The 53269-nt window shown below is 69.9% G+C and carries 62 protein-coding genes (2 of these 62 only partly in view); 24 read left to right on the top strand and 38 right to left on the bottom strand.

Annotation, left to right across the window (positions count from 1 at the left end):
- A protein-coding gene (locus tag BLU79_RS04750) for a tyrosine-type recombinase/integrase (protein WP_093904333.1) crosses the window boundary here: on the top strand, positions 1-60 show its 3' portion. The gene continues 1197 nt to the left of window position 1, outside the view; 60 of the gene's 1257 nt are visible here — the last part of the coding sequence; the start codon falls outside the window, past its left edge; the stop codon is at positions 58-60.
- A gap of 496 nt (positions 61-556) precedes the next feature.
- The gene (locus tag BLU79_RS04745; protein WP_093904332.1) at positions 557-736 is read left to right on the top strand and encodes a hypothetical protein; all 180 of its coding nucleotides are present in this window, start codon (positions 557-559) and stop codon (positions 734-736) included.
- 80 nt (positions 737-816) lie between these two features.
- On the opposite strand, the gene BLU79_RS04740 is transcribed toward BLU79_RS04745, so the two are convergent.
- Positions 817-1578: a phosphoglyceromutase gene (locus tag BLU79_RS04740; protein WP_093904331.1), complete on the bottom strand. Its 762-nt coding sequence runs from the start codon at positions 1576-1578 to the stop codon at positions 817-819.
- Positions 1579-1766: 188 nt separating this feature from the next.
- Here BLU79_RS04740 and BLU79_RS04735 point away from each other — a divergent pair, with 188 nt between their 5' ends.
- Positions 1767-3038 (top strand): MDR family MFS transporter, encoded by a 1272-nt coding sequence (locus tag BLU79_RS04735; protein WP_093904330.1) that lies wholly within the window; start codon positions 1767-1769, stop codon positions 3036-3038.
- 81 nt (positions 3039-3119) lie between these two features.
- Here the strand turns inward: BLU79_RS04735 and BLU79_RS04730 are convergent, their stop codons facing one another.
- On the bottom strand, positions 3120-3587 hold the full coding sequence (locus tag BLU79_RS04730; RefSeq protein WP_093904329.1) for a DUF2000 domain-containing protein: 468 nt from the start codon (positions 3585-3587) through the stop codon (positions 3120-3122).
- A gap of 49 nt (positions 3588-3636) precedes the next feature.
- Here BLU79_RS04730 and BLU79_RS04725 point away from each other — a divergent pair, with 49 nt between their 5' ends.
- Positions 3637-4443 carry a helix-turn-helix transcriptional regulator gene (locus BLU79_RS04725; RefSeq protein WP_093904328.1) on the top strand — a complete coding sequence of 269 codons (807 nt, stop codon included), beginning with the start codon at positions 3637-3639 and terminating at the stop codon, positions 4441-4443.
- Here the strand turns inward: BLU79_RS04725 and BLU79_RS04720 are convergent.
- The 3 genes from BLU79_RS04720 to mshA all read right to left on the bottom strand — a co-directional run bounded on the left by BLU79_RS04720 (position 4422) and on the right by mshA (position 8111).
- A complete protein-coding gene (locus BLU79_RS04720; RefSeq protein ID WP_256333152.1) occupies positions 4422-6125 on the bottom strand; it encodes a glycoside hydrolase family 55 protein in 1704 nt (567 codons plus the stop codon). The genes BLU79_RS04725 and BLU79_RS04720 overlap by 22 nt on opposite strands.
- Before the next feature lie 137 nt (positions 6126-6262).
- Positions 6263-6763: a type III secretion system chaperone family protein gene (locus BLU79_RS04715; protein ID WP_093904326.1), complete on the bottom strand. Its 501-nt coding sequence runs from the start codon at positions 6761-6763 to the stop codon at positions 6263-6265.
- A 7-nt stretch (positions 6764-6770) separates the two neighbouring features.
- Complete coding sequence (gene mshA, locus BLU79_RS04710; protein ID WP_177000917.1) at positions 6771-8111, bottom strand: D-inositol-3-phosphate glycosyltransferase; 1341 nt, start codon at positions 8109-8111, stop codon at positions 6771-6773.
- A gap of 208 nt (positions 8112-8319) precedes the next feature.
- On the opposite strand from mshA, the gene BLU79_RS04705 reads away from it, so the two are divergent.
- The 3 genes from BLU79_RS04705 to BLU79_RS04695 all read left to right on the top strand — a co-directional run bounded on the left by BLU79_RS04705 (position 8320) and on the right by BLU79_RS04695 (position 12024).
- On the top strand, positions 8320-9138 hold the full coding sequence (locus BLU79_RS04705) for a class I SAM-dependent methyltransferase (RefSeq protein WP_177000866.1): 819 nt from the start codon (positions 8320-8322) through the stop codon (positions 9136-9138).
- 218 nt (positions 9139-9356) lie between these two features.
- Positions 9357-10445 carry a C40 family peptidase gene (locus BLU79_RS04700; protein WP_093904325.1) on the top strand — a complete coding sequence of 363 codons (1089 nt, stop codon included), beginning with the start codon at positions 9357-9359 and terminating at the stop codon, positions 10443-10445.
- 280 nt (positions 10446-10725) lie between these two features.
- Positions 10726-12024, top strand: a complete 1299-nt coding sequence (locus BLU79_RS04695; RefSeq protein ID WP_177000865.1) for a PP2C family protein-serine/threonine phosphatase — start codon at positions 10726-10728, stop codon at positions 12022-12024.
- A 136-nt stretch (positions 12025-12160) separates the two neighbouring features.
- Here BLU79_RS04695 and BLU79_RS04690 read toward each other — a convergent pair whose 3' ends face one another.
- The 4 genes from BLU79_RS04690 to BLU79_RS04670 form a co-directional block, all read right to left on the bottom strand.
- Positions 12161-12493, bottom strand: coding sequence for a DUF2516 family protein (locus BLU79_RS04690; RefSeq protein WP_177000916.1), 333 nt, complete (start codon positions 12491-12493; stop codon positions 12161-12163).
- Between the two features lie 141 nt (positions 12494-12634).
- Positions 12635-13327 (bottom strand): hypothetical protein, encoded by a 693-nt coding sequence (locus tag BLU79_RS04685; protein ID WP_093904323.1) that lies wholly within the window; start codon positions 13325-13327, stop codon positions 12635-12637.
- A gap of 165 nt (positions 13328-13492) precedes the next feature.
- Complete coding sequence (locus BLU79_RS04680; RefSeq protein ID WP_093904322.1) at positions 13493-14122, bottom strand: helix-turn-helix domain-containing protein; 630 nt, start codon at positions 14120-14122, stop codon at positions 13493-13495.
- Positions 14123-14728: 606 nt separating this feature from the next.
- A complete protein-coding gene (locus BLU79_RS04670; RefSeq protein WP_093904321.1) occupies positions 14729-15058 on the bottom strand; it encodes a deoxyxylulose-5-phosphate synthase in 330 nt (109 codons plus the stop codon).
- A gap of 57 nt (positions 15059-15115) precedes the next feature.
- Between BLU79_RS04670 and BLU79_RS04665 the strand changes: the two genes are divergently transcribed.
- The 3 genes from BLU79_RS04665 (at position 15116) to BLU79_RS04655 (ending at position 18037) form a co-directional block, all read left to right on the top strand.
- Entirely contained in the window at positions 15116-15856 is a 741-nt protein-coding gene (locus BLU79_RS04665) for a VOC family protein (RefSeq protein ID WP_093904320.1), read from the top strand.
- A 75-nt stretch (positions 15857-15931) separates the two neighbouring features.
- Positions 15932-16813: a GNAT family N-acetyltransferase gene (locus BLU79_RS04660; RefSeq protein ID WP_093904319.1), complete on the top strand. Its 882-nt coding sequence runs from the start codon at positions 15932-15934 to the stop codon at positions 16811-16813.
- 228 nt (positions 16814-17041) lie between these two features.
- Positions 17042-18037 carry an esterase/lipase family protein gene (locus BLU79_RS04655; protein WP_093904318.1) on the top strand — a complete coding sequence of 332 codons (996 nt, stop codon included), beginning with the start codon at positions 17042-17044 and terminating at the stop codon, positions 18035-18037.
- Between the two features lie 380 nt (positions 18038-18417).
- On the opposite strand, the gene BLU79_RS04645 is transcribed toward BLU79_RS04655, so the two are convergent.
- The gene (locus tag BLU79_RS04645; protein ID WP_093904317.1) at positions 18418-18774 is read right to left on the bottom strand and encodes a winged helix-turn-helix transcriptional regulator; all 357 of its coding nucleotides are present in this window, start codon (positions 18772-18774) and stop codon (positions 18418-18420) included.
- A 64-nt stretch (positions 18775-18838) separates the two neighbouring features.
- Between BLU79_RS04645 and BLU79_RS04640 the strand changes: the two genes are divergently transcribed.
- Positions 18839-19732 (top strand): NAD(P)-dependent oxidoreductase, encoded by an 894-nt coding sequence (locus tag BLU79_RS04640; protein WP_093904316.1) that lies wholly within the window; start codon positions 18839-18841, stop codon positions 19730-19732.
- An 83-nt stretch (positions 19733-19815) separates the two neighbouring features.
- Here BLU79_RS04640 and BLU79_RS04635 read toward each other — a convergent pair whose 3' ends face one another.
- From BLU79_RS04635 to BLU79_RS04615, 5 genes are all read right to left on the bottom strand, one after another.
- Entirely contained in the window at positions 19816-21879 is a 2064-nt protein-coding gene (locus BLU79_RS04635; protein WP_093904315.1) for a HelD family protein, read from the bottom strand.
- 51 nt (positions 21880-21930) lie between these two features.
- Complete coding sequence (locus BLU79_RS04630; RefSeq protein ID WP_093904314.1) at positions 21931-22542, bottom strand: TetR/AcrR family transcriptional regulator; 612 nt, start codon at positions 22540-22542, stop codon at positions 21931-21933.
- A 62-nt stretch (positions 22543-22604) separates the two neighbouring features.
- Positions 22605-23489 carry a hypothetical protein gene (locus BLU79_RS04625; RefSeq protein ID WP_093904313.1) on the bottom strand — a complete coding sequence of 295 codons (885 nt, stop codon included), beginning with the start codon at positions 23487-23489 and terminating at the stop codon, positions 22605-22607.
- Between the two features lie 40 nt (positions 23490-23529).
- On the bottom strand, positions 23530-25635 hold the full coding sequence (locus tag BLU79_RS04620; RefSeq protein WP_371131829.1) for a phosphotransferase: 2106 nt from the start codon (positions 25633-25635) through the stop codon (positions 23530-23532).
- Positions 25636-25926: 291 nt separating this feature from the next.
- Positions 25927-26823 (bottom strand): GntR family transcriptional regulator, encoded by an 897-nt coding sequence (locus BLU79_RS04615; RefSeq protein WP_093904312.1) that lies wholly within the window; start codon positions 26821-26823, stop codon positions 25927-25929.
- 205 nt (positions 26824-27028) lie between these two features.
- On the opposite strand from BLU79_RS04615, the gene BLU79_RS04610 reads away from it, so the two are divergent.
- On the top strand, positions 27029-27214 hold the full coding sequence (locus BLU79_RS04610) for a hypothetical protein (protein ID WP_256333151.1): 186 nt from the start codon (positions 27029-27031) through the stop codon (positions 27212-27214).
- Here the strand turns inward: BLU79_RS04610 and BLU79_RS04605 are convergent.
- Positions 27205-27942, bottom strand: coding sequence for an HAD family hydrolase (locus BLU79_RS04605; protein ID WP_256333150.1), 738 nt, complete (start codon positions 27940-27942; stop codon positions 27205-27207). The genes BLU79_RS04610 and BLU79_RS04605 overlap by 10 nt on opposite strands.
- Entirely contained in the window at positions 27942-28820 is an 879-nt protein-coding gene (locus tag BLU79_RS04600) for a winged helix-turn-helix domain-containing protein (protein WP_093904310.1), read from the bottom strand. The genes BLU79_RS04605 and BLU79_RS04600 overlap by 1 nt, the downstream gene beginning before the upstream one ends.
- 154 nt (positions 28821-28974) lie before the next feature.
- On the opposite strand from BLU79_RS04600, the gene BLU79_RS04595 reads away from it, so the two are divergent.
- On the top strand, positions 28975-29163 hold the full coding sequence (locus tag BLU79_RS04595) for a hypothetical protein (protein ID WP_093904309.1): 189 nt from the start codon (positions 28975-28977) through the stop codon (positions 29161-29163).
- Positions 29164-29226: 63 nt separating this feature from the next.
- On the opposite strand, the gene BLU79_RS04590 is transcribed toward BLU79_RS04595, so the two are convergent.
- Positions 29227-30153: a winged helix-turn-helix domain-containing protein gene (locus BLU79_RS04590; protein WP_093904308.1), complete on the bottom strand. Its 927-nt coding sequence runs from the start codon at positions 30151-30153 to the stop codon at positions 29227-29229.
- 147 nt (positions 30154-30300) lie between these two features.
- On the opposite strand from BLU79_RS04590, the gene BLU79_RS04585 reads away from it, so the two are divergent.
- On the top strand, positions 30301-30480 hold the full coding sequence (locus BLU79_RS04585; protein WP_093904307.1) for a hypothetical protein: 180 nt from the start codon (positions 30301-30303) through the stop codon (positions 30478-30480).
- 198 nt (positions 30481-30678) lie between these two features.
- Here BLU79_RS04585 and BLU79_RS04580 read toward each other — a convergent pair whose 3' ends face one another.
- Together BLU79_RS04580 and BLU79_RS04575 are read right to left on the bottom strand one after the other, a co-directional pair.
- Entirely contained in the window at positions 30679-31938 is a 1260-nt protein-coding gene (locus BLU79_RS04580) for a GNAT family N-acetyltransferase (RefSeq protein WP_093904306.1), read from the bottom strand.
- Positions 31939-32242: 304 nt separating this feature from the next.
- Positions 32243-32866 carry an RsiG family protein gene (locus BLU79_RS04575; RefSeq protein ID WP_093904305.1) on the bottom strand — a complete coding sequence of 208 codons (624 nt, stop codon included), beginning with the start codon at positions 32864-32866 and terminating at the stop codon, positions 32243-32245.
- 180 nt (positions 32867-33046) lie between these two features.
- Between BLU79_RS04575 and dtd the strand changes: the two genes are divergently transcribed.
- Positions 33047-33472, top strand: a complete 426-nt coding sequence (gene dtd, locus BLU79_RS04570; protein WP_093904304.1) for a D-aminoacyl-tRNA deacylase — start codon at positions 33047-33049, stop codon at positions 33470-33472.
- A 2-nt stretch (positions 33473-33474) separates the two neighbouring features.
- Here dtd and BLU79_RS04565 read toward each other — a convergent pair whose 3' ends face one another.
- The 6 genes from BLU79_RS04565 to BLU79_RS04535 all read right to left on the bottom strand — a co-directional run bounded on the left by BLU79_RS04565 (position 33475) and on the right by BLU79_RS04535 (position 38133).
- A complete protein-coding gene (locus BLU79_RS04565) occupies positions 33475-34440 on the bottom strand; it encodes a CAF17-like 4Fe-4S cluster assembly/insertion protein YgfZ (RefSeq protein WP_093904303.1) in 966 nt (321 codons plus the stop codon).
- 10 nt (positions 34441-34450) lie between these two features.
- The gene (locus BLU79_RS04560) at positions 34451-34903 is read right to left on the bottom strand and encodes a Fur family transcriptional regulator (protein ID WP_093904302.1); all 453 of its coding nucleotides are present in this window, start codon (positions 34901-34903) and stop codon (positions 34451-34453) included.
- A gap of 32 nt (positions 34904-34935) precedes the next feature.
- Positions 34936-35511, bottom strand: coding sequence for a heme-binding beta-barrel domain-containing protein (locus BLU79_RS04555; RefSeq protein WP_093904301.1), 576 nt, complete (start codon positions 35509-35511; stop codon positions 34936-34938).
- Between the two features lie 239 nt (positions 35512-35750).
- Positions 35751-36674 (bottom strand): hypothetical protein, encoded by a 924-nt coding sequence (locus BLU79_RS04545; protein WP_256333149.1) that lies wholly within the window; start codon positions 36672-36674, stop codon positions 35751-35753.
- Positions 36671-37459 (bottom strand): hypothetical protein, encoded by a 789-nt coding sequence (locus BLU79_RS04540; RefSeq protein ID WP_256333148.1) that lies wholly within the window; start codon positions 37457-37459, stop codon positions 36671-36673. Before BLU79_RS04540 ends, BLU79_RS04545 begins: the two co-directional genes overlap by 4 nt.
- Positions 37456-38133 (bottom strand): hypothetical protein, encoded by a 678-nt coding sequence (locus BLU79_RS04535; protein ID WP_256333147.1) that lies wholly within the window; start codon positions 38131-38133, stop codon positions 37456-37458. Before BLU79_RS04535 ends, BLU79_RS04540 begins: the two co-directional genes overlap by 4 nt.
- A 198-nt stretch (positions 38134-38331) precedes the next feature.
- Here BLU79_RS04535 and BLU79_RS04530 point away from each other — a divergent pair, with 198 nt between their 5' ends.
- A complete protein-coding gene (locus BLU79_RS04530; protein ID WP_093904299.1) occupies positions 38332-38694 on the top strand; it encodes a DsrE family protein in 363 nt (120 codons plus the stop codon).
- On the opposite strand, the gene BLU79_RS04525 is transcribed toward BLU79_RS04530, so the two are convergent.
- From BLU79_RS04525 to BLU79_RS04485, 9 genes are all read right to left on the bottom strand, one after another.
- Positions 38688-39110 carry a VOC family protein gene (locus tag BLU79_RS04525; RefSeq protein WP_093904298.1) on the bottom strand — a complete coding sequence of 141 codons (423 nt, stop codon included), beginning with the start codon at positions 39108-39110 and terminating at the stop codon, positions 38688-38690. The genes BLU79_RS04530 and BLU79_RS04525 overlap by 7 nt on opposite strands.
- A gap of 9 nt (positions 39111-39119) precedes the next feature.
- Entirely contained in the window at positions 39120-39380 is a 261-nt protein-coding gene (locus BLU79_RS04520) for a DUF3099 domain-containing protein (protein WP_093904297.1), read from the bottom strand.
- A gap of 89 nt (positions 39381-39469) precedes the next feature.
- Positions 39470-39760: a DUF1416 domain-containing protein gene (locus BLU79_RS04515; protein ID WP_093904296.1), complete on the bottom strand. Its 291-nt coding sequence runs from the start codon at positions 39758-39760 to the stop codon at positions 39470-39472.
- A 62-nt stretch (positions 39761-39822) separates the two neighbouring features.
- Positions 39823-40662, bottom strand: coding sequence for a sulfurtransferase (locus BLU79_RS04510; RefSeq protein ID WP_093904295.1), 840 nt, complete (start codon positions 40660-40662; stop codon positions 39823-39825).
- A 135-nt stretch (positions 40663-40797) separates the two neighbouring features.
- Positions 40798-40878 (bottom strand): Ms5788A family Cys-rich leader peptide, encoded by an 81-nt coding sequence (locus tag BLU79_RS49860; RefSeq protein ID WP_350751515.1) that lies wholly within the window; start codon positions 40876-40878, stop codon positions 40798-40800.
- A 198-nt stretch (positions 40879-41076) separates the two neighbouring features.
- Positions 41077-41814, bottom strand: a complete 738-nt coding sequence (locus BLU79_RS04500) for an LmeA family phospholipid-binding protein (protein ID WP_093904294.1) — start codon at positions 41812-41814, stop codon at positions 41077-41079.
- 194 nt (positions 41815-42008) lie between these two features.
- Entirely contained in the window at positions 42009-43238 is a 1230-nt protein-coding gene (locus BLU79_RS04495; RefSeq protein WP_093904293.1) for a hypothetical protein, read from the bottom strand.
- Between the two features lie 2 nt (positions 43239-43240).
- Positions 43241-43495 carry a MoaD/ThiS family protein gene (locus tag BLU79_RS04490; RefSeq protein WP_093904292.1) on the bottom strand — a complete coding sequence of 85 codons (255 nt, stop codon included), beginning with the start codon at positions 43493-43495 and terminating at the stop codon, positions 43241-43243.
- Positions 43496-43532: 37 nt separating this feature from the next.
- Positions 43533-44399 (bottom strand): alpha/beta hydrolase, encoded by an 867-nt coding sequence (locus BLU79_RS04485; protein ID WP_093904291.1) that lies wholly within the window; start codon positions 44397-44399, stop codon positions 43533-43535.
- Positions 44400-44569: 170 nt separating this feature from the next.
- Here BLU79_RS04485 and BLU79_RS04480 point away from each other — a divergent pair, with 170 nt between their 5' ends.
- The 7 genes from BLU79_RS04480 (at position 44570) to BLU79_RS04450 (ending at position 50758) form a co-directional block, all read left to right on the top strand.
- A complete protein-coding gene (locus tag BLU79_RS04480; protein ID WP_093904290.1) occupies positions 44570-45349 on the top strand; it encodes a winged helix-turn-helix transcriptional regulator in 780 nt (259 codons plus the stop codon).
- Between the two features lie 127 nt (positions 45350-45476).
- A complete protein-coding gene (locus tag BLU79_RS04475; protein WP_093904289.1) occupies positions 45477-46499 on the top strand; it encodes a LacI family DNA-binding transcriptional regulator in 1023 nt (340 codons plus the stop codon).
- Between the two features lie 209 nt (positions 46500-46708).
- On the top strand, positions 46709-47776 hold the full coding sequence (locus BLU79_RS04470; protein WP_177000864.1) for a S1C family serine protease: 1068 nt from the start codon (positions 46709-46711) through the stop codon (positions 47774-47776).
- A 43-nt stretch (positions 47777-47819) separates the two neighbouring features.
- Entirely contained in the window at positions 47820-48017 is a 198-nt protein-coding gene (locus BLU79_RS04465; RefSeq protein WP_093904288.1) for a hypothetical protein, read from the top strand.
- Positions 48018-48102: 85 nt separating this feature from the next.
- Positions 48103-48840 (top strand): response regulator transcription factor, encoded by a 738-nt coding sequence (locus BLU79_RS04460; protein WP_093904287.1) that lies wholly within the window; start codon positions 48103-48105, stop codon positions 48838-48840.
- Positions 48837-50336 carry a sensor histidine kinase gene (locus tag BLU79_RS04455; RefSeq protein WP_093904286.1) on the top strand — a complete coding sequence of 500 codons (1500 nt, stop codon included), beginning with the start codon at positions 48837-48839 and terminating at the stop codon, positions 50334-50336. Before BLU79_RS04460 ends, BLU79_RS04455 begins: the two co-directional genes overlap by 4 nt.
- 128 nt (positions 50337-50464) lie before the next feature.
- The gene (locus BLU79_RS04450) at positions 50465-50758 is read left to right on the top strand and encodes a hypothetical protein (protein ID WP_177000863.1); all 294 of its coding nucleotides are present in this window, start codon (positions 50465-50467) and stop codon (positions 50756-50758) included.
- 59 nt (positions 50759-50817) lie between these two features.
- On the opposite strand, the gene BLU79_RS04445 is transcribed toward BLU79_RS04450, so the two are convergent.
- The gene (locus BLU79_RS04445) at positions 50818-52008 is read right to left on the bottom strand and encodes an alpha/beta hydrolase family protein (RefSeq protein ID WP_256333146.1); all 1191 of its coding nucleotides are present in this window, start codon (positions 52006-52008) and stop codon (positions 50818-50820) included.
- 343 nt (positions 52009-52351) lie between these two features.
- On the opposite strand from BLU79_RS04445, the gene BLU79_RS04440 reads away from it, so the two are divergent.
- Positions 52352-52909: a hypothetical protein gene (locus BLU79_RS04440; RefSeq protein ID WP_143052454.1), complete on the top strand. Its 558-nt coding sequence runs from the start codon at positions 52352-52354 to the stop codon at positions 52907-52909.
- Here the strand turns inward: BLU79_RS04440 and BLU79_RS04435 are convergent.
- Together BLU79_RS04435 and BLU79_RS04430 are read right to left on the bottom strand one after the other, a co-directional pair.
- On the bottom strand, positions 52899-53099 hold the full coding sequence (locus BLU79_RS04435) for a DUF397 domain-containing protein (protein WP_093904284.1): 201 nt from the start codon (positions 53097-53099) through the stop codon (positions 52899-52901). The two genes, BLU79_RS04440 and BLU79_RS04435, sit on opposite strands and share 11 nt — an antisense overlap.
- A protein-coding gene (locus BLU79_RS04430) for a helix-turn-helix domain-containing protein (protein ID WP_177000862.1) crosses the window boundary here: on the bottom strand, positions 53096-53269 show its end. The gene runs 651 nt beyond the window's last position; 174 of the gene's 825 nt are visible here — the last part of the coding sequence; the start codon falls outside the window, past its right edge; the stop codon is at positions 53096-53098. Before BLU79_RS04430 ends, BLU79_RS04435 begins: the two co-directional genes overlap by 4 nt.

Here is a 53269-nt window from a genome sequence, read left to right as displayed (position 1 = left end):
ATTGAAAGCACTTACAAGGCGATGCACTTACGGACCAAACAAGGAAAGCGGAAGACGTAAGCCGGAAAACGCAACCTGGAAGCTTAGCCGGAAAGCCAAACCGGAGAGCCAAGCCGGAGACCTAAGAGAATCCCCTTACAAGGAAAGAGGGCTCCTTGGCTAACGCACAACAGCAGCATCCTGGAGAACAGGGCGATACGAGATGACACAGGAGGGCGCCAGGCAACACGATGCGACACCGGACGGCACGGAGCGGCGTGGAGCGGCATGGAGCGATGCAGGGCGACACGGAGCGGCACGAGGCGACTCTGGAAAGATTGGAGAGTCTTGAAAGTCTCCAAGAGAAGTTGGAGCGCCCTAGCTGTCCACGATCGTGGACAATCCGTCTACGAAAACGAACAAGGCGGCTTTTAGCTGCGCGTTTGTCTGGCGCGTGATGACTATGGGAAAGTTCCAGCGGCATGCGAATGCCGCCCGGGCAGGGGCGGCATTCGTCTCCATTGCCACGTCCCAGAAATCACCTTGGCAAGTGAACCGAGCACAGCTGGAGTGCCCTATGGTCCCACGCGTCGGCGTGACCGTCGACATCCACCCCCGCGATCTGCCGATCGCTCTCATCGGCACAGCCGGCGGCGCGCTCGCCCTCTGGGCCGACGCTCCCGCCGAGATCGCCGTCCCCGTGGTGCTCCTGATCGTCCTCGACATCCGCGTACGCCGCTGGCGCCGACGCACCTGACGGCCCACAGGCGGCCCAGCCCCACCAAGAAGCCCCCGCCCCGCGAAGAAACCGCAGGTCGGGGGCTTACTGGCGTCGAGTTACTTCTTCTTGCCCTGGTTCTTGACCGCCTCAATGGCAGCCGCAGCCGCCTCCGGGTCCAGGTACTTGCCCCCCGGCGTCACCGGCTTGAAGTCGGCGTCGAGCTCGTAGTAGAGCGGGATGCCCGTGGGGATGTTCAGGCCGGCGATGTCGGCGTCGGAGATGCCGTCGAGGTGCTTGACCAGGGCGCGGAGGCTGTTGCCGTGGGCGGCGACGAGGACCGTGCGGCCGGTCAGGAGGTCGGGGACGATGCCGTCGTACCAGTACGGGAGCATGCGGACGACGACGTCCTTGAGGCACTCCGTGCGCGGGCGCAGCTCCGGGGGGATCGTCGCGTAGCGGGGGTCGTCCGACTGGGAGAACTCCGTGCCGTCCTCGAGCGCGGGCGGCGGGGTGTCGTACGAGCGGCGCCACAGCATGAACTGCTCCTCGCCGAACTCGGCGAGGGTCTGGGCCTTGTCCTTGCCCTGGAGGGCGCCGTAGTGACGCTCGTTGAGGCGCCACGAGCGGTGGACGGGGATCCAGTGGCGGTCGGCCGACTCCAGCGCCAGCTGCGCCGTGCGGATCGCTCGCTTCTGGAGGGACGTGTGGACCACGTCGGGGAGAAGATCGGCGTCCTTCAGGAGCTCGCCACCGCGGACCGCCTCCTTCTCGCCCTTCTCGTTGAGGTTGACGTCCACCCAGCCGGTGAACAGGTTCTTCGCGTTCCATTCGCTCTCGCCGTGGCGGAGGAGGATCAGCTTGTACGGTGCGTCGGCCATGCGTCCGAGCGTAATCGAAGGCTTTGGCCGGGTGCTCCCCGCGCTCGAAGAGCGGACGGTTGACGGGATCTGTTAATCCAGTGGCCTCCCGGACGGGCGCGCTTGTAAGTTGCGGGGGCCGCCCGAGGTTCTTACATCGGCACTTGCATCGGTACTTGCATCGGTTCTTACATCCGTGGGGGATTCCTGTGTCCATCGCCGCCCTGAGACGCGCCACCCGCGAGACCGTCTCCGGGCTCCCCCGCGAGTTCTGGTGGCTGTGGACCAGCACCCTGGTGAACCGGCTGGGTGCCTTCGTAGCGACCTTCATGGCGTTGTACCTCACCCTCGATCGCGGCTACTCCGCCACCTACGCCGGCCTCGTCGCCGCGCTGCACGGCCTCGGCGGCGTCATCTCGTCGATCGGGGCCGGGGTCATGACCGACCGGCTCGGGCGGCGGCCCACCCTTCTCGTGGCCCAGGCCTCCACCGCCGTGTCCGTGGCGTTGCTCGGGTTCGTGCACCACCCCGTCGCCATCGCCGCCGTCGCCTTCCTCGTCGGCGCGACCTCCAACGCCTCCCGGCCCGCCGTGCAGGCGATGATGGCCGACATCGTGCGGCCCGAGGACCGGGTGCGCGCCTTCTCGCTCAACTACTGGGCCATCAACCTCGGCTTCGCCATCTCCTCCATGGCCGCCGGGTTCATCGCCGAGGTCAGCTATCTCGCCGGGTTCCTGATCGAGGCGGGGATGACGGCCGTCTGCGCGGTCGTCGTGTTCGTCAAGCTGCCCGAGTCGCGGCCCCGGCTCACCAAGACGGACGAGAGTGGCGAGGAGGTCCGGCTCGGGACCGTCCTGCGCGACGGGCGCTTCATGAGCATCGTCGGGCTGTCCTTCCTCGTCGCCTTCGTCTTCCAGCAGGGCTCGGTGGGACTGCCGATCGCCATGGGCGACGCCGGGTTCTCGCCCGCCGACTACGGTCTCGCCATCGCCATCAACGGCGTCCTGATCGTCGCGCTCCAGATCCCGGTCACCCGGTTCATCGAGCGACGCGACGCCGGGCGGATCCTCATCGTCTCGTCCCTGCTCGCCGGGTACGGCTTCGGGCTCACCGCCTTCGCCGGGTCGGTCGGCGTCTTCGCGCTGACCGTGTGCGTGTGGACGCTCGGCGAGATGCTGAACGCGCCCACCCAGACCGGCCTCGTCGTCCGCCTCTCCCCCACCCAGGGACGCGGCCGCTACCAGGGCATGTACACCCTCTCCTGGTCGGTGGCGGCGCTGGTCGCGCCCCTCACGTCCGGCCTCGTCATCGACCGGTTCGGGGCCGAGTGGCTGTGGGGGATGTGCGCGGTCGTCGGCACGGTGGCGGCGGTCGGGTACGGCATGCTCATGCGGCGACTGCCGGCGGAGGCACCGGCCACCGACCCGGCGCCCACCGACCCGGCGCCCATCGACGCGAAGCCCGAGGTCAGCCCGGCCTGACCACACCCCGGCCTGACCACACCCGGCCCACCGCACGGACCCCTCTGACCGCACGAACCCCGCTCACCGCACAGACCCCGCTCAGGGGTGCATCCGCGCCCCCTTCATCACCTTGTCCACCGCGTTCCTCGGCCCGTACACCGCCAGCCCCACCAGATCCAGCTCCCCCGTCGGCACCGCCCGCACCGCCGCCCGGTTGTCGCGGTCGTTGCCCGTGGTGAAGAGGTCGGACGTGAACACCGCGCGCGGGAGAGCGCGGGACAGCACGCGCGCGTGGGCCGTCGTCAGGTTCTCCTTCGTGCCCTCGAAGACCAGGACCGGCTGGCGGAACATCGGCTGGTAGCCCACCCCGTCCGCATCCTCGTACGGCTCCCCGATCACCTCGGGGAACTCCGTTCCCAGGCCGCTGACCAGGAAGGCGCTGACGTTCAGACGCTGCCAGGTCTCCAGGTCCTCGCGCAGCAGGACGGCGATCTTGGTGTCGAAGCGGACGGGTTCCATGGCGGCGGTCGTGCCGCTCATGGCAGTCGTGGCGGTCGTGTCGTTCATACGGCGAGACTGGCGGCCGCCCTCCCCCTCCGTCTTGTACGTTCTTTGCATGGCCGCCGCACGGAACCGCCAGGAAGTCTCCGCGTGGCGCCCCTCCGTCCCGGGCGTCACCGAGGTCTTCCACGCCCACTTCACCGAGTACGCGTACCCGATGCACGTCCACCAGGCCTGGACGCTGCTCATCGTCGACGACGGCGCCGTCCGCTACGACCTCGACCGGCACGAGCACGGCACCCCGCACGACACGGTGTCCCTCCTCCCACCGCACGTCCCGCACAACGGCTCCCCCGCCACCCCGCACGGCTTCCGCAAACGCGTCCTGTACCTGGACAGCACCCGGCTCGGCGACGATCTCATCGGCCCGGCGGTGGACTCCCCCGACCTCCGCGACCCGGTGCTCCGACTGCGCGTCGGCCAACTGCACGCCGCCCTCGCCCACCCCGGCGACGAGCTGGAGGCCGACAGCCGGCTCACCCTCATCGGCGACCGGCTGCGCGCCCACCTGCGGCCCAGGAGCCTCACCGGCATCCCGCGTCGCGACCCGGCGCTCGCGGGGCGGCTGCGCGAACTCCTCGACGAGCGGGTCGTCCAGGGCATCGCCCTCGACGAGGCCGCGGCGCTCGTCTCGGCCCATCCCGCCCATCTCGTACGGTCGTTCAGCACCGCGTACGGCATCGCCCCGCACCAGTACCTGATGTCCCGTCGCGTCGACCGCGCCCGCCGGCTGCTGCTGGAGGGCCGGTCGCCGGCCGAGGTGGCGGTCGCGACCGGCTTCTACGACCAGTCCCATCTCACCCGCCACTTCCGGAAGCTGGTGGGGGTGCCGCCGGGGCGCTACCGGAACAGCGCGCGCTGAGCGTCGTACAGATTGCGCGGGCGTACGACGTCCGTGGTGCCGTACAGCTCCAGGCGGGAGTGGAGGTCACCGGCGAAGTCGGGTACGTCGATCTGGTCGAACTCCCTGACCTCGTTGATGCCGACGGTGGCGGAGTACGGCGCCAGGCCGTCGAGGCGGATCATGCCCGCGCGGGCGTTGGTCACCCGGACGTTCCAGTGGGTGAAGCGCGCTCCGAACAGCGGGCCCGCGCTCGCGTCGCCGCCGTGGCGGCCGTTGTTGTCCACGGTGATATCGGTGCGGACGTTGGCGAAGGGCAGGCCGCGGTGGCTGTCGAAGGTGCCCATCCGCATGTCGCCGCGTGACCAGACGTTGTGGGAGGACAGGCCCTCGACGTTGATGCCGTGCAGCTGGGTGCCGGCGGGGGCCGGGGTGGTACGGGCCTCGATCGTGAAGTCCTCGATCAGGTTGTCGTGCGAGCCCTCGCGGCAGAAGTAGGGGTGGTGGCTGCCGCGGCCCGCCACGCGCGTGTGCCGGAGCGTACAGGCGGAGGCCGCGACCAGGCCGAAGCCGTTGTCGACGTGGCGGACCGTCACGTCGTCCACCCAGCAGTCGTAGGCGCATTGGAGGACGACGCCGTTGTGGCCCTTGTCGAGGAGGTGGGGTTGTTGGGGGGTCTCCGTCGCCTCCAGGGTGAGGCCCTCGACGCCTGATCCCGACAACTCCGGGATGTGGGTGGTCAGTTGTGGGTTCCACTCCGGGCGTACGTCGAGCGGGAGCGGGCGTTCGAGGGTGACCTTGCGGCCGTGGACGCGGGTGATGCGGACCGGCCACTCGTAGGGGACGTACGACGTCAGCTTCGTCTTGTCGTCCCAGGTGTAGGCCTCGGGGCCCGGGCCGCCGCCGCACATGTGCTCCAGGAGGGTGTGCTCGGCGTCGTCGGCGAGGCGGAGGAGGACCAGGGCGCCGGGGCGCAGCGACGACGGGTCCGTGACGGTCACCGTCCAGGAGCCTCGGCGGGCCGGAGCGACGCCGGTGAGCGGGCGCCATTCGTCGCGGCGGTTGCCCGTCCAGCCCTCGAACGGCCAGTTCTTCGCCCTGATCGCGGCTACGAGGGAGTTCCAGCGGCCCTCGGGAGCCAGCCAGATCAGGCCGCCCGCCCAGGACCAGGACGACTTGTCGCCGCCGTAGCGGGAACCGTAGGCGCCGATCAGTTCGGTGAGGTTCTTCGTCGCGTGGAGCTTCGTACGGGAGCTTCCCGCGCCGCGGAGGACCACGTTCGAGTGGCCGACGCGGATCACGTCGTCGATGCGGAACGTGCCGGGCGGGATGGTGACCGTGCCACCGCCGGCCCTTCCGGCGGCGGCGATGGCACGGTTGATCGCGGGGGCGGAGTCGGTCGTGCCGTCGGGCGTGGCACCGAAGTCGCGGATGTCGGCTACGACGGGGCGGCGGAGGAAGCGGGGCGCTCCGGCGCGGTGGCCGGCTCGGCCTATGTAGGGGATCTGGGGGTGGGTGAAGGGGGCGCGGGTGAACTCGCGCCAGAGGGACGGGACTTCAGTGGCGGACGCCGCCTGTGCGGCGCCTGCCGTCGTGCCGGTCGCCGCGGCCAGCGCCACGGCCGTGGCCCCGCCGAGCATGGTCCGTCTGGTGAGAGGCGATCCGGTGGGATGCGCATGGCCCATGTCCGTACTTCCTTCCATGCGGCTCTTCATGGATGTGAACGACGTTCAGAATTGCGTTGGCCGGTGAGCATGCCACGGGACCCCTGCGCCGTGAAGAGGGTGCGCAAGGGTTACTTAGTACAGACCGGGTACGGCCCTCTGTGCGGGACTTGAATTCAGCGAGCGGGCCGCTGGGTCAGATGACTGAACGCATCCAGATTCCGCGTCGACTCGCCGCGCGCGACGCGCCACTCGTACTCCTTGCGGATCGCGGACGCGAAGCCCAGCTCCAGGAGGGTGTTGAAGGCGCCGTCCGCCGCCTCCAGGACCTGGCCGAGGAGGCGGTCGATCTCGTCGGCGGTGACGGCGGCGAGCGGGAGCTTGGCGGTGACGTAGACGTCGCCCAGCTGGTCGACGGCGTAACTCACGCCGTACAGCTTGAGGTTGCGCTCCAGGAGCCAGCGGTGGACGCCGGGTTCGTTCTCGTCGGGGTGGCGGATGACGAAGGCGTTCAGCGACAGGGAGTGGCGGCCGAGGAGGAGGGAGACCGTCGTCGACAGCTTGCGGGTGCCGGGGAGCTTGACGACGTAGTTGCCGGGGTCCGGGCTCTCCCACTCCAGCTCGGCGTCCTTGAGGGCTCCCTCGACGACCTGCGCCGCCTTCTGTGCGGCAGCCATGCGTGCGTCAGCCATGGTGGGAGCGTACGCGACGCCGGTGGGCGTGGCTCGCGGCGACGTAGACGTCCGCCGTGGCCGCGGCTGCCGCGTCCCAGCCGAAGGACTGGGCGTGCCGGGCCGCGGCCTCGCCCATCCGTGGGGACAGGTGCGGGTCGTCGGCGAAGGCGCGGAGCACGCGCGCGTAGTCGGCCGGATTGTGGCCCTGGACCAGGAATCCGGTACGGCCGTCCCGTACGGCCACCGGGAGGCCGCCCACCGACGCCGCCAGCACCGGCGTGCCCGCCGCCTGCGCCTCGATGGCCACCAGCCCGAACGACTCGCTGTACGACGGCATGACCAGCAGCGACGCCGCCCGGAACCAGTCCGCGAGCTGCTCCTGGCCGACGGGCGGGCGGAACCGTACGACATCCGCGATGCCCAGGCGGGCGGCCAGCTTCTGCAGGCCCTCGGGCTTGGCGAGGCCGCTGCCGCTGGGGCCGCCCACGATCGGGACGAGGATGCGGGAGCGAAGCTCGGGGTGTTCGTCGAGGAGGACGGCCACCGCGCGCAGGAGGACGTCGGGGGCCTTCAGGGGCTGGATGCGGCCCGCGAAGAGGGGGATCAGGGCGTCCTGGGGGAGGTCGAGGCGGGCGCGGGCCGCGGCTCGGCCGTCGGCGGGCGAGAAGCGGGTGAGGTTCACTCCGGGGTGCACCACGGCGACCTTGTCGGGGTCGGCGGCGTAGTGCCGTACGAGTTCTTCGGACTCCTCGGCCGTGTTCGCGATGAGGCGGTCGGCGGCCGTGACGATCTGGGTCTCGCCGATGACGCGGGCGGCGGGCTCGGGGGTGTCGCCGTCGGCGAGGTTGGCGTTCTTGACCTTGGCCATGGTGTGCATGGCGTGCACCAGGGGGGCGCCCCAGCGCTGGGCCGCCAGCCAGCCGACGTGGCCGGAGAGCCAGTAGTGGGAGTGGACCAGGTCGTAGTAGCCGGGGCGGTGGCCGGCCCAGGCCTGCATCACGCCGTGGGTGAAGGCGCAGAGCTGGGCGGGGAGGTCCTCCTTGTTGAGGCCCTCGTAGGGGCCCGCGTCGATGTGCCGGACCAGGACGCCGGGGGCGAGCTCGACGGTGGGCGGGAGGTCCGTGGCCGTCGTGCGCGTGAAGATCTCGACCTCGATGTTGATCGCGGCGAGGCGCTGCGCGAGCTCCACGATATAGACGTTCATGCCGCCGGCGTCGCCGGTGCCCGGCTGGTGGAGCGGGGAGGTGTGCACGGAGAGCATGGCCACGCGGCGGGGGCGGCGGTGCGGCAGACGGAGCCGCGGGTGGGCCGCCGGGGAGCGACGCCCGAGCCTGCTGACGTAGTGGCTCACGTGGCGTTCCTCCTTGGCTGCGGGCATGCCGGGTGGAGGGTGCGCGGGCCCTCCAAGGGGGTGCAACAGCGGAGGGAGGGGTTCCCATTCCGGGTGGGGTGGTTTTTGCCGAGGCATTACCGAAGGTCGCTCAACTGTTCGGGGCTTGGGTGCGTTGGGGGCACCTGTCGAGGGTGGCCTGGAAGTGCTGCCACCTACCCTCGTATCCATGACACCCCGCGCAGCCGCCCGCCCCGTGGGAACGGTGACTCGCGGGACGACCAACCCCAACCGGCTTCGCCGTATGGACCGCTGGATCGCCTACGCACACGGGGCCGAGCTCCGTCGGGCCGCGGATCCGGTCGCGGTCGACCTGGGGTACGGCGCCGCTCCATGGACGGCCGTGGAGTTGCTCGGTCGGCTGCGTACCGTCGCGCCACGCGTGCGCGTGGTCGGTGTGGAGATCGAGCCGGCCCGGGTTGCCGCAGCCAAGCCGTATGAGCGGGAGGGGCTCGTCTTTCGGCACGGCGGGTTCGAGATTCCCGTCCCGCAGCGGCCCCTGCTCGTGCGGGCCGCGAATGTGCTGCGGCAGTACGAGGAGGGGGAGGTCGCCGGGGTCTGGGAGCGGCTGTGTGCGCGGCTCGCGCCGGCCGATCCGGTGTCGGGGGCGCTCGGCGGGCTCCTCGTGGAGGGGACCTGCGACGAGATCGGGCGCCGGCATGTGTGGGTCGCGCTCGGGCCGGAGGGGCCGCGTACGGTGACCTTCGCGACGCGGCTGGGCTCGCTGGAGCGGCCGTCGGACCTCGCCGAGCGACTGCCGAAGGCGCTCATCCACCGCAATGTTCCCGGCGAGCCCGTGCACCGATTCCTGCGTGACTTCGATCGCGCCTGGGCCGCTGCCGCGCCCTACGCGTCGTACGGCGCACGTCAGCGCTGGATCCGGGCGGTGCGGGACCTCGCCGTCGACTGGCCGGTGACGGACGGGCCGGTGCGGTGGCGGCAGGGGGAAGTGACGCTGCGGTGGGAGGCGTTGGCGCCGCGGGGCTGACTCCGAGTCTGTGACCTGACCCCGTGGCCTGGCCCCTGGCCTGATCCGTGATCTGCGGGGAACGATCTCCGCGAGTCGTTCGTCACAAAGGCGGGGAGAACGTCATGACGGGGAGGGAACGGGGGGAAGCAGACCTCTGTCACTTTGCGCGCCGTCGTGGCACGATCCCCCGGACGCTCGTAAGTTACTGACGAGACATCAGTTTGGGGGCAACAGGTATGGGCTCGGGCAAGCGCGGCCTGATCGCATCGGCCGTGATCGTCGTCTGCGCGGTCACCGTACTGGCGGCACCAGGCACGGCTTTCGCGGCACCCACCCCCACCCCGTCACCGAGCACGTCCCCCTCCTCGTCCCCGACCACCGTGTCGAACAAGGACCTTGAGGAGGTCCGCCAGAAGCTCGAAACGCTCTACCACGCCGCGGCCGTCGCCACCGACGAGTACAACGCCGCCGAGGAAGCGACCGAGAAGCAGTCCGCCGAGATCGTCGCGCTGGCGAAGAGGATCGTCAAAGGCCAGGAGAAGCTCGCCGAGTTGAAGAAGCGCGCGGGCGCCGCGGCTGCCGCCCAGTACCGCTCCGGCGGACTGCCCGACGAGGCGAAGCTGATGCTCAGCGACGACCCGCAGGAATTCCTCGACGGCGCGGGCCGGGTGTTGCAGGGCGGGCGGGCCGCCAAGGGGCTGCTCGCCGAAATGACCCGTACCCAGCAGGACTTGGAGCTGTACGCCAAGGACGCCTCCGCGCAGTGGCACAAGCTGGAGGCGGGCCGCAAGGCCAAGGCGGCCGCCCAGAAGAAGATCGAGAAGCAGATCAAGGCGGCCGAACAGCTCGAATCCCAGCTGGAGAAGGAGGAGCTGGAGCGCCTCGCCAAGCTGGAGGAGGAGGCCGCCTACAAGGCGCAGACCGCCTGGCTGGACTCCGGCGTTCTGAAGGACCTCGACACCAAGGCCTCGGCACAAGGTCGCAAGGCCGTCGAGTATGCCTCGGCCCAGCTGGGCAAACCGTATGAATGGGGCGCCGAGGGGCCGAAGACGTACGACTGTTCCGGCCTGACGTCACAGGCGTGGGCGAGCGCCGGGAGCGGCATTCCGCGGACCTCGCAGGAGCAGTGGAAGCAGCTCGAGCGCATCGACGTCGAGGACATGCGCCCCGGCGATCTCATCATCTACAACGACGACGCCAGCCATGTCGCGCTGTACATCGGCGACGGCGCCATCATCCACGCCCCGCGTCCCGGGCGCACGGTGACCGTCGCAGGGGCGGGCTCGATGCCGATCCTCGGGGTGGTTCGGCCCGATGCGAGTTGATTCGGGGCGTCTTGTGATGAGTGGGTCGTGACCCGTACCACGTGACCCACCCCACGTCACACAGCCACCAAACCCCGGGTGGACGTGACGTTCGTCATCCCCACCCCCTTCCCGACGTGTCCAACTGCGGTAGGGAACGCGGCATATGACAGTGGCCGGTGTCCAGGCGGGGTGCCTCACACCATTCCGTTGCGGCGCCGACTACCGCTATGGTCCCCGTCGGTGGATCGAGGTCCCTCGTTTCCGCCAGCCCTCGGGGGGAGGGAAGGAACCCAAGACGATGCCCCTACCCATACCGCGGCAGAGAGCGATCCCGGCCGTGGAGAGTGGTCAGGCACCGGCCGCGCCCCCAGGCGGCACCTCCACGGAAGAGGCCCCGCGTAAGGAAGAGACGGTCGAGAACACCACCCACACCAACCTGACGCTGCTGCTGATCGAGGACGATCCCGGCGGCTCCACGGTCGTGCCCGAAATACTCGACTCGGCCGGCAAGCCGATCCGCGTGCGCACCGCCCGCAACCTCACCGAGGCCGAGCGGCTGCTCACCGACGACGTCCACTGCATCCTGCTGGACCTCGCGCTCCCGGCCCCCGGCCGGGCCGCCGACGACGAGCTGGGCGTGCTCAAGCACGTCCTGGAGCTCGCGCCCCGGCACGCCGTCCTCGCGCTCACCGCGTCCGGTGACGCCGAGCGCGGCGCGGAGGCGGTGCGGGTGGGCGCCCAGGACTACCTCTTCCGGGACGAACTGGACGGGCGGCTGCTGAGCCGCGCGATCCGCTACGCGGTGGAGAGGAAACGTTCCGACACGGCCGAGCGGCGGCTTGCCGAGGGCCGGATGCGGGCGCAGGAGAACCGTCGACTGGAGCGCGGCCTGCTGCCGACGCCGCTGCTGGAGGGGTCGTCGCTGCGGTTCGCCGCGCGCTACCGTCCGGGGCGTTCGCGTGCCCTGCTGGGCGGTGACTTCTACGACGTCGTCCGCACGGCCGACGGCACCGTGCACGCCATGATCGGCGACGTCTGCGGGCATGGGCCCGACGAGGCCGCGCTCGGTGTGGAGCTGCGGATCGCCTGGCGGGCGCTGACGTTGGCCGGGCTGTGCGGGGACGCTCTGCTGGGGACGCTCCAGCAGGTGCTCGAGCATGAGCGGGCCGACGAGGAGATCTTCGCGACCCTCTGCACGGTGGATATCGCACCGGACGGCCGTCGGGCGGGGCTGTGCCTGGCGGGGCATCCGTCGCCGCTGCTGGCCCGGCCCGGGCGGCCGGCGCAGTTGTTGCCGTACGACAACAACGGGCCCGCTCTCGGCCTGCTGCCCGGTGCACGGTGGCCGCGGATGGAGGTGAAGCTGGGGGCGGAGTGGAGTCTGATGCTCTACACCGACGGCTTGATCGAGGGTCGCATCGGCGAGGGCCGGGAGCGGCTCGGCCAGGACGGCATGGTGGAGATGGTGCGGCGGCAGCTCTCTGAGGGGCTGCAGGGGGAGGCGTTGTTGCGGGCCGCTGTCAATGAGGTTCGGGACCTCAATGGGGGCGAGCTGGCGGACGACGTGGCTGTGCTGTTGCTCGACCGCGGGGCGTGAAGCGGGGACTCGCCGTTGTGGGTTCCGGTTCTATGCCGGCTAACGGTCCGTTGTGGCTGGTCGCGCTCACGCGGCGGTAGCCGCATATCGACACAGCCCCGCGCCCCTTACGGGGCGCTGCCCCTCGCCGCGTTGATCAGCGGCCGCCGTTCCACGGCCCGTACGGGCCGTCGCTGCTGGAGCCCTTTCTGGCGCGGCCGCCGCCCGGCAGGCCCTTGATCGCGGGGCGGACGTCGACCATGTACACGATCGTCGCGATGAGGCCGATGATCGGCAGGAACGACAGGATGTTGAAGATCAGGTTCACGATGAAGGCGAGGCCGAGGATGATCAGCCAGAACGGCTTGGTCTGCTTGTCGGCCGCGCGGTAGGCGTCCTCGCGGCGCGTGGCCGCGTCGATCAGCGCGAAGCCGCTGAAAAGGATCAGGGCCACGCTCAGCAGCCACATGAACCCCGCGAAGCCCTGCATCAGCACAACGTCCACCACCCGAATCGGCTCGTACCTACGCGGTCACCGTACCCGCAACCGCAGGACCGCTACCCGAACAACGGGCCGAGCACTCGGTAAGTGCCCGGCCCGTGTCGAACAGCCCCTCTTCACCCGTCCGTGTTACTTGGCGGGCGGGGTCGTCTTCTTGGCGGTGGTCTTGCGCGCCGGGGCCTTCTTGGCGGTGGTCTTCTTCGCCGGGGCGGCCTCGGCGGCCGGCTTGGCCTCGGCGGGCTTGGCCTCGGCCTTCTCCTCCTTGACCGCGGCCGGCTCGGCCTTCGGCTCGACGGCCACGGCGAGCTCCTCGATCTCCTCGGCCGCCTCGCCACGCCAGGTCTTCACGGCCTGCTCGCCGTGCTCGGCGACCTTCTCGTAGGTCTCGCGGGCCTTCACGGCGTACTCGGCGGCGACGCCGACACCGCGCAGCGCGAGGTCCTGGGCGGTCTCGCCGAGCTTCTTCAGGTCGGCGTCGAGGTTGCTGCCGAGCTTCTTGAAGTCCGCGTCCAGGTTGCTGCCGAACTTCTTGAAGTCGGCGTCCAGGTTGCCGATGAGCTCGTTGACCTTGGTCTGGAAGCTCTCCTGCGCCTCCTTGGCCTTGGCACCGGCCTCCTTGGCGCGGGCGGTGGCCTTGTCCTGGACGGCCTTCGGGTCGGTGTTGCGAACGGCCTCGAACCGGGCCGGCGCCTCGGCGCGCAGCTGCTCCACCAGGCCGGGCACCTTCTTGGCCTGCTGGAGGGCCAGGTCGGCGGTGCCGGCGGCGAAGTAGAGCGGGGTCGGGTCGCTGAGGGTCTTACGCAGGTCGTCGGCGATGGCCATGGTGATGGTCCTCCCGGGTTGCTTTGAGGTGAGGGTTTTGGATCCGCGGTCGGCCGGACGGCTGCTGGCCGTCGGGTGCCATGCGCACCCTGCCTGCCTTGCCTGCCGTGCTTGCCTTGCGTGCCGACGCGCGCTCGGTCATGGCGCGCGTACGGCGGCGCTCGGTCAGCCGGCCGACTGCTGCGGGTTGGTCGGGTTCTCCGGGTCGGCGTCGCTGCCGTCGGACGTACGGGTGGTGCGGGTGGTGCGGTTTGTGCGCGTCTTGCGGGTCGTACGGCTACGGCGTGCGGCGGCGTCGCTGCCCTGGGTGTCCGCCGCGTCCGCGGCATCGGCCGCGTCCGCCGCACCCTCGTGGCCGTCGCTCTGCAGGGTGCCCAGGTCGGCCAGTCGGACCTCCCCGGCCGGGTCGACCGTCTCGGCAGCCTCCTCCGCCTCCGGGGATATCCCGAACCCGTTCTCCTTGCGGAAGGATTCGTAGATCTGGAGCAGCACCTGCTTCTGCCGCTCGTTCAGCGTGGGATCGGCGAGGATGACGGCGCGCGTCTCCACCTCGTCCCGGTCCCGCTCGGCGTCGAGGATGCCGGCGCGCACGTACAGCGTCTCGGCGGAGATCCGCAGCGCCTTGGCGACCTGCTGCAACACCTCCGCGCTCGGCTTGCGCAGCCCGCGCTCGATCTGACTCAGATACGGATTGGACACCCCGGCGGCATCGGCGAGTTGCCGCAGTGACAGCTGCGCGGTGCGCCGCTGCTCACGCAGATACTCGCCGAGATTGCCGACGTTGAGCGATGCCATGCCTCCACCTTGCCTCACCCCCGCTAACTATTGCAAGCACCTGCTTGCAAAAGTGCGCCACGCCACGTTGTGACGGAGCGCTTCAGTCAGCCGGTGAGCGCTCAGGTTCCCCAGCTGAGCGTCAAGCCCTCCTGTCCTGTCCCTGCAACCTGCCGCTACTTCCATGGCGATGAGAATCGACCTTGCCCGCAAGGGCGCAGCCCTCGCGTCATCCCCGGATGGACGACACGCCGAGCCGCCGCCAGGCCCGCGGGCCGGATCCTCGAACTCGGCACCGGAGTCGGGGAGGGCACGGCCTGGCTCCTCAGCGGCATGGACCGCGCCTCCCGTCTGACCACCGTCGCACTCGACCCCACCGTCCAGACCGTTGCCCAGGAACAGCTGGGCGCCGACCCGCGGGTGACCTTCGTTTCCGGGGACGGCGGCACGTGGCTGGACCTCGTGGCTCCCGGCGGGACCTACCTGATCGACGACCTCTGCCCCCCCGGCCCGGCCGGCCGGAGGGCCACGAAGCCTCCGTCGAACGCCTTCTGGCCGAGTTGGACGAACGCGAGGACTTCCGATGCGTCCTCACCCTGCCCACGGTGTCTGGGACAGGACACCTCCCTATGCCACATCCCGCCGTACGAGGGCCTCAGCGACCGGCATACCGCTGCGCCGCGCATGCGTCATCCGTTCGCGGACATCGCGCAGCGTTCGGGGACGGTATCCGGGCCCGCCGCAGCAGCTCTTGTGGAAGCCGACGCCGGCGTTCAGCAGCACGGAGAGGGTCCGCCATGCCGCGGCGTCCCGCCGACGGGGCGTGGCGAACGCCGACCCCGCGTGAATCATCGGCTCCGCACAGCGCGGGCAGATGCGTTGCCTCGTGCGGTCGTAGGGCTGCTTGTACGAGACCCGGCAAGGGAGGCAGACGTATGAGGTCCTCGCGTTGGCCATGTGCTCAACCTAGAGAGCGCGCCTTGGGCTGACGAGCGGATATCTAAGATCGCCCGCATGACGCTGCGACCTGTTCTGGTGAACATAAAGGCTGTTGACGACTCGGCGGTCGCCCGGTTCTGGGCGGAGGCGCTCGGCTGGGAAGTCTCCGGCTCCGAACCCGGCGCGACCGCCGCCAAACCCGTCGGCTTCGACTGGCTGCAACCGGTCGGCGTATGCATCGACGTCATCGCCGTCCCGGAACCCAAGACGGCGACGAAGAACCGTGTGCACCTCGATCTCGCCACCACCTCTGCCGCCCATCAGGCGGAGTTGGTCGCGCGTCTGAAGGCTCTCGGTGCGACGCCCGTCGACGTGGGCCAGGACGATGACGTGCCGTGGGCGGTTCTCGCCGATCCCGAGGGCAACGAGTTCTGCGTGCTGGAGCCTCGGGAGAGCCACCGGGACACCGGGCCGATCGCCGTGATCGTGGTCGACTGCGTGGATCCGCGGGCCATGGCCCGGTTCTGGGGCGAGGCGATCGACTGGACCCTGCACGAGGTGACCGACGACCATGCGCTGTTCCGCTCCGCCAAGGGTGTCGGGCCGTATCTGGAGTTCCTCCGCACCGGCGTGAAGACCGTGCCGGACCGCATCCATCTCGACCTGGTGCCGGAACCCGGTGACGACAAGGCGGCCGAGGTGGCCCGGCTGCGGGCCCTCGGCGCCACCGACCTCGACGTCGGCCAGGGCGACGTCCCGTGGACGTGCCTGACCGACCCGGAGGGCCACGAGTTCTGCGTCCTCGCCCGTTCCTGACGCGGAGCCTTGACGGCACCCGGACACCTGGCCGAAAAGTGCGGGGCGCGCCCACCGCACGGGGAACGATGAAGCATGCGCCCGGATGACTGGTACCTCACCGAAGACGTCGACGACTTTCTCGCCCGAGCCGGAGACTTCCTGCGCTCTCGGCCCGGCACGCACGTCATGCAGCTGACCTGGGCCGAGAGAGTGCGCGTGCGTGGGGCGAAGGCGTTCGGCACCGACGCCCCCGTCTTCGGTGTGCTGGAGCGGGCGGGCGAGGTCCACGCCACCTTCTACCGCCTCCCGCACCGTGGTTGCGGCCTCTCCCCCCTCACGCCCGAGCAGGCCGACAGCCTCGCCGCCCGCCTGGCCGCCCTCGGGCACTCCCTTCCCTCGATCAGTGCGGACCGCAGCACCGCCACCGCTTTCGCCGAGGCCTGGCAGCGGCACACCGGCGCGACGCCGAGACTCCGCGACATCCGGCTCCGGCAGTACCGCCTCGGCACCCTCACCCCACCGGAGCCGCCGCCCGCCGGCCGGGGCCGCGTCCTGGGCGAGCAGGACCTCGACCAAGCCATCTTCTGGTGCGGCGAGTTCGCCAAGGCCGTCGGGGAGGTCGTCACCCTGAACGCCGGCACATGGGCCGACTCACGCTTCGCCGACAAGCGGTACACGCTCTGGGAGACCCCGGACGGCACTCCCGTCTCCATCGCCGGAATGAACCCGGTGATCGGCGGCCAGGTGCAGGTGGACATCGTCTACACCCCGGCCCACCTGCGCGGTCGCGGCTACGCGGCCGCCGTCACGGCGGAGGTGAGCCGGGCCGCGCTGGCCGCGGGCGCGCGGGAGGTCGTGCTGTTCGCGGACCTGTCCAACCCCACCAGCAACGCCCTCTATCAACGCCTCGGCTATCGCCCGCTCGCCGACTGGGCGGGGTACGAATTCCCCGGTGCGGCATCGGAAGTCGGCTAGGGAGCCGGCTGGGAAGTCGGCCAGGGGCGGACGAACGCGCGGGGCCGGGCACGCATCCTCGTCATCCGCTCGCGGGGCCGGGCACGCATCCTCGTCATCCGTGGGCTGGACGGATGAAAGCCGCCTGCTCCATACGTAGTGCCCGCGAGCGGCTGTCGGTCCCTGTGGTGATCCGCTCCTCGATCATCTTCGCGTCGGCGCCCGGCCGACCTGAGGCGAGGAGTGCGCGTGTCGGAGCGGAATGTTTCCCGGAGACGGTCGAACGGGCTGCGTGCCAGGTGGGCCGCGGTCTGTGTGGGGCTCGCCCTGTCGCTGACCGGCGGCCTCCAGAGCGCGGCGGCCACATCCGACACCCCCGAGCCGCCGGGAGGGCTTCTCGACGCGCCCGCGGCGTTCATCGAGGGGTCCCTGCACCCGGATGAGCCGCCGGCCGGCGCCGACGACTGGAGCTGCAAGCCCACGCGCAAGCATCCGCGCCCGGTCGTACTGCTGCACGCGACCTGGACGAACGCCTTTTCCGACTGGAGCATGCTGGCCCCCTGGCTGAAGCAGCAGGGCTACTGCGTCTTCACCCCCAACTACGGCGGCGCGCCCGGTAGCCCGTTCAAGGCCAGCGGGCCCGTCCCGGCCTCCGCCCGGCAGATCGCCGGATACATCGACCGCGTGCTCAAGGCCACCGGTGCCCGTCAGGTCGACCTCGTCGGGCACTCCCAGGGCGGAGGCGTCACGCCCCGCTGGTATCTGCGGTTCGAGGGCGGCACGGATTCCGCGCATCCGAAGCGGAACAAGGTGCGCCGCCTCATCGGCCTGGCGCCGTCCAACCACGGCACGACCGCCCTGGGCCTCGGCACACTGGCCACCACGCTGGGGCTCAACCCGGTCGTGTCCACCCTCGTCGGCCAGGCATGGTCGGACCAGATGGTCGGCTCGGACGTGAACAAGAAGCTGGACCGGGACGGTGACACACAACCAGGGGTCGACTACACCGTCATCGCCACCCGGCTCGACGAGGTCGTCACCCCCTTCACGAACCAGTTCCTGACCGCGGGACCGCGCGCGACCGTCCGGAACTTCACCATCCAGGACATCTGCCCCGAGGACCTCTCCGAGCACGTGTCCCTCGCCTACGACACCAACGCCGCCCAACTCGTGCGCAACGCCCTCGACCCCGCCCACGCGAAGCCCGTCCGCTGCGGCCTTTCGCTGCCACTGCTCGGCGGCTGAGGCCGGGCGGCCACCGGCTCCTCCTCTGGTGCCCCGGCTGGTCGAGCGCGGGCACCAGGTGACGGCTACGACGACGAGCGCGGCCAAGCTCGACCTGGTGCGGCGGATGGGCGCGGGGCAGGGGGGGCGGGGGCGTGATGGACGGGTTCGACGGCCGGTCCGTCGCCACGGCGGTGGCGGCGGCCCGGCCGGACGTGATCGTGCACCGGATGACGGCGATCTCCGCGCCACACTCTGCAGCTGCTCCCGCAGATACCCACTTTTTTGTGCGTACTTGGCAGAGCGCGACCGTCGTCCGACCCTTGATGTGGGTGATCGACGAGGTGTCCGAAGCACCTGGATGATCTGGACGCACGACGGACGGAGGTGGGGGTTTCAGGTCAGGAGACCGACTGAACGTCGGTCATGCGATCCATGCGATCCAGGCGGCGGTGGCCCCAGTCGGACAGGGGGCCGAGAGCCTCGGCGAGGTCGCGGCCGAACTCGGTCAGCGAGTAGACGGTCTTCAGCGGCAGCACGTCGTACACCTCCCGGTGCACCAGCCCGTCCGACTCCATCTCGCGCAACGCCTGGGTCAGCACCTTCTCGCTGAGGCCCGGCAGCCGGCGGCGCAGTTCCGCCGGGCGGCGGGGGCCGTCCTCCAGCAGCCACAGCAGCGACGTCTTCCACTTGCCGTCGATCACGGCGATCGCGGCGGTCACCCCGCACACATTCGGATCGTGGCGCCGATGCGTCATGCCCCACCCTCCATTTCACACCCCTTTTGTCATCAATTATCGTTACCTTACAGGGAGTTGAGCCATGTCTACCCACGTCGGCGAATCCGCCGTCACCGTCCTCGGTCTGGGCCCGATGGGCCGTGCTCTCGCAGGCGCGTTCCTGGACGCGGGACTGCGGGTCACCGTCTGGAACCGCACGCCGGGGCGGGACCGGGAGCTTGTCCACCGCGGTGCCACGTCCGCCGCATCCCCGGCGGAGGCGGTCGCCGCCAGCTCGCTGACCGTCGTCTGCGTGGTGAACTACGACGCCGCCGACGCCGTTCTGCGACAGGACCCGGTCACCGACGCACTCAAGGGCCGTACGGTCGTGAACCTGACCGCCGACACCCCGGCCCGGGCGCGGGACACGGCGGAATGGGCGGCGGCGCACGGCATTCGCTACCTGGACGGCGCGATCATGACGCCGACCACGACGATCGGCACGTCCGACGCGGTGTTCATCTTCAGCGGCCCGGAGGAGCTCCACCGCGAGCACCGGCCCGTCCTCGACACGCTCGGCGGCACCCACACTCACCTCGGCGAGGACATCGGCCGGGCCGCCGCCTACGACGTCGCCCTGCTCGACATCTTCTGGACGGCGATGTCGGGCTACGCGCACGCCCTGGCCGTCGCCCGGGCCGAGGGCATCACCGCTCAGGAACTGCTCCCCTTCGCGCAGGGCATCGGCGTGATCATGCCGCCGCTGTTCGAGGAGTTCGCTCGGGACGCCGACGACGCCACCTACTCCGGCGAGCTCAACCCGATCACCTCCGCCGCGTCCACCATGTCCCACGTCATCGAGACCTCCGAGTCCCACGGGATCGACGCCGGCCTGATGCGCGCGGCCGAAGGCCAGGCCCGCCGGGTCATCGGACTCGGTCACGGGACGGACGGGATCACCCGCGTCACCGAGCTCCTGGGCCGCCACCTGCGGTGACCCACGGGGTGGGCGGCAGTCTCCGACGGGGGGCGGGGTGGCTCGTACACCGGGTACGGCCGCTCCTCCTCCCGGAGGGGAACTCAGAACGGCAACGGCCTCCCATGCACCACCTCCAACCCCGCCACCGCCCGCGTCACCACCACATACAGCCGGTGCAACCCCCGCTCCTCCGCCTCCACGATCGCGGCCGGCTCCACGGCGACGACATGGTCGTACTCCAGCCCCTTCACCGCACTCGCCGGTACGACCGCCACCCGCGCCCCCAGCTCGTCCGCACCCCCCGCCGCGATCCCGGCCGCCCCGAGCGCCTCCCGCACCCACCCCACATCCCCGTCGGCCGCGACGACCCCCACGGATCCCTCCCGGCCCAGCGCATCCCGTACCGCATCGACGACCGCCCCCACCAGGTCGCCGTCGGCCGCCCGGAACCGCAGCTCCCCGTCCCCGCGCAGCGAACGGGCCGCCGGTACCTCGACGTCCAGCCGCTCCAGCAGCCGGTTGGCCAGGGCCAGCACCGCCCGAGGTACCCGGAACCCCGTCGTGAGGGGTACGACCACCGCGTCCGGCTTGCCCAGATGGCGCAGGACCGTCTCCCACGACCGCGCCGCCCACGGAGTCGTCCCCTGGGCCAGGTCCCCGAGCACGGTCAGCGACCCGAAGGGCGCCCGCCGCGCGATCGCCCGGCACTCCATCGGCGACAGATCCTGCGCCTCGTCGACGACGACATGGCCGTACCCCTTCGGATGTTCGATGAGCCCGGCCACCTCGTCGAGCAGGACCAGGTCGGCGGCCGACCAGCGGGCCGACTTCCACGACCGCGGCGGCTTCGTCCACAGCAGCGCCTGCTGCTCGTCGCCGTCCAGCAGCCCGTCGGCGGCGGCCTCCAACACGTCCGGATCACCGAGCAGTGGGGCCACGACCTCCTCGGGCCGGACCCGTGGCCATACGGCATCGACGTACTCCCTGACCGCCCGCGCCCCGGAGACCTTCCGCACCCACGCGTTGCTCTGCGGCCCGGCCCGCCGCTCGGCCTGCGCCTGGATCCGCCGCACCACCCGCGTACGCACCCGCTCCCGCCCGACGGCATACGGCGGCCCCTCGCCCCGCACCCCCGCGACGATCCGCCCCAGCTCCTCCGCCGAGACCCGCCACCGATACGAACCGTCGGGCACGACAACGGAGTCGACCGACCCGGCGCCGCCCCCCACGCGCGCGTAGAGCGCCCGCCGCAGCACCTCCGCCATCCGGACGTCGTGCTTGAGGACGGCCGCGCGCGCACCGTCCACCCCGCTGCCCGCATTCCGGGCGGCGACCCCGGCCCCCAAGGCCTCTCCCAGCGCCTCCCCCAGCGTCGACTGCCGGACGCCCGTCTCGCCGAGGGCCGGGAGGACCTGGGAGATGTACGTCAGGAAGGTCCGGTTGGGACCGAGGATCAGCAGGCCGCCGCGGCGGATGCGCTGCGGGTGGGTGTAGAGCAGGTAGGCGGCGCGGTGCAGGCCGACCGCGGTCTTGCCGGTGCCCGGCGCACCCTGCACGCACATCGACACGGCGAGGTCCCCGCGTACGAGATCGTCCTGCTCGGGCTGGATGGTGGCCGCGATGTCCCGCATGGGCCCGACGCGGGGCCGCTCGATCTCCCGGGCGACGATCTCGCTGGCCCGGGACTCGCCCCGGTCGAGGTGCTCGTCCTCCAGACCGGTGAGGTCGGCGGAGTCCCCGCGGCTGCCGGGCGCCCAGCCGAACCGTCGCCGCACCGAGACGCCCTGGGGGTCACGGGCGCCGGCCTGGTAGAAGGCTCGGGAGACGGGAGCCCGCCAGTCGACGACGAGAGGCGGGTCGGCCGGGCGCTCGGTGATCCGCAGCCGCCCGATGTGCAGGCTCTGCCGATCGGTGTCCAGCCGCCCGAAGAACAGGGGCCCCTCGGGCAGCTCACGCATCGCCTTCGCGTGACTGCGCAGCTGGTACCCGAGCACTTCGGCATCGGCACCGGAGGCGGAGACGTCCTCGCCGGTGACGACGTGTTCCTGGGCTCCGTCGACCATGGCGGCGAGGGTGGCTCGGCAGCGGTCGTGGTGGGCGCGTTCCTGGTGGAGGGCGTGTTGCAGGTGGGTGGTGGCGATGGCGGCAGGGTCGGTCGACGTCATTCCACCGAGCGTACCGAAAAAACGTAACCGAGTTAAATATTTTACCGAGCCTCAGTCGGCCTTCAGCCCAGGCAACCCAGCCGCCAACAGCCCGAACGCCCGCTCCGCCGCCGCCACCGCATCCCCCCGCACCTCGGCCACCCGCTCCCCCGCCGCGATCCGCCGCCAGTTCTCCAGCGCGAGAACCCGCTGCACGGCGACGATCTGCCCGGCGGCCAGCCGCGCGTCCAGCCCGCCACCGAGCGCCTCGGCGAGCGCGGCCTCGGAGCGTTCGAGGTAGCCGTACAGGCGGGCGGCCAGCGCGGGAGTGCCGTACAGCATCGACTGATAGGCGAGGACGTGCGGATTGTCATTGAGCCCGGTGATCGGATCGCACCGCTCGAGGCCGTCCAGAAAGTGCCGCCGCAACGCCTCGACGGGCGAGGGCCCCTCCCGCACCACCCGCGCGGCCTCGTGCTCATGGTCGGCGAACCGGTACAGGACGAGATCCTCCTTCGTCGGGAAGTACCGGAAGAGCGTCGGCTTGGAGATCTCGGCGGCGGCTGCCACCTCGGCGACGGAGACGGCGTCGAAGCCCTTCTCCAGGAAGAGGCGGATGGCGGTGTCCGACAGGGTCTGGTACATCCGCTGCTTCTTGCGCTCGCGCAGGCCGGTGTCGCTCATACTCCGAGCGTACGGGCCGCCTTCGGCCGGCAAGGTGCTGCTCAAGCGCCGAGCGATGCGGCTCAGGCCGCCGCGCCCCGATGCCAGGGCGGTCGCTCGGCCAGACCCCACAGGTCGTCGAAGTGCTTGTTCCAGGTCGCGACGGCCGCCTTCGCGTCGTCGCTGTCTTCGCGGGACGAGACGTTGAGGTCGGTGCGGTAGCCCTTGGGGTCGTAGTACTCGGGCTCCGTGCCGATGCCCATGGTGCGGGCCACGACGTCATAGAGGCCGTGCAGCACCAACTCCCGGTTGAAGATGCATACCTTGTCCCGCGGTATGCCGGGGTAGAAGCGGTACTCGCACTCGACCGTCACCCGCCCCAGCATGGTCACCCGCTGCGCGATCGCCGACAGCGTCTGGTCGTACTCCCGGCACTTCAGCTCCAGGCGCTTGCGGAACTCGGCATCGTCCACGGGCGCGCCGTCCGCGCCCACCCGGGACGGGACGATCATGGACTGCCGGAAGTCCGGGACCAGGAACCTGATCGAGACGCGCCTCGTGGGACCCGGATCGTCGAGGAAGCCCTCCAGGCGGTGGTAGAGCGCGTTGTAGAGCGTCTCGCCCGTGTAGCCGAGGAAGCCGATCTCCACGCTTCGGGCCTCGAATGCCTCGGTCACGAACCTGCCGAGATCCCGCGACTTCACCTGCGCGCGCGTCGGCGTCCGGAGGGAGGCGGCCAGGTCCTTCACGGTGTCGTACAGCACATAGCCCACCAGGCTGAGCAGCGCGCCACCCAGAAACGCCTTGCCCTCCAGGGCGTCACCGACGGGCTTCACGAACTGGGCGGTCAGTCCCGTGACGAAGATGCCGAGCAGCAACAGACGCGTGGCGACGGGCTCGTAACGCGACTGGAAACGCTTCAGGCGTTCACCCACACCCTCGTCAGGCCGCCGACTCCCACCGGACATGCGCAGCCCCTCCCCCGTGCAATGGAACGCCCGCCGAACGTCACATGCCGTCGGGATACCCGTCCGCCGACCAGCCTCCATGGTCGCCGTGCGGCAGCGCACGGGCAAGATAGGGGTTGGCCGTGGACTTGACCTGGAGGCCCAGGTTCGCCGTGGCCTCGGTCAAGGTCATGGTGTATCTCTCCACCGCGCGGCGGACGTTCGGGGCTTCCAGGCTGTCGCCGGTCACGAGGCGGTCGAGGTCCACATAGGCCGAGCGGACGGTCTCGATCCAGCGGTACACCCGCCAGTCCTGCCGCCAGCCCTTCGTGCAGTCCTCCGACAGCAGACGGGACCAACGGGCGAACAGACGCTCGCGGATGTCCGGCAGGGTGGGGGTCAGGTGCATGTGGCGAACGAGGTCGTAGAGCGGGTCACCCACCATCGCCATCTCCCAGTCGATAAGGGTCAGACCGCTGCCGTCCTCACGGCGCACGAGGTTCCACGGATTGAGGTCGCCGTGCAGGAGCACGGGGCGACGCGGCGTCACCATGTGCCGGCCGAGGATCAAGCCGAGCCTGAAGCTGCTGGGCAGGCCGAGCTCGCGCGCGAGATCGGTGGTCTGCTTGGGGAGATCCGAGACCATGCGGATCAGTTCGTCACTGAGGTGCGCGTAGAAGTCCGAGTACCCGATGGGCGAGTCGAGCTTCTTGCAGTCGACGTCCGTCAACGCACACAGCTGGTCGACGAGATCGTCCGCCTCGTACGGCAGCAGGCCGTCCGCCGGATGGTCCGGGTGCCTGATCCCGCCCCTGGGCCCCTCGTAGGAGTGAATGGTGAACTGGTCCCCGAGTTCACTGGTGCCCAGGGCCAGCACCCTCGGCGCGCGCACCATCACCCCAGACGTCTCGATCGCCCTCAGGACCGCGTGCTCGTTGAGGAACCGTCTCTCGCGGGGACTGGCCGTACCCACCTTCCGCCGCACCATCACCGGGTCCGGGTATCCGGTCACCCACACGGCCGTGCTGAGGTGTGCCGTCCCCTTGAACACCCGGTCCGCCGAGGCCGCGCCCTCCTCGAACAACGCCTCCTGCACCGCCGCCGGCGGGAACATCGGGTGCTGCGGCGCCCTCCGGTCGGGCTCCCACGAGATCGACGACACCGCACGGTCCCGGCTGTGCCTCTTGCCGTGGGAAACGTTCCAGCGGAAGAGGATGCGTTCGATCGCCCTCTCGTCCGGCACGTTCTTGAGCCTCAGGGGCTCCTCCGCCGCCACCAGAGCCCGGTGCACCGTGCGGGTCGCCGCCTCCAGGTCCCGCTGGTCGTAGGAGTCGCCGAGCGAGGTCGCGGCGCGCATCACGTCCGGGTACACGGACTGGGCGCGTTCGAAAGCGATGTAGTGCTTCAGGTCGCGCTCGATACCGTTGACCGCTTTGGGGCGCCGCATCCCCATGTTCTTGCGCCACGCCTCTATCACCTCCCACCACTGGTCCTCGGGGTACTGCATCCGCACCAGGTGGGTGGCGAGGTCGTGCAGCGGGTCGCCGTAACTCGCGAGTTCCCAGTCGACGCAGATCAGCGGCGGATCACCGTGGTACGACACGATCACGTTGTCACGGTGCAGATCCGTGTGGAGCAGGCTGAACGGGCGGCTGATCATCGCCGGCACCCGCTCGGCGAAGCGAACCATCGCGTCCTCGGGAATGCCCAGCGTGGCGAAGAGTCCACCGAACCTGGCCCAGTTCCGCTGCCTGATCTGCTCCTCGGCCGCATGGGCCAGGGCTCGCAGAAAGGCCCGGCTGTCACGGCTGGAGCGGGGCCAGTACTGCGGCAGCGGTGGCAGATCCTTTCTGCCCACCTGCGTCATGTCGGCGAGCAGACCGGCCAGGGCGGAGATCAGACCGGAGTCCACCGGCTTGCCGTTGGGGCAGATACTGGACAGCGGCACGCCCTGCACATAACTCAGGATGGTCCAGCGCCGGTTCTGGGCCAGGCAGCGTGGCACGTGGGGCAGCACCCCGCGGACGGCGCCGAGGATCTCCGCCTCGTCCTGCCAAGTCCTGATGACCACGGGCAGCGCGGAGCGGATCCGCTCCCGCACGGTGACCAGCTCGCCGTCCTCGCAGCCGACGAGTCGCCGCTGCGCCTCCGTCAGCGGCCGGACCATGTAGTTGAGATTGTGATGCCCCCGGCCGAACTCCCCCAGGGCCCGGGCATAGCGCACGAGATCGTCGTACGCCGACCGTCGGGCGATGGAGATTGGTGGACCACCCAAGGGGCACTCCTGTTGAATAACTATGCTATGCTGCTCATTTTCATGCGGCAACCGGAATGGCCATACTCTAGTGCCCTGCGCACGCCCGGGAGGCCAACGCCGCCAAAGTGCTACGCACTTGACTACGTTGTGACCGGACCCAAGTCTCGCGCCACCCGAATTCCCGCCCGTGTCGAGCGAGTTTCAGGAAGTCGTGGCCAGGAGGTTCCACCAGGAGTCGAAGGCGGCCTGCCAGCTCTCGATGAATACGGATCCGGTGGAGTTGGGGTCACCCTCGTCGTTGACATGCCGAGTCAGTGTCGACCCCAGACCCAGCACATCCACAGCGTCGATGTCTGTGTCATCGTCCAGCAGGATCGAGCGCTCCACCACCTTGTAAGGGCCGAACAGGGCCTCGGCGTCGCGCAGCAGATAGAGCTTGAAGGGCGGGACCAGCGGTATCCTCCGGACCTCCACGGTCACGGACGGCACCAGCTCCTCCGTCTCCAGATCCTTCAGCGCGGCACGCAGCGACGACGTATGCCGTCGGGTGATGCCGTGCAGCCGCGCCTGGAGCCGCCCGTCGACGCCCTCCGTGCCACCTCCGCCTGCGACCGGCCGCTTCGCCCGGGGATACGGCGACTCGACCGACTCGTCGGGCAGAAGCATCCGCAGCTCGATGCGCTCGGGGCCGATCTCCTTCATGCGGATCCGCTCGGCCTGCAGTCGGATGTGCGCGTCCAGACTCTCGGAGGTGAGAGTGAAGACATCCAACCGCACGGTCCGCTGAGCGAAGGCCCGGGCAATGAAGGGCCCCAGCGCCGCCCGCAGTCGTGGCGCCGCCTGAGGCTGTGTCGTCGAGTGTATGGGCGGCTCGATGACCCGCGTCCCGCTGCCCTGGCGGGAGTCGATCCACCCTTCGCTCTTCAACTCGCGCAGGACGCGCTGCACCGTGTCGCGTGATACATCGAACTCATCGGCGAGCGCACGCTGCGCAGGCAGGGACGAGCCCACCGGGTAGACACCGTCGGCGATACGGGTACGCAGCGTCTCCAGGAGAAGGGATCCCCTGCCGATACCGTCACCACGTTCCGCGCCCACATCGCGACCGTACCTCTCCCACGGCCCTGGCAAACCACTTTCAGTCACATTGGATGCCGACTTGAACGGTTCCACATCAGGAAGTTGAAGGGCCGTTAGGGGATCAAGCAGTCAGGGCACAACCAATTCAGCACAGCAGTCCAATTGGACCGGTAGTTGATCGGTCTCCAACAAGTGGATCGGGAACGGATTGGGGTGGGGTCGCGTGGTGGTTCTGCAAGTGTTCATCGGCACCGTGTTAGCGCCCGGTCTGGAGCAGTTGCTCCTGACCCGCTGCGGGGCTCTCGGAGTTCTGGGGCTCGGCTTCACCACCGTCGGCATCAAGGCCCGCAATGCGACGTGTGCGTCCATCGGCGCCGCGATGCTGGCACTCGCGATGACTCAGGCCTGATCGCGCAGCACCCGAAGCACCGGCAACAGCGACCCGACAACCACCTCGGCGCCCGCCTCCCTCAGTTGCCTCGCCTTGTCCTCGTTACGCGCGTAGCCCAGGAACGGCACGCCGGCCTCCTCGGCCGCGTACAGGTCCGTGGGGGCGTCGCCGATCATCAGGGCGGCGGAGGGGGCGGCGCCCAAGGCGTTCAGGGCCCGGTTGAGGCAGTGAGGGTTCGGCTTCAGGAGGTCGAGCCGGCTGGTGCGGCCGTACACATGCGGGGCGAAGCAGTCGGCGAGGCCGCGGATGGAGAGGTAGTCGGACACCGTGCGGGGGGAGTTGTTGGTCGCCACCGCCAGGCGGCTGCCGACCGCCTTCCAGGTTCGTATCAGCGGATCCGCGTACGCCGTCGGCATGGCCGAGACGACCGCCTTGCGCTCGTGCTGGGTGAGTCTCTCCTCCAGCTCGGTCACCAGATCGCTCTGCGGATGCCGCCTGTTGACGGCGTACAGCACGACCATCGGATCCGGGTGGACCCGCTCCTCCTCGGTCAGCAGCCCTTGCAGTCCCTGCCCCTCCAGCCAGGCGACGAGTTCCTTCGCCACCTGTTCCGCCGTGTGCCCGGCGAACAGCCGGCAGATGGGGCCGTCGAAGTCGAACAGGACGAAGCGGGCGTTGGTGATCAGTTCTCGCAGGTTTCCTGTCTCTACCGTCACCAGATCAGTCTGCGTCGTATCACTAGTCACTAGGAGAGTGTCAGGTCGGTCGTGATGGTTTCCCAGAGGGCATCGAACCACTTCTGGGATTCGTCCACGAACGCGGCGTCGCGGGACCCGGCCCGCTTCAGGAAGGAGAAGAGGACGGACTGGGAGCCGAGAGCGTCGTACATCTCCAGGGTCCGGCTCTCGTACTCCTCCTCCCGCTTCTCGAGCATGTAGTAGCCGATCAGCGCCTCCTCCCCGTTGAGCAGGTACAGCTTCACCGGCGGGGTGAAGGGCAGTGCGCGGAAGGTGACATGGACGTCGATGCCGTGGGTGGAGCGGACGGCGTTCAGGTTGTGACGCAGCACCTGGGCCTGGGCGTTGCGCATCGCCAGCCAGCGATGGTGGACCGGGTCGTCGTCACTGTGGCCCTCGACCAGGACCGGGAAGGCGAGGGTGATCTCACGGGACGGGAGCAGGATGCGGAAGTCAATTGACTCGGGGTGGATGCTGCCCTCGTGGATCATGCGGAGCGATTCACCGAGGGCCAGCATCAGGGTCTCGGAGGTGTGGCACACGACATCCACGCGCACGTGCGGCGCGGCGAAGGCCTCCGTCAGGCGGGGTGCCAGGCTGACCATGGTCGGCTGGGGGGCGCCCCGGGTGGGGGCCGGGAGGGCGATGCGTGGCGGGCTGCCCTTGCTGACGTTGGTGAGGAGACCGTCCTCCTGGAGCGCGCGCAGGGCCTGGCGTACGGTGCCTCGTTCCACGCCGAACTCCTCGGCCAGCTCGGCCTGAGTGGGCAGGCGGTCGCCCGCCTTGAGCTCCCCGACGCGGATCCGTTCCCGCAGGATGTCGGCGATCTCCTGGGGAGAGAGTCTCCTGCTGCCGTTCACTGCCACGTTCTCCTGGGTCACGACCAAAACGCTACAACTCACATCCATCTGGCGGGAGTTGTTTGTAGCTTGTTTCAAAGTAGGGGCCAAGTGGGGACAACTTAGTCAGAGTTGGCGTCAAGTTGGTTGAGTTGGCGGAAGTAATCCTTCCATCCCCAGGAGCCCGAAGGGGGAAACACCGATGCCCGTCCTCGCACTCCTCTCCGCCGTCTTCGTCGTAGGTGTCGAGCAGACCCTCCAGTGGAAGTACGGCGCCACCGGCATCATCGGCCTGCTGCTGCTCACGATAGGCATCAAGGCCAAGAGCCCCACCATCAGTTCGATCGGGGCCGTCGTCCTCGCCGTCCTGGTGTCGGGGCCCGCTCTATGAGCCCTGCGCCCGACGGGAGCGACGAAAGCGACAAACGCACAGGTCAAACGGCGTGGGGGACGATCAGCTCGTGAGCACCAGCTCCGAACTGATCGTCTCCCACAACGCGTTGAACCACACATGCGACTGCTCCACGAACGTCGTGTCCCGCAGCCCCGCCCCCTGCTCGAAGGCGAACAGCATGGACTGGATGCCCGGGGCGTCGTACATCTCCAGCTGCTGGTGGTCGATCTCCACCTCGCGGCGCGCCAGCGTGTAGTAGGCGAAGAGCGCCTCCGCGCTGTTGAGCAGATACAGCTTGACCGGCGGCGTGAACGGCAGCGCGCGGAAGCTGATCCGCACATCGATGCCGTGCGTGGCGCGCAGCGCCTGCAGATTGTGCCGGAGCACCTGGCCCTGGGCGTTGCGCTGGGCCAGCCAGCGCAGCCGGAGCTGCTCGTCGGCGTCATCGGCGTCGTCGGCCGGGACGTCCACCGAGGTCGGGAACGCGAGCGAGATGTCCCGGCTCGGCAGCAGGACCCGGACGTCGACCTTGGCCGGTTTCAGCTGTCCGGCATGGATCTGGCGCAGCGGTTCGCCGATCGCGAGCGTGAGGGAGACCGAGGTCAGGCACAGGGCGTCGATCTCGACGTGCGGGGACGCGAAGGCGGCGGCGATCCGCGGGGCGAGGGCCACCATGGTGGGCTGCGGCGGGGCTCCAGGGCCGGTCAGCGCCCTGGCGAGGTCGGGGGCGACGGTCGCCGGGGCCCCTTTGGACACGTTGGTGAGCAGGTGCTCCGACTGCAGGATGCGCAGGGCCTGCCGGACGGCTCCGCGCTCGACGCCGAACTCGTCGGCCAGCCTGGCCTGGGTGGGCATGCGCTGGCCGGGCTGCAACTGGCCCGAGGTGATCCGGGCGCGCAGCTCGTCGGCCACCTCCCGATGTGACTTCTGTGGCCGCTGTGACCTCTTCCGCCCATTGGCGGAGGCGTGTTTCGGCTCCACGACCAAACACTACAACTTCCCGCCATCTTTAGGCAGTTCTTGGGATGGTGGTTATGAGACGTTCCAAGCGGTCATAAGTAAAGTGAAGTTGGTCGCCAACTTCAACAACATGGTCAAACTTCAGGAGGGTTGGCCACTGGAAGGAGGCCCGGCATGCCGCTCATCTACCTCGCCGTCGCCGCACTGGCCATCGGATTCGAACAGCTCGTCCAGTGGAAGTACGGGCCGATGGGCATCATCGCGTTCATCGCGCTGTCCATCGGCATCAAGGCCAGGAACACCATGATCGGCGGTATCGGCGCGGTCATCCTCATCATGCTGCTCGCCCACTAGGGACCAGGTTCGGCTGATCGGGCTCCCTTCCGGAGGGGAGCCGGGAGCTCGGTCAGTCAGCACAGCCACAACTTCACACCGACAACCGAACATCGAAGGCACAGGGCACAGGGCACAGCCACAACTGAACAACAACCACAACCACAACTGCACAGCTCGCTACGGATGAGCAGACCTGTCGCCGGCAGAGAGGAGACCTCAGAACATGTCCGGGCACCAAGGTCGCCTGGACGTACGCAGCAGGGCGTCGGCCACCCGGGCGGCGCCCGCTCGTTCTTCCCGCACCAGTCCCAGCGCGGCGAGCCGTACGGCGGACTCGTCACCGAGCCACAGCCGGGCCAGGTCCGCGACGTCGAGGACGAGTTCGGCGGTGGCCGTGGTCGGCGTGCAGGACGCCCCGTCCGGGGACGCCTCCAGCCGGTACCGCCCGCCGGCCAGTCCGGCCCCGTCCACGACCTCCAGCACCAGCGTGCCCTGCCCGTCGTACGTACGCGCCTCCAGAGCCCGTACGACGTCCAGGATCCGCACCCACAACCAGTCCGCCAGCGTCGTGACCCGGGCGGCCCGCGGGTCGGGCAGGTAGTGGGGCAGCAGGTCGTCCGGGGCCCGCCAGCCGGTCTGCACGGTCTTGATCCAGTCGATCGAGCACAGGTAGCGCCACAGGGCGCGCTCGGCGTCCGGGGTGGCCGCTATCAGCCAGTTCACGGTCGCCGTGTTCAACGGCTGCTTGGTGTCGCTCCAGTGGTCGTCCGCCTTGTACGACACCAGCCCGTCGACCTCGCCGTCCGCCGAGCGGTGCACGGCGAAGAAGGGCTCGGTCCACGGGGACCTGTCCAGGTGCAGCACCCCGGTGTTGACCTGCCACCAGCGCTCGTCGCGGTCGATGGCGCCGGGCTGGGCGCGGCGCACCCGCTCGTACAGCTCCGGGCCGATCTTGCGTACGTCCGCAGGGTCGACGATGTCGATACGGCCGCCGTCCTCGGGGCCGGACCACCTCGAGTCGAGGCCGGTGCGGGGGATGTCCACCGTCCACTGGGCCGTCCAGGTCGCCGGGCCGAAGCCGTAGCGGCCGTAGATCGGGTACTCGGCGGCGATCAGGGTCGCGACGACGTCACCGCGGTCCTTCGCGGCGGTCAGGTCGTGGGCCATCATGCGGGTGAGCAGGCCGCGGCGGCGGTGGGTGGGGGTGACCGTGACGTTCGAGATGGCGTCGGCGGGGACGGGGGTGCCGCCGACGGTGGTGAGTTCCTGTGCGAACGATCGGAAGGTGGCCACGCAGCGGCCGGCGTCGAAGGCGCCGAGGGTGCGGGCGGGGACGATGTACGACGCCCGGTCCGCGATCTCCGTCTCGGCGACGCCGGGGGTGCGCAGGAAGCCGGTGTTCAGGGCCCGGCACCAGTCGGGGATGTCGGCCTCGGTGATCGGGCGGACGTCGATGTGGGGTTCGGGGCGGGTCATGGGGTCACGGTAGGTGGGCGTGCGCGGGGGTGTCGCCGGGTTTTCCTCGCCCCCGCCGCCCCTACCCGTCCCATCCTCCAGGGGCTCTGCCCCGTCGACCCCGGGGCCCTTCTGGGGGCTGCCGCCCCCAGACCCCCGCTTCGGCCCCGAAAGGGCCTCGTCCTCAAACGCTGGACGGGCTGAAAAGACGCCCCCTGCGGGTGGGTGGGGGATGGGGACGGCGGGAACTCGTCCTCAAACGCCGGACGGGCTGAGATGCCCGGACCGGCGCCGAGAAGCCGAGAAGCGGGGCCCCGCCCCCCCGCTACGTCAGCAAGTCGTCCACCTGAGCCTCACCCTCCCGGTACCGGCGGGTGATCTCCGCGCTGCAGTCGTCGGTCGTTCGCTGGAGGCGCTGGCGGCGGCGGGAGACCTGCTGTTCGTACCCTACGAGGCGGCCCATCGCGGTGTTCAGCTCGGCGTCCGTGCGTGCCTCCAGGTCCGAGAGTTCGACCTCGGCCAGCATCTCCGCCGCCAGCCGCCGGTACTCCTCGCTCTGCGGGGTGCCCAGGGTCACGTGGCGGGCGGAGGAGCGGTGGCGGGCGGGGGCGTCGGTCAGGATCTCCGGGAGGCGGTCCACGACTGACGCCGCGCCCGCCGGAGAGCGCCGGGCCAGCTCCGCCCGCAGGATGTCGATGCGGCCCTGCAGCAGCCGCCGTACATAACTGAGGTCCGCCTCGTCGCTCTGCGCGTCCCGGCGCAGGGTGCGCAGTTCGGGCAGGCTGAGTACGGTCAGGTCCTGCTCGGGCGGGTCCACGGGCAGCGGCGCGTGCGGGCCCGGGCCCGGATCGTCGGCGGTGCGCTGTGTGGGCGGCCGGATCGCGGCCGGCTGGCCCGCCTCGGTCAACACGACAGCCCCAGGGGGCTGCCCGGTACTCGGTGTGCTCATGTGCCTCTACCGTCCCCTCGACCGGCGTGTGGAAGCATGGTGCCATCCCAACTGGCCGCTATGTGACCGAGTGCCCACGAACAGCCCCAGATGGGGGGTAAGGATCCAAAAAGAGGCCCCAAAGGAGTCTCGGACAAGCCCCTCACCAGGGGACTCCGCACACACGGCATGATGGGCGCCATGCGAGCTGTGGTGCAGAGAGTGGACGGCGCGAGCGTCGTCGTGGACGGCGAGACGGTCGGGGAGATCGTCGGCGAGGGGCTGTGCGTGCTCGTCGGCGTCACGCACGAGGACACCAAGGAGAAGGCGGCCCAACTGGCCCGCAAACTCTGGTCGATCCGCATGCTGCACGAGGAGAAGTCCTGCAGCGACATCGACGCCCCGCTCCTCGTCATCAGCCAGTTCACCCTCTACGGCGATGCGCGGAAAGGGCGGAGGCCCACCTGGAACGCCGCCGCCCCGGGCGATGTCGCCGAACCCCTCGTCGACGAGGTCGTCGCCCAACTCCGCTCCCTCGGCGCGACGGTGGCGACGGGCCGCTTCGGCGCGATGATGCGGGTGTCGCTGACGAACGACGGCCCGTTCACGGTGTTGATCGAGGTCTAGCCCTACGGCTCGACCACGACCTCCTGCGCCGCCGCCGTGGTGTCCGCCACCAACTGCGCGTCCACCGGCACGTTCCGCTTCACCAGCGCGAGTGCGACCGGACCGAGCTCGTGGTGTCGTACGGACGTCGTGATGAAGCCGATCTTGCGGCCCTCGGGGCCCTCGTCCGCGAGGTGGATCTCGGTGCCGTGGGTCGGGAGATGGACCTCGCTGCCGTCCAGGTGGAGGAAGACCAGCCGGCGCGGTGGCTTGCCGAGGTTCTGGACGCGGGCCACCGTCTCCTGGCCGCGGTAGCAGCCCTTCTGGAGGTGCACCGCGGTGCCGATCCAGCCCAGCTCGTGCGGGATGGTGCGGTGGTCGGTCTCGAAGCCGAGGCGCGGGCGCTGGTGCTCCACGCGCAGGGCCTCGTGTGCCAGGATCCCGGCCGCCGGGCCCGCCTTCGCGGCGAACGACTCCAGCTCGGCACGCGGCAGGAACAGGTCGCGGCCGTACGCCGTCTCGCGTACGACGGCGCCCTCGGGCACCTCGGCGATGGACCCGGCGGGCAGGTACACGACCGCGAACTCGTCGGTGCGGTCGGCCACTTCGACCCGGTAGAAGAACTTCATCGACTCCAGGTACGCGATCAGCGCTTCCTGGCTGCCGGGCTCGACATGGGCCCAGACCGTCGCCCCGTCGTCCACGAGATACAGCGCGTGCTCGATGTGGCCGTGCGCGGAGAGGATCAGCGCCTCGGTGGCCTCGCCTGTCGGCAGGTCGCTGACGTGTTGGGTGAGCAGCAGATGCAGCCAGCTCAGCCGGTCGTCGCCGGAGACGGCGACGACTCCGCGGTGCGAGAGGTCGACGAATCCGGTGCCGTCGGCGAGGGCGCGCTGCTCGCGGAACAGATCGCCGTAGTGGGCGGCGACGCCTTCGTCCACGCCCTCGGCGGGCACGGCGCCGGGCAGGGTCAGCAGGGGGCTCTTCATGGGGACAAGCCTACGACTCGGTAGTTGAACTCTTGCCGTTCGCGGCCTTGGGCGTGCAGTCCTTGCACCGGCCGAAGATCGCGAAGTGCTTCATGTCCGTGTCGAACCCGAAGGTCTCGCGCAGTTTGGCCGTGAACTCCGCGGCCACCGACACATCGGCCTCGATCACGTTCGTGCAGTCGCGGCACACCAGATGGATGTGGTGGTGCCGGTCCGCGAGGTGATACGTCGGCGCACCGTGCCCCAGGTGGGCATGGCTGACCAGCCCGAGCTCCTCCAGGAGCTCCAGGGTCCGGTAGACCGTCGAGATATTGACCCCCGACGCCGTCTTCCGTACTTCCACGAGGATGTCGTCGGGGGTCGCGTGCTCAAGGGTGTCCACGGCTTCGAGCACGAGTTGCCGCTGCGGCGTCAGCCGGTAGCCGCGCTGCCTGAGGTCGCTCTTCCAGTCGGTGCTCACCACACCGACGAGTCTAGGCCTACTCGGGCGAAGGCCTACTTGAAGAAGGCGATCCCGTCGTCCGGCATATCGTCGGGCAGGGCCTTGGCCCAGCGCTCGACCTCCTCCGGGGTGACGACCTTCTTCAGGTGCGCCGACATGTAGGGGCGCAGCTCGACCTCGGGGGTCTGCTTCTCGCCGACCCACATCAGGTCGCTCTTGACGTAGCCGTACAGCCGCTTGCCGCCGCTGTACGGGCCGGAGGCGGCCGTCCGGGCCACGGCGTCCGTGACCAGGTCGATCTGCGGCTTCTTGTCGGCCAGCTCGCCGTACCAGATCTCGACGACACCGTCGTCGCGGACCATCGTCACCTCGACCTTGCGGTCGGCGTCGATGCGCCAGAAGCCGTGCTCGGACTCCAGCGGACGGACCTTGTTGCCGTCGTTGTCCAGCACCCAGGTGTGGGACTGGTACTCCAGGAAGTCCCGGCCGTCGTGGGTGAAGGCGACCTCCTGCCCGAAGTTGCACTTCTCGGAGCCGGGGAAGTCGTGCACACCCGCGCCCGCCCAGTTGCCGAGCAGGAAGGCGAGGGGGACGAGGTCCTTGTGGAGGTCGGACGGGATCTCGATCATGATCAGCTCAGAAGTCTCGTACGTCGGTGAGGGGGATCAGCGCTGGCCCTGGTACAGCTTCTTCACGGTCAGCCCGGCGAAGGCGAGGACGCCGACGCAGACCAGAACCAGCAGGGCTTCGAAGAAGATCTCCACGGGGTGCTCCTCGATTGAGCGGAGGTTGTGCGGTACGTACAGGGCCGGGCCCCAGCTTACGCGGCTGGCGCCCGGCCCTTGCTGTGAGGTACGCCCTCGCGGGGTCAGCCGAGCAGCTGGCTCTGCAAGGTCACCGTCTGCTGGAACGGTACGGCCTTCGCGGTGCCCTTGCGTGACTGGATGACCACGCCCAGGACGTCCCCGGCGGACAGATAGGCCTGCCGGACCTGCTCGGCGCCGTACGGCTCGGACTCGGCGTAGGCGATACGCGGGAAGGAGCCGGGCCACGGCAACTGGGCGAAGTCCTCGTCCGGGACCGACGCCTCGGTGCCGCGCACCCGGTAGCCCGGGAAGCTGAAGGGGGCGATGTCGCCGACCAGCTCGTCCACGACGGCCGCGGTGTCGAAGTGGAGCAGGTAGACACGGGTGTGGGTGCCGTCCTGGGTGGTCCAGCCGCGGGCGGCGATGTGCCGCAGGCCGCTGTCGACGAGCTTCTGTCGCAGCTCCCCGCGTTCCTCGTTGTCGGCGTACTCCGCCAGGAAGTCCTTCGTGGCCAGCCAGCCGTCGTCCCCGCGCAGCGCCGGGTCGGGCTCTGCGCCCTTGGGCGCGGGCAGCACGAGGGCGCGCAGGTCGGCGTAGTGGGCCTCGGCCTTGTTCTCCTCGGCGAAGGGCCGCGGGCTGCCGGAGGGCAGCGGCGGGCTGCTCAGCGTCGGGTACTCCCACCGCCCGTCCGACTCGGTCTTAAGCCCCGGTACGTCGGTCCGCTCCATCCCGGCGATCCCGTACGCCGTACCGGCCCCGACGGCCGCGAAGACGACGACGGCGGCGGTCCACCGGAGCACGGCGCGCAGGACACGGCGGTCCTTCCCGGCGGCCGGTGGGGGCAGGAGAGGCGGGGCGGTGGGAGGTGCGGGCGGGACCGTGGGGTACGCGGGGACTGCCGACCGGGGCTGCGCGACCGCGAGGTGCGGGGCGGCGGCGGACGGGTCGGTCCCCGGCTCGGTGGTCTGTGGCTGCTGGTCGGTCATACCGCCTCCCCCGGCTCGGCGATGCGGTCGAGCTGGGTGCTCAGGAGCATCGCGACTCCCTTGCTGTCGAGTGGCCTGACGCCGTCCGCGTTGACGGTGACCAGGACGTCTCCCACATAGGCGGAGCAGAACATGCTGTCGATGTTCTCGTCGGCCTCCTTGGGCGCCAGGAAGCACTTGGCGTTCTTGTGGCCCTTGACCTCCGGGCCCTTGCGGAAGATGTCCAGGGTGTCGAGGAACTCGGTCTGGAAGGTCGCCATGTCCCGGACGGCGGCCTGGCTCCCCATCTGGCTGAGCACGATGTTCACGGAGTAGATGTCCACGACGAGATCCAGTTTGCGACCGGCGCCGTAGGCACTGAAGTAGCTGCGCATCGCCATGCCCTTGATGCGCAGCCGGTCCGCCTGCTTCTCCAGTTGACGGCGCTGCGAACGGGGCAGATCGCGCAGTGACTCCTTCTGCAGCGCGGTCGCCTCGGCCCCGCTGAGGTGCGTGTCCGAGCCGAACTCGCCGAGGTCCGGCCCCCGGACCCAGCCGTCGGTGCCGTACGGCACGAGCATCCCGGCCAGCCCCGTCGCGCTCGGCGCCTTCTCGTCGTCGGCCTTGTCCACCGGGTACTTCCACACCGGCGCGCCTGCGTCCCGGTCCGCGTCCCGCACGGTGACGACGGTGTGGCCGACGCCTGCCACGAGGGCACCGACCAGCAGGACGGATCCCGTGACGACGGCGGCGATACGGCCGCGGCGCGGGCGCTTCTCCGCCGGCACAGGCTGGTTCTCGCTCACAGCCGCTCCATCTGTCGCTCGGCCAGGCCCACGATCGTCTTCCTGCTGATCGGCTTCGTGTCGGAGACGAAGATCTCCATGGCGATGTCGCCGCGCCAGGCGAGCGCCTCCGCCGAGTACATGGGCAGATAGCCGGGCTCGGTCTCGGGGTCGGTGTAGACGTAGGCCCTGCCGCCCTCGGTGCCGGGGACGGCCCAGTTGTCGTTGTCCTCGAAATCCGACCAGTAGTGGCCGCTGCTGGTGGCCTCCGCAGCCGCCGCGACCTCCTCCTGCCGGTACTGGATCAGCCGGATCTCCACCGCCGTCCTGCCGTCCTCCCAGCCCACGACGGCCGCGCGGCGGAACTCTCTGGTGATGAGCTCGCTGAAGGCGCCCTTCGGCTGATCGAAGGTGCCCGCGTACGCGGCCAGGTCCAGCCAGCCGTCGTCCCCGCTCAGCCAGTCGGCGGTCTTCGCCCCGCGCGGCTTCTTCATCAGCAGCTTGCGCAGGTCTCCGTCAGTCCTCACCCGCCGGTCCCGCGTGGCCGACAGCGGCTCGGGTGCCGCGCCCTTGGCCTGCGTCAGCTTCGGCTGCGAGAGCGAGGGCAGCTTGTCGGGCTCACGGTCGGCCTGGACGAGATAGCCGGCGCATGTCCCGGCCACGAGCCCCAGGACGGCGGCACCGGCGATCAGCATCGCGGTGCGCCCACGGCGTCTGGGCCCAGGCGTGCCGGAGGGCTCCGGCGACGGCGCCGCGCCGGGCGCCTCTCCGATGGGTCCGGGTTCTTCCAAAACGTCCCCCCACAGAACGTGAAGTTTGCATTCCGTATACGTGCGCACAGGAGACCCATGGCCAATGCCCCAGGTTGTAAGGGAGTTGATTACGATTCAGCCATGGCCAAGAAGCTGGTGATCAAGGTGACGGCGGGGGCCGACGCCCCCGAACGCTGCTCACAGGCGTTCACGGTCGCGGCGGTGGCCGTGGCGAGCGGGGTCGACGTCTCGCTGTGGCTGACCGGCGAGTCCGCCTGGTTCGCGCTGCCGGGCCGCGCCGCCGAGTTCGAGCTGCCGCACGCCGCCCCGCTGCCCGACCTGATCGACTCGATCCTGGCCGGCGGCCGGCTCACCCTGTGCACCCAGTGCGCGGCCCGCCGGGACATCACGGAGAAGGACGTCATCGAGGGCGTACGGATCGCGGGTGCGCAGGTGTTCGTCCAGGAGTCGATGGCGGACGAGACGCAGGCGCTCGTCTACTGACCCGTCTGCCGGCTCGTCTCCTGACTCGTCTCCCGAGGCGTCTCGGTCCAGAGGCAGAAGGGGTGCCCGGCGGGGTCGAACAGCACCCGTACGTCGTCCTGCGGCTGGTGTTCGGCGAGCGTGGCGCCCTCGGCCACGGCGCGCCGCGTCTCCCCCTCCAGGTCGTCGACCTCGATGTCCAGGTGGAGCATCATCTGCTGCTCGCCGGGCTTCCTGGTGGGCCAGACCGGCCGGGTGTACTCGGGTTCGGTCTCGAAGGCCAGGGCCAGGCCCTCCGTGCCGGGCGGCGGGCCGATGAGCAGCCAGTCGGGCTCCTCGGCACGCACCTGGTAGCCGAGCAGCCGCAGGTAGAACCCGGCGAGGTCATGGGCGTCGTGCGCGTCCAGCACCACGGTGGACAGCCTCGTAGGCGACATGCAGGTCTTCTACCGCGGCCGCTTCTTGCCGTCCAGCTCGTCCCACCACTCGTCGGACTTCGGATCTCCTGAGGGGTCGTCCCACCAGCGGTCCTCGGGCCCTCGGCGGTTGGCGATCATCGCGGCGACGGGTGGGATGACCATCGCCACCACGCACATCCCCACGGCCACCGGGACCGACCACAGACGTACGACGCCCCAGGCCAGGACGAACAGCGTGAGGCACGTGCCCATCATGGCGAAGTAGATGTGACGCCGCCGCGCGTACATACCCCCAGCGTAGGGCTCCGCACACGCCGAAGGGGCCGCACCCCGGGCGTCCAACCCATGGGATGCGGCCCCTCGGCCGACAAGTGCCGTCAGACCGCGATCGCGACCTCGGCGAGCGCGCCCTTCTCGGCGACGACGACCGTACGGTCGGCGGTGCCACCGGGGACGAGCGCGCGCACGGTCCAGGTGCCCTCGGCCGCGTAGAAGCGGAACTGGCCCGTGGCGGAGGTGGGGACCTCCGCGGTGAACTCGCCGGTCGAGTCCAGCAGACGGACGTAGCCCGTCACCGGCTCGCCGTCCTTCGTCACCTGACCCTGGATCGTGGTCTCACCGGGCTTGATCGTCGAGGCGTCCGGGCCGCCGGCCTTCGCTCCACACATGTCTTTCTCCATAAGGGGTCTGACCGGAAGGAAGGCCGGTCGGGTTCTGCGGGTGGGATGGGTTACTTGTTGGCGCCGAGCTCGATCGGAACGCCGACCAGGGAGCCGTACTCGGTCCAGGAGCCGTCGTAGTTCTTGACGTTCTCCACACCGAGCAGCTCGTGCAGCACGAACCACGTCAGCGCGGAGCGCTCACCGATACGGCAGTAGGCGATGGTGTCCTTCGCCAGGTCCACCTGCTCCTCGGCGTAGAGCTCCTTGAGCTCGTCGTCCGACTTGAAGGTGCCGTCGTCGTTGGCGTTCTTCGACCACGGGATGTTGCGCGCGGACGGGACGTGGCCCGGACGCTGCGACTGCTCCTGCGGCAGGTGGGCCGGCGCGAGCAGCTTGCCGGAGAACTCGTCGGGCGAGCGGACGTCGACCAGGTTCTGCGAGCCGATCGCGGCGACGACGTCGTCGCGGAAGGCGCGGATGGACTTGTCCTGGGCCTTGGCCTTGTAGTCGGTGGTGGCCCGCTCCGGGACCTCCTCGACCAGCTCGCGGGCGTCCAGCTCCCACTTCTTGCGGCCACCGTCGAGAAGCTTGACGTTGTCGTGGCCGTAGAGCTTGAAGTACCAGTAGGCGTACGACGCGAACCAGTTGTTGTTGCCGCCGTAGAGGATCACCAGCGTGTCGTTGGCGATGCCCTTCGTCGACAGGAGCTTCTCGAAGCCCTCCTGGTCGATGAAGTCGCGGCGGACCGGGTCCTGCAGGTCCTTGGTCCAGTCGATGCGGATCGCGTTCTTGATGTGGTTCTTCTCGTAGGCGGACGTGTCTTCGTCCACCTCCACGATCGCGATGTCGGCGTTGTCCAGGTTCTCCTGGACCCAGTCGGCGTCAACGAGGACGTCGCTGCGGCTCATGCTCTTCTCTCCTCCGGGGCAGTTACGGCGGCGGGGCGTGCGAGTGCGGGGGGTGCGCGCGCTCCGCTTCATGCCGAGACGGCGCACCTGTGCCCTGGTCAGGGCGGGGGGAAACGCAGAAGTCGGAGCTTCCGCTCAGAAGGGGCGACAGAGCATGGCGGCAACGCGGCACAGGTCGACTGCCCGCCGCTTCGTGAGATCCGCCTGTCGCTTCATGGGCTCGATCGTAGGGAGCGACAGGCGGGCGTGTCACCGGTGTGTCGCATTCTGAGATGCGATCGTCCGAAATGTGGGATGAGGAGCCGGTGGCGACCGCCACATCACGGCTTCCGGGCGCCTGCGTCGCGCGTCACATCTACGGTACGGACGTCGCCGTCTCGCCAATTGGACGCGGGACGTTCACCATCCGCCGTACTACCCGGCCAGGCGGACGTTCGAACCCTTCACGGTGATCTCGACGCCGCTCTTCGCCGCCTGGACCTTGTCGAGCTGGATGCCGCCGGGGAGGCCGTCGATCTTCTGCTCGAAGTCGGTGATCGCACGGGCGCGGCTCTCGGCGATCTCGGCACCGCCGAAGCTGGGCAGGGTGTCCGCGTGCACCTTCACGGTGTCGCCCTGGGCGGTGACCGAGCTCAGGACATAGACCGGGTTCGGCATCTTGGTGCCGAGGACGGTGGCCTCGACGGCGACCTTGATCTTGCCGTTGCCGCCGTCGGAGAGGCCGACGACGCTGGCGGTGACGCCGGGGGCGACCTCGGTGGGCTCGGACTTGGCGGTCTTCAACAGCTCGGCATAGGTGACGGACGCGGTGCCGGTGGCGGTGGCCGCGGTGGCGGAGCTGTAGTCGCCGGAGAACTCGACGCCCTGCATGTTCGCCGTGAGGTCGTCGATCCGGATCGTCTTGCCGTCGGTGCCGGTGGCGGCCTCGTAGTCCTTGATGTCGACCTCGACGTCGTCCAGCGTGCCGCTCACGACCTGGGTCAGGAACGGGAAGCCCTTGATGGACACATCCGGTGCCGCATCCAGGTTCTCGCTGGTCTGAAGCTTGCCGGCCGCCTCGTCCTCGGCGAACCCGACGGCAAGCCGGTCGGCCAGCACGAAGAGGCCGCCGAGTATCACGACGACGATCAGCAGTATCCGCAGGGCGCGCATGGTGTGGTGTTCCCCCCACCTCGGTGGTCGTCGACGACGACGCTCATGACGGTCACGCATGACATGGACGGCCGGGTGGCCGTCCAGCGCGAGGGTAACCCTGGGGTGGGGTCGACCGGCGGATTGTCGATCACCTGTGACAGGCGAGGTCCGACGGCCACTTCACGGCGCAGGCCGCGTCATTCAGCCCGGCCTCAGGCCAACGCCCGCCCCAGCACATACACCGCAGGCGCCGCCGCGGCCAACGGCAACGCAACCCCCGCCGTGAAGTGGACGAACCGCGACGGATAGTCATAGCTCGCCACCCGGTGACCGATCAGCGCACACACCCCCGCGCCCACCCCGAGCAGCGCCCCACCGGCACCCACCCCCGTCATGGCACCCCCGGCAACCCCCGCCCCCGCGGCCGCGAGCAGCGAAACGACCACAGAGGCCACGGTGGGCAACGGCAACGCCCGCGCCAGGACAGCGATCGCGACCGCCATCGCCCCCACGGTCACCGCGTCGGCCTCCGCAGCGAGATACCCCGCCGCGATGATCGCCAGCGCCGCCGAGACGACCGTCGCCATCAGCCCGTACATCCGCTCGTCCGGATCGGCGTGCGAGCGCAGCTGCAGGACCAGCACCAGCAGCACCCACACCCCCAGCGTCCCGAGGATCGCCGCCGGCGCACGGTCGGCCACCAGCAGCGCCACATCCGCCGTCAGCGCGCCCGCGAAGGCCAGCGCGATGCCCTGCCGGGCGGGCCACATGCCGTTCAGCCGGAACCAGCCCGCCGCCGTCACCGCCTGCAGGACGACGAGGGGCACCACAAGGGCGTACGACCCGATGGCCGCGGCCCCCGAGAGCAACAGCCCGAGCAGCGCCGTGAGCGCGGCCGGCTGCATCCCCGGCTCGATGATCGGGGAACGGCCCTCCAGCCGGGCCCGCTGGGCGTCGGTGATGCGGGAGTTGCCGGAGACGGTCGCGGGACCGTAGCCAGGGCCGTCACCGTCACCGTCACCGGACGTGGCGTCGGTGCCGGGCTCGGGGGCGTGCGACCGCGTCCCGCCCTGCTGCGGTGCGGGCGACGGGAACGGGGTCTGGACCTGTGCCTGCTGTGCCTGTACTTGCTGTGCCTGCACCTGCTGCGCCTGCCCGTGCGACGCACCGTCCCAGCCGCCCGCCTGATACCCGGCGGCGTCCCCACCCCGGTAGTCCGAACCCCGGTACTCCGAGGCCGACGTCACCGGCGAGTGCACCTGCGTCTCCCAGGTCTGCCCCTGCCACTGCTGCGTGTACTGCTGGGCGGCCTGCGGATCGTCGTGCGTCTGCTGCCCGGGCCATGCCTGCGGCGCGGGCTGCTGATACGGGTCGTACACGTCGTATCCCTGCCCCTGATGCCCGTGCTGTTCCTGCTGTCCCTGATACGGCTGGTCGCTCATCGTCACCCTCCTGCGAACGGCGGGAGCACCTCGACCGTGCCGCCGTCGGCCAGCCGTACCGTCTCATGTTCGCGGGTGCCCACGGGGTCACCGTCGATGAGGAACGAGCATCGCCGCAGTACGCGCGTCAGTTCCCCGGGGTGTCGCTCGCGCACCGCGTCGAGCGCCTCGGCGAGGGTGGCCGCGTCGAACGGCTCCTCGGCGATCCCGGCCGCGGCCTTCGCGGCGGCCCAGTAGCGCACCGTGACCTTTGGCATGCGGTTCCTCTGTCGATCGGCTGTGTACCCCGTCAGGCTAGCCGCCCTGTGCGACGGCCCAGTGCCCGATGCGGTCCAGCAACGCGCCCCCGGCCGCGTGCTCGGCGTGGCCCATGCCCGGCTCCAGCCAGAGTTCGCCGTGGTCACCGGCCGCCTGGGCCAGCATGCGGGGGTGGTCGAGGGGGAAGTAGCCGTCCTGGTCGCCGTGCACGATCAGCAAGGGTGTGGGCGCGATCCGCGGGACCGCCTCCACGGGGGACATCGGTACCGGATTCCACTCCTGGTGATGGATCCGCGTACGGAACCCGTAGCGGCCCACCAGACGCCCCTCGGGCCGGGTCACCAGCCAGTGGAGTTTCCGCATGGGGGCCGTACCCCGGTAGTACCAGCGCGCGGGCGCGCTCACCGACACCACCGCGTCCGTACGTGCCCCGCCGTCCCCCTCCCGTCCGTCCCCTCCGTACAGCGCCGCATGCCGCAGCACCACGGACCCGCCCATGGAGAACCCGACGGTCACCACGCGCGCGTGCCCGAGCTCGCGCGCCCACCGCACCGCGGCCGCCAGATCGAGCACCTCGCGGTCGCCGACCGTCGAGCGACCGCCCGACGCGCCATGCCCCCGGAAGGAGAAGGTGACGACGCCCCCGTGCCGGGTGAACGCCTCCACCACCCGTCGCACATGCGGCCGGTCCACGTCCCCGGTGAAGCCGTGGGCGACGACGAACGCCAGATCACCGGCAGATGGACGGGAGGAGTCGTATACGACCGCACCCGGGTCGTATACGGAATCGATCGTCACCCCGTCGTCGGTGTACAGAAACGTCCGCAAAGGTGTACGTCTGGTCGTCTCAGAGTTCGGACGAACCGTCGATCGTGCCACATGACCTGCCGGACCGTTGCTCATGTGGGCTATTCTGCTGGGCAGAGGACTCGGGCAGCGTAGCCCCCGGGTCCTTTTGTGCTTTCGGAAGCGTTGTATACGACGCGGGAAACCGCAGGTGTACGGGCCTTCGGGATCGCAGAGCAGTTCCGCACCGCATACGTCCTCGCAGGGACCGAGGAGGAACCAGACATATGAGTTCTCTGCTGCTCCTGACCAACGCCCTCCAGCCTTCGACGGAGGTGCTCCCGGCCCTCGGCCTGCTGCTGCACAACGTGCGCGTGGCTCCGGCGGAAGGCCCCGCGCTCGTCGACACCCCCGGTGCCGACGTCATCCTCATCGACGGACGCCGCGACCTGCCCCAGGTCCGCAGCCTGTGCCAGCTCCTGCGCTCGACCGGGCCCGGCTGCCCGCTCGTCCTCGTCGTCACCGAGGGCGGCCTCGCCGCCGTCACCGCCGACTGGGGCATCGACGACGTTCTCCTCGACACCGCCGGCCCGGCGGAGGTCGAGGCCCGGCTGCGGCTCGCCATGGGCCGCCAGCAGATCGTCAACGACGACTCCCCCATGGAGATCCGCAACGGCGATCTGTCGGTCGACGAGGCCACCTACTCCGCCAAGCTCAAGGGACGGGTCCTCGACCTCACCTTCAAGGAGTTCGAGCTCCTGAAGTACCTCGCCCAGCACCCGGGCCGCGTCTTCACGCGCGCGCAGCTGCTGCAGGAGGTCTGGGGCTACGACTACTTCGGCGGCACCCGGACGGTCGACGTCCACGTACGACGACTGCGCGCCAAGCTCGGACCCGAGCACGAGTCGCTCATCGGGACCGTACGGAACGTCGGTTATCGATTCGTTACTCCGGAGAAGGTCGACCGCGTCGCCGAGGAGGCGAAGGCCAAGGCCGGCCAGGCAAAGCCGGAGGATGCGGACGAGGTGGACGCCCTGGACGGCGTCGAGGTCCGGGCCGAGGCATAGAAAGACGCGACGGACGCTCGGGCGGGGCGTCACCGGCATTGCTTTCGCACAGCGGAGTGGCAGCCGGGGGACAGCGAAGCTCCTTCACGCCCTGCCCAGAGCGGGTCCATCCGCGTAGACTCCGCGCGTGGCCAAGGTGACTCGGGATGACGTAGCGCGGCTGGCAGGGACCTCCACTGCCGTCGTCAGTTATGTCATCAACAACGGACCCCGGCCGGTCGCCCCGGCCACGCGCGAGCGTGTCCTCGCCGCCATCAAGGAACTGGGGTACCGGCCCGACCGGGTCGCCCAGGCGATGGCCTCGCGGCGCACGGACCTCATAGGCCTGATCGTGCCGGACGCGCGCCAGCCCTTCTTCGGGGAGATGGCGCACGCGGTCGAGTGGGCCGCCGCCGAGCGCGGGAAGATGGTTCTCGTCGGCAACTCCGACTACGTCGGCGAGCGCGAGGTCCACTATCTGCGGGCGTTCCTCGGTATGCGCGTCTCCGGGCTCATCCTGGTCTCGCACGCGCTCAACGACCTCGCCGCCGCCGAGATCGAGGCCTGGGACGCGCGGGTCGTCCTCCTCCACGAGCGGCCCGAGGCCATCGACGACGTCGCCGTCGTCACCGACGACCTCGGTGGCGCCCAGCTCGCCGTACGCCACCTTCTGGAGCACGGCTACGAGTACGTCGCCTGTATGGGCGGCACCGCGGAGACGCCGGCGGTCGGCGACCCGGTCTCCGACCACGTCGAGGGCTGGCGGCGCGCGATGGCCGAGGCCCGGATTCCCACCGAGGGCCGGCTGTTCGAAGCGCCGTACAACCGCTACGACGCGTATCGCATAGCGCTGGAGATTCTCTCCGGTCCGAGGCGTCCTCCCGCGATCTTCTGCTCCACCGACGACCAGGCCATCGGTGTGCTGCGGGCGGCGCGGGAGCTGCGGATCGATGTGCCGGGGGAGTTGGCTGTCGCCGGGTTCGACGACATCAAGGAAGCGGCGTTGGCGGATCCTCCGCTGACGACCATTGCGTCGGACAGGTCCGCCATGGCTCGGGCCGCGGTGGATCTGGTTCTCGATGACGGGCTTCGGGTGGCCGGGTCGCGGCGGGAGCGGTTGAAGGTGTTTCCGTCGCGGCTTGTCGCGCGGCGGTCGTGTGGGTGCGCCTAGGAGCTCGGGCGGTTCTGTCGTTGTGCGGCTGACCGTCGTATGTGGTTTCTCGCGCAGTTCCCCGCGCCCCTGAGGGAGCTTCTCTGAGTGTTCTCTGAGAGGCACCGGATCGCTGCCAGTACCGCCTTTACATCGGGCATACGAGCTTCTGCCGGGCTTCTCAGGGAGCGCTCAGGAAGCTCTCATGGTCGGGCGACATGCTCATTTCCATGACCGAGAGCTTCCGCCGCAGCGGCGACTACGAGAACCCCTACCAGGGCGCCCAGCAGCACGCTTCCTCCCCCGTGAACCCGGAGTGGCCGCCCCCGCCGGCGTACCAGCCGACGGCGGAGCAGGCGGGCGGCGGAGCCCCGACCGCGCTCCTCACCGAGCCCGTGGCCCAGCCGCCGAAGTCGCGGCGGCGTCGGCCTCGCGGTCCGGTCGCTCTCCTCGCGGCCGTGGCGATCGTCGCCGCGGCGATCGGGGGCGGGACGGCGTACGGCATCCAGGAGCTGACCGGCAGCGACACCGTCGCCTCCTCCAGCTCCACCAGCACGAACGTCGTTCCCTCCAGCCAGAAGGGCACGGTCTCCGGGGTCGCCAGGGCGGTCAGCCCGAGCATCGTCGAGATCAGCGCGACCTCGAACGCCGGGTCGTCCACCGGCTCCGGCGTGATCATCACCAGTGACGGCGAGATCGTCACCAACAACCACGTCGTCTCCGGCGCCTCGCAGATCAAGGTGACGACGAGCGACGGCAAGGAGTACACCGCCGAGGTCGTCGGCACCGACAGCAGCAAGGACCTCGCGCTGATCAAGCTGCAGAACGCGTCCGGGCTGACGGTGGCCACCCTCGGCGACTCCTCCGGTGTGCAGGTCGGCGACGAGGTCGTGGCGATCGGCTCGCCCGAGGGCCTGACCGGCACGGTCACCAGCGGCATCGTGTCCGCGCTCAACCGGGACGTCACCGTCTCGACGGACGAGAGCCAGGGCCAGCAGCAACAGCAGCAGGGCGGCGGCGGATGGCCGTTCGAGTTCGGTGGCCAGGAGTTCAACGGCGACACCGGTTCGTCGACGACGACGTACAAGGCGATACAGACGGACGCCTCCCTGAACCCCGGCAACTCCGGCGGCGCGCTGATCGACATGAACGGCAACATCATCGGCATCAACTCGGCGATGTACTCGGCCTCCGGCTCGGGCTCGTCCGACGCGGGCAGCGTGGGCCTCGGCTTCGCGATCCCGATCAACACCGTCAAGGCCGACCTGGCGAAGCTGCGGTCGGGTTCGCAGAGCTGAACTCCCAAGACTCCCAAGACCGGCAAGACTGAAGGGGTACGTCATGATCCAGCAGGTTGAGCACACCGCGACCGGCGTCGGTCCCGCCGACCTCGCCCTGGCCCTCGCGGTCGCCGGCGCCCTGCACAAGCCGACCACCTCGACGGCCCCGTCCCGGGCGCCGGAGCTGGCGACCGCCCGCCTGAGCGCGGGCCGCCGGACCGCCGCGGCCCGCAGCCGCCGCCTTACCGTACGAGGCTGAGAACGTGCGAGGCTGAGAGCGTTCAAGCCCGCTCAGCCAGCCTCCGACCAGCCCCCGTCCCACCGCACCCGAGGATCCCGAGCCCATGAGCCCCGCCGATGGCGACCGTGACCCCCAGCGCATCCTGATCGTCGACGACGAGCCGGCGGTGCGCGAAGCACTCCAGCGCAGCCTCGCCTTCGAGGGGTACGACACGGAGGTCGCGGTCGACGGCGCCGACGCCCTGGAGAAGGCGACGGCCTACCGTCCCGAGCTGGTGATCCTGGACGTCCAGATGCCCCGCATGGACGGCCTCACGGCCGCCCGCCGCATCCGCGGCTCCGGTGACACGACGCCGATCCTCATGCTGACCGCCCGCGACACCGTCGGTGACCGGGTGACCGGGCTGGACGCCGGGGCGGACGACTACCTGGTCAAGCCGTTCGAGCTGGACGAGCTGTTCGCCCGGGTCCGCGCGCTGCTGCGGCGCAGCTCCTACGCGGCGGCGGCCGGTGCGGGCGCGGCGGAGGACGACGAGGCGCTGACCTTCGCCGACCTGCGCATGGACCTCGCGACGCGGGAGGTCACGCGGGGTGGGCGGCCGGTGGAGCTGACCCGTACGGAGTTCACGCTGCTGGAGATGTTCATGGCGCACCCGCGCCAGGTGCTGACCCGGGAGCAGATCCTCAAGGCGGTGTGGGGCTTCGACTTCGAGCCGAGCTCCAACTCGCTGGACGTGTACGTCATGTACCTGCGCCGCAAGACCGAGGCCGGTGGTGAGCCGCGGCTCGTGCACACGGTGCGGGGTGTGGGGTATGTGCTGCGGCAGGGTGGGGCGGAGTGAGCAAGCCTCTACGCCGGTTCCGGTCGCTGCCCATTCGGTCACGGCTGGCGCTGCTGGTGGCGGCGGCAGTGGCGTTCGCGGTGGCGGCGGTGTCGGTCACCTGCTGGTTCATCGTGCAGGGGAAGCTGTACGAGCAGCTGAACGCCGACCTCAGGAAGATGTCGCAGCCGCAGCGATACAGCCAGGTCGTGGACCTCCTCAATGCCTGCCCCCAGACCGTCAAGTCCGACGAGACCTTCCAGACCGGCATCACCGGCCTGCAGACGCAGAGCACCTACATCCAACTGGTCAAGGCGGATGGGACACCGTGCGTCTCCTCCACCTCGGCCGGCACCGTCAAGGTCACCAGCGCCGACAAGAACGTGATCAAAGACGCGGACAGCAGCAGTGGGAACACTCTCGACGGGATCATCCGCAACGGCACGGACACGGACGGCAATGCCGTTCGTGTGTTCACCACGCCTCTGGTCGTCAGCCAGGGCCCGGTGAGCCCACCTCAGCTGTACCCCAACGCCGCGCTCCTCGTAGCGGTCCCTCTCAAGAACACCCAGTCCACCCTCAACGAACTCGCCCTGATCCTTCTCCTGGTCTCTGGTGTCGGAGTCCTCGGCGCCGGAGCCGCCGGCCTGGCAGTGGCCCGCGCCGGCCTCCGCCCCGTCGACAAGCTCACCGAAGCCGTCGAACACGTCGCCCGCACCGAGGACTTGAGCGTCCGTATCCCGGTGGAGGACGAGAGCGAGGACGAGGTGGCCCGTCTCTCCCGCTCCTTCAACTCCATGACCTCCGCCCTGGCCAGCTCCCGCGAGCTGCAGCAACAGCTCATCGCCGACGCCGGCCACGAACTGCGCACCCCCCTCACCTCCCTCCGCACCAACATCGAACTCCTCACCCGCAGCGAGGAGACGGGCCGCCCGATCCCGGAGGCCGACCGCAAGGCGCTGCTGGCCTCGGTGAAGGCGCAGATGACCGAACTGGCGTCGTTGATCGGCGACTTGCAGGAACTGTCCCGCTCGGAGGGGCAGCGCGGCGAACGCGTTCAGGTGGTGTCGCTGGAGGACACGGTGGAGTCGGCCCTGCGCCGCGCCCGGCTGCGCGGCCCCGAGCTGACGATCAGCGCCGACATCCAGCCCTGGTACGTCCGCGCGGAACCGGCGGCGCTGGAGCGCGCGGTGGTCAACATCCTGGACAACGCGGTGAAGTTCAGCCCTGAGGGCGGCACCATCGACGTGCAACTCACCGACGGCACCCTCACCGTCCGCGACCACGGCCCCGGCATCCCCGCCGACGAACTGCCGCACGTCTTCGACCGCTTCTGGCGTTCGCCGAGTGCGCGAGCGCTGCCCGGCTCGGGGCTGGGCCTGTCGATCGTGGCCCGTACGGTCGAGCAGGCGGGGGGACAGGTGGATCTGGCCCGTGCGGAGGGTGGGGGGACGGTGGCCACGGTACGGCTGCCGGGGGCGGCTACTCCGCCGCCGGAGGCGCCGGAAGCGGCGTAGCCGGTTCTGGCCCCGAGTGCTCGCAGAGAACGAGAGCAGGTCCGGGCTCTCCGCCAGCGCCGTCCGCAGGGCGACCACCGTTGCGATCAGGCGGGACGATCCCGGGTTCGGGCCTCTACTGCGGACCGGTGGTCGACTCCCCGCTGGAGCTGTCCCCGGAGAAGCTGTTCTGCATCGGGTTGATCGGCGACACAGCGGTCTTCCTCGACCGCGCGGGCGGCGGCGTCCTCGGCATCCCGGACGAGCACTGGGAGTGGGTCGACGCGGAGCGCTTCGAGTCGCTCGCGCCCGGGCTGGAGGCGTTCTTCCTGGAGCGGCTGGCCGCTCCTGCCGAGTACGCACGGCTCGCTCGGGTCGACAACGAGTTGGCGGAGTTCGAGGACTGGCTGAAGCTGCTGCGACGGGCCCGTCTCGCAGCCTGAACCGCTGGTACGGCGGGACGACGCCCTCATCGTCATCGATCTCCGACGACTCGTTTCGGTCATCGCCGGCGCAACTCACCGAACCAGCGCACGATCGCCGATGTGACCGCGACGTTGGACCCCAGGTGACGGGATCCGTGGTAGTCAAGGGCGCCAAGATCAACGACCGGGGCGTCCACGCCATTCCTGAGCAGAGCGTCCCGGCAGTGCTCCGTGTTGGTGGTGACGGCCTGCTCGTCCCCAGTCGCCATATGGAGCCGGACCGGGGCACGGGGAGCCCAGTCGGTGCATACGGCATCGGTTGTGCGCAGTGCCGCTGCCAGCGGCCCCGTCGGATGTGCGAGCAGCTCGCGGCCGTGCTCGGTCAGCAGTTCGTCGAGAGTGTCGGGAGTGCCCCGCATCAGCTGTTCTCCCGTGTGTGCGCCGTCGAAGAGCGCCTCGACGGTGCTGTCATACGGGGCCCGGAAGACCTCGCCGGGGCTGTCGTAGATGTCGTGGAGCCGTTGGAACGCCACCAGGGTGTAGGCCGCGTACAGCACACTGGACTTGGGTTCCAGCCTGCCCTCGAGCAAGGCGGGCAACTCCGTCCCACCGAAGTCGTATGCGCCGCTGACCGGCGCCAGCGCGCCCAGCCTGAACCAGCGGTCCTCACCCGCCTGCAGCGCCCGGCCGAGCCCCAGTGCCGCCGAGGCTCCTTGCGAGAAGCCGGTGACCATGACCTCCCGCTCCAGCACATGTCCGGTTTGCAGCGCGAAGGCGCGGGCCGCGCGCAGCATGTCCAGGGATGCCGTGGTCTCGGAGCCGATGTCCATCCAGGGGTGCAAACCGGGTCCCTTGCCCATGCCCAGATAGTCGGGCGCGACACCCGCGGCACCCGCCGACGCATGCGCGATCACGGGCGCCGACACGAAAGCGGCGCGCTGCATGGACGGGGAATCATCCTTGTGACTGCCAGTGCCGTGCGCGAAGGAAACCGCGTGTAACCGTCGCTCGCTGTCGAGCGGCAGCGCCAACAGCCCGCTCGCCGTGGTGAGCTGTCCATGCGGATCGACGGTCCGGTAGACCAGCCGGTATGCGACAACGCCGTGCCGGACGGCACCGTCTCCGAACCCTGCATCGCCCAGCTCGTCTGCCACCTCCTGCGGGGTTGCGAGCGTGTACAGCTTCTCGGCAGAGACCAGCGTTCCCCTACCACGCTCCTCGTGCTGCGCCGGCGCCTGGACATGCGCGGCGGACGCGGCGGCGGGCACCGGCCCGCTCAGCAACAGGCCGCAGCAGACGGCTGCCGCTCCTGCTCGCAGACCGGTGCGGATCAGGGTCCTGCGACGCGACAACGGTGGGGCGGAAGTCACCATGCTTTCCTCCAAGCGAGGTTCGACGAGGGCCAGTTCAGCCTCACTTGTTGCAAACCCAGACGCACTGGTGCGGGCCCCCCGGGGTCCCTGGTGCCAGCCCCCCGTTCGCTGCGTGACGGCGCCCTCGTCGCCCTCGTCTCCAATTCGAGGCCTGCTTGGCGCAGTTGCTCACCAAAGCGGCCGGGAAGGAGATCCACTTCCCGGTCGTTTCCCCCTACGCTTGATGCGAGGGGGAGCCATGTCGAAGAATTCGCTGCCGAGAATCGCATTGTGGATCACGCTGAGTCTCGCGTTCACGGCCGGCGCGGTCTCGCTCCTCGTCCTGGCGGTGGCGTCGGGATCGGGGTCGGATGACGGGCCTCGGTCGGGAGGCGGCGGGTCGACCAGTTGGTACACGACGCGGCCTCCGGAGACGTCCGACGATCCCGGCGACACCGAGGGGACGATCCCGGAACCGAGCGATCCCGGCCAGGGAGGAACCCCCGAGCCGACCGGTGGAGGGACCGAGGAACCGACCGGCGGCGTGAGCCCGATTCCGACCGAGCCGAGCGGGCCCATCAACGCGACCACCGGCCCGAGCGAACTCCCGACCCCGGTGACCATCGTGACCCAGACCGTCGTCGCGGTGCCTGCGGGCGGCGGTGGCGACGGCGCCGGCTCGCTGATCACGGCGTTCGGCTCTCTGCTGAGCGGCGCCGCAGCGGTCGGCACGCTGCTCCACGCGGTTCATCTGAGCCGGCAGAACCGCAGCGCGGCGGCGACGGACGACGATGCGAGGGCGGCGCCTAGTTCTTGACGCCGGTGAGGAAGGACGTCCACGAGGTCGCGCCGAGAACGAGTACTTGGCCGTCGTCCGGGACCTTGCTGTCCCGGACCGGGACTATGCCGGGGTAGCCGTCGGCGACCTCGACGCAGTCGTTGTCTCCCCCTTCGCTGTAGCTCGACTTGCGCCACACGGCGGTGCTGAGATCGGGGGTTCGCGTCATGACCTGTGCTCCTCCAGTGCATCCCTGATGATCGCCAGCGAGTCGGACGGGGACAGCGCCAGATCGCGGAGCCGATCGTAGGACAAACGCTGCCGAAGGACTTCGTCCGGATCCTCGATCAACCGGCTGCAGCCGTTGCCTTCCTTGTAGGCAACGGCACTTCCGTCTCT

Origin of the sequence: Streptomyces sp. cf386, from assembly GCF_900103585.1 — a bacterium.
In the GTDB taxonomy this organism is placed as follows: Bacteria; Actinomycetota; Actinomycetes; order Streptomycetales; family Streptomycetaceae; genus Streptomyces.
The sequence above is the reverse complement of the archived record's forward strand: the minus strand, read 5'-3'. Positions and strand labels throughout refer to the sequence as shown.

What these genes read in the sequence shown, in the direction of transcription:
- BLU79_RS04745 (WP_093904332.1), top strand. Translation starts at nt 557, where the DNA reads ATGGTCCCACGCGTCGGCGTGACCGTCGACATCCACCCCCGCGATCTG.
- BLU79_RS04740 (WP_093904331.1), bottom strand. Translation starts at nt 1,578, where the DNA reads ATGGCCGACGCACCGTACAAGCTGATCCTCCTCCGCCACGGCGAGAGC.
- BLU79_RS04730 (WP_093904329.1), bottom strand. Translation starts at nt 3,587, where the DNA reads ATGAACGACACGACCGCCACGACTGCCATGAGCGGCACGACCGCCGCC.
- BLU79_RS04725 (WP_093904328.1), top strand. Translation starts at nt 3,637, where the DNA reads ATGGCCGCCGCACGGAACCGCCAGGAAGTCTCCGCGTGGCGCCCCTCC.
- BLU79_RS04720 (WP_256333152.1), bottom strand. Translation starts at nt 6,125, where the DNA reads ATGGAAGGAAGTACGGACATGGGCCATGCGCATCCCACCGGATCGCCT.
- BLU79_RS04715 (WP_093904326.1), bottom strand. Translation starts at nt 6,763, where the DNA reads ATGGCTGCCGCACAGAAGGCGGCGCAGGTCGTCGAGGGAGCCCTCAAG.
- BLU79_RS04705 (WP_177000866.1), top strand. Translation starts at nt 8,320, where the DNA reads ATGACACCCCGCGCAGCCGCCCGCCCCGTGGGAACGGTGACTCGCGGG.
- BLU79_RS04700 (WP_093904325.1), top strand. Translation starts at nt 9,357, where the DNA reads ATGGGCTCGGGCAAGCGCGGCCTGATCGCATCGGCCGTGATCGTCGTC.
- BLU79_RS04695 (WP_177000865.1), top strand. Translation starts at nt 10,726, where the DNA reads ATGCCCCTACCCATACCGCGGCAGAGAGCGATCCCGGCCGTGGAGAGT.
- BLU79_RS04690 (WP_177000916.1), bottom strand. Translation starts at nt 12,493, where the DNA reads ATGCAGGGCTTCGCGGGGTTCATGTGGCTGCTGAGCGTGGCCCTGATC.
- BLU79_RS04685 (WP_093904323.1), bottom strand. Translation starts at nt 13,327, where the DNA reads ATGGCCATCGCCGACGACCTGCGTAAGACCCTCAGCGACCCGACCCCG.
- BLU79_RS04680 (WP_093904322.1), bottom strand. Translation starts at nt 14,122, where the DNA reads ATGGCATCGCTCAACGTCGGCAATCTCGGCGAGTATCTGCGTGAGCAG.
- BLU79_RS04670 (WP_093904321.1), bottom strand. Translation starts at nt 15,058, where the DNA reads ATGGCCAACGCGAGGACCTCATACGTCTGCCTCCCTTGCCGGGTCTCG.
- BLU79_RS04665 (WP_093904320.1), top strand. Translation starts at nt 15,116, where the DNA reads ATGACGCTGCGACCTGTTCTGGTGAACATAAAGGCTGTTGACGACTCG.
- BLU79_RS04660 (WP_093904319.1), top strand. Translation starts at nt 15,932, where the DNA reads ATGCGCCCGGATGACTGGTACCTCACCGAAGACGTCGACGACTTTCTC.
- BLU79_RS04645 (WP_093904317.1), bottom strand. Translation starts at nt 18,774, where the DNA reads ATGACGCATCGGCGCCACGATCCGAATGTGTGCGGGGTGACCGCCGCG.
- BLU79_RS04640 (WP_093904316.1), top strand. Translation starts at nt 18,839, where the DNA reads ATGTCTACCCACGTCGGCGAATCCGCCGTCACCGTCCTCGGTCTGGGC.
- BLU79_RS04635 (WP_093904315.1), bottom strand. Translation starts at nt 21,879, where the DNA reads ATGACGTCGACCGACCCTGCCGCCATCGCCACCACCCACCTGCAACAC.
- BLU79_RS04630 (WP_093904314.1), bottom strand. Translation starts at nt 22,542, where the DNA reads ATGAGCGACACCGGCCTGCGCGAGCGCAAGAAGCAGCGGATGTACCAG.
- BLU79_RS04625 (WP_093904313.1), bottom strand. Translation starts at nt 23,489, where the DNA reads ATGTCCGGTGGGAGTCGGCGGCCTGACGAGGGTGTGGGTGAACGCCTG.
- BLU79_RS04620 (WP_371131829.1), bottom strand. Translation starts at nt 25,635, where the DNA reads ATGGTCCGGCCGCTGACGGAGGCGCAGCGGCGACTCGTCGGCTGCGAG.
- BLU79_RS04595 (WP_093904309.1), top strand. Translation starts at nt 28,975, where the DNA reads ATGCCCGTCCTCGCACTCCTCTCCGCCGTCTTCGTCGTAGGTGTCGAG.
- BLU79_RS04585 (WP_093904307.1), top strand. Translation starts at nt 30,301, where the DNA reads ATGCCGCTCATCTACCTCGCCGTCGCCGCACTGGCCATCGGATTCGAA.
- BLU79_RS04580 (WP_093904306.1), bottom strand. Translation starts at nt 31,938, where the DNA reads ATGACCCGCCCCGAACCCCACATCGACGTCCGCCCGATCACCGAGGCC.
- BLU79_RS04575 (WP_093904305.1), bottom strand. Translation starts at nt 32,866, where the DNA reads ATGAGCACACCGAGTACCGGGCAGCCCCCTGGGGCTGTCGTGTTGACC.
- dtd (WP_093904304.1), top strand. Translation starts at nt 33,047, where the DNA reads ATGCGAGCTGTGGTGCAGAGAGTGGACGGCGCGAGCGTCGTCGTGGAC.
- BLU79_RS04565 (WP_093904303.1), bottom strand. Translation starts at nt 34,440, where the DNA reads ATGAAGAGCCCCCTGCTGACCCTGCCCGGCGCCGTGCCCGCCGAGGGC.
- BLU79_RS04555 (WP_093904301.1), bottom strand. Translation starts at nt 35,511, where the DNA reads ATGATCGAGATCCCGTCCGACCTCCACAAGGACCTCGTCCCCCTCGCC.
- BLU79_RS04545 (WP_256333149.1), bottom strand. Translation starts at nt 36,674, where the DNA reads ATGACCGACCAGCAGCCACAGACCACCGAGCCGGGGACCGACCCGTCC.
- BLU79_RS04535 (WP_256333147.1), bottom strand. Translation starts at nt 38,133, where the DNA reads ATGCTGATCGCCGGTGCCGCCGTCCTGGGGCTCGTGGCCGGGACATGC.
- BLU79_RS04530 (WP_093904299.1), top strand. Translation starts at nt 38,332, where the DNA reads ATGGCCAAGAAGCTGGTGATCAAGGTGACGGCGGGGGCCGACGCCCCC.
- BLU79_RS04525 (WP_093904298.1), bottom strand. Translation starts at nt 39,110, where the DNA reads ATGTCGCCTACGAGGCTGTCCACCGTGGTGCTGGACGCGCACGACGCC.
- BLU79_RS04520 (WP_093904297.1), bottom strand. Translation starts at nt 39,380, where the DNA reads ATGTACGCGCGGCGGCGTCACATCTACTTCGCCATGATGGGCACGTGC.
- BLU79_RS04515 (WP_093904296.1), bottom strand. Translation starts at nt 39,760, where the DNA reads ATGTGTGGAGCGAAGGCCGGCGGCCCGGACGCCTCGACGATCAAGCCC.
- BLU79_RS04510 (WP_093904295.1), bottom strand. Translation starts at nt 40,662, where the DNA reads ATGAGCCGCAGCGACGTCCTCGTTGACGCCGACTGGGTCCAGGAGAAC.
- BLU79_RS49860 (WP_350751515.1), bottom strand. Translation starts at nt 40,878, where the DNA reads ATGAAGCGACAGGCGGATCTCACGAAGCGGCGGGCAGTCGACCTGTGC.
- BLU79_RS04500 (WP_093904294.1), bottom strand. Translation starts at nt 41,814, where the DNA reads ATGCGCGCCCTGCGGATACTGCTGATCGTCGTCGTGATACTCGGCGGC.
- BLU79_RS04495 (WP_093904293.1), bottom strand. Translation starts at nt 43,238, where the DNA reads ATGAGCGACCAGCCGTATCAGGGACAGCAGGAACAGCACGGGCATCAG.
- BLU79_RS04490 (WP_093904292.1), bottom strand. Translation starts at nt 43,495, where the DNA reads ATGCCAAAGGTCACGGTGCGCTACTGGGCCGCCGCGAAGGCCGCGGCC.
- BLU79_RS04485 (WP_093904291.1), bottom strand. Translation starts at nt 44,399, where the DNA reads ATGAGCAACGGTCCGGCAGGTCATGTGGCACGATCGACGGTTCGTCCG.
- BLU79_RS04480 (WP_093904290.1), top strand. Translation starts at nt 44,570, where the DNA reads ATGAGTTCTCTGCTGCTCCTGACCAACGCCCTCCAGCCTTCGACGGAG.
- BLU79_RS04470 (WP_177000864.1), top strand. Translation starts at nt 46,709, where the DNA reads ATGACCGAGAGCTTCCGCCGCAGCGGCGACTACGAGAACCCCTACCAG.
- BLU79_RS04465 (WP_093904288.1), top strand. Translation starts at nt 47,820, where the DNA reads ATGATCCAGCAGGTTGAGCACACCGCGACCGGCGTCGGTCCCGCCGAC.
- BLU79_RS04460 (WP_093904287.1), top strand. Translation starts at nt 48,103, where the DNA reads ATGAGCCCCGCCGATGGCGACCGTGACCCCCAGCGCATCCTGATCGTC.
- BLU79_RS04440 (WP_143052454.1), top strand. Translation starts at nt 52,352, where the DNA reads ATGTCGAAGAATTCGCTGCCGAGAATCGCATTGTGGATCACGCTGAGT.
- BLU79_RS04435 (WP_093904284.1), bottom strand. Translation starts at nt 53,099, where the DNA reads ATGACGCGAACCCCCGATCTCAGCACCGCCGTGTGGCGCAAGTCGAGC.